This window comes from Streptomyces sp. NPDC101194 (assembly GCF_044767885.1).
GTDB lineage: Bacteria > Actinomycetota > Actinomycetes > Streptomycetales > Streptomycetaceae > Streptomyces.
The window spans coordinates 226,033-281,367 of record NZ_JBIWOS010000001.1; the positions used below are offsets into that span (position 1 = coordinate 226,033).

A 55,335-nucleotide genomic window follows, 5' to 3' on the forward strand; every position below is an offset into this window, starting at 1 on the left:
CGTACGCCGGGCCGCGCGAGCGCGACGACCGGCCGGACGACGAGGTGCTCGCGCGCGACGAGATCGGCACCGGGGAGGACGGGCAGGGGGTCAGCGGCGCTCGCGCAGGAGCAGGACGCTGACCGTCGCCACCAGGGCCAGGGCGACCGACAGCAACAGCGCGCCGTTCGCGCCCGACCCCGTCGCGGCCGTCGCGATCGTCAGGGCCACGCCCGCCGACGAGCCGATGTACCGGGCGGTGTTGTTCGCGCCCGAGCCCATCGCGGCCCGTTCGGGCGGCACCGACTCGACCGCCAGGCGCGGCAGCGCGGCGTTCAGCAGCCCGCTGCCGATGCCGGCCACGACCAGGGCGAGCAGCAGCCGCAGCCACAGCGACGCGCCGATGTGCGTGCTCGCCGTGTCCAGGGTGCCCAGCAGCGACAGCACCGCCACTGCGTGCAGGACGAAGCCCACGGCCAGCTGGTGCCGGGCCGCGACCTTGCCCGCGAGCCGTCGCGCCTGCAACGCCACCACGAACGACGTACCGGACCAGAGCAGGAACAGCCAGGCCGTCCCCAGCGCCGACATCCTCAGGGCCTGCTGGAGCAGCGTCGGCAGATAGCTGAACAGACCGATCACCGACAGGCCGGTGAACAGCCCGCCGGCCGACGACGCCAGGAACAGGCGGCTGCGGAGCAGAGACAGATCGATCAGCGGAGCCGCGGCCCGGCGCTCCACCGCGACGAACCCGGCGGTCAGGGCGAGCGTGGCGAGCAGCAGCAGCCCGATGGGCGCCCGCAGCCAGCCGTCCCGGCCGAGCGTCAGCGCGGTCAGCAGGGCCGTCATCGCGAGGCCCAGCGCCGCGGCCCCCGCCAGGTCGGGGCGGCCACCACGAGGGGAGCGGGACTCTTCGAGCGTACGGAACGCGAAAACGCCCGTGAGCAGGGCCACGAGCGCGAGCACGGCGTACGGGAGCCGCCAGTCGACGGAGCCGAGCGAGCCCGCGAGCAGCGGGCCGAGCGCGATGCCCGCGCTGACGAACGCGCCCCAGATCCCCGTCGCCCTGATCCTGGCCGCTCCGGCGGGGAACGCGCCGACCAGCAGGCCGAGGCTGGCCGCGAGGATCGCGGCGCTCGCCGCGCCCTGGGCCACGCGCGCCAGGGTGAAGGCGACGGTGGTGGTCGCGAGGGCGCCGAGGCCGGTGGTGATGCCGAGGGCGAGGGTGCCTATGAGGAAGAGCCGACGGCGGCCGTAGTCGTCGGCGAGGCTGCCGACGATCAAAAGGAAGACCGCGAGACCGAGCGGGGCGCCGTTGAGCAGCCAGGCCCGGCCGGACACGGGGGTGGCGAGGGCGGCGGAGATGCCGGGGACGGTCGTCATCGGCGCGGTGTAACTCATCAGCGCGACGGCGGTGGCGGTCGCGGTGGTCGCGAGCGTGGCGCCGGGGCGGAGGGCGGCACGGCGGCGGGTGAGGGGGGCGGTGGCGAGGGTGGTGGCCGTCGGGGGGCGGGTCAGGGGCTGGGGCGGGGCATCACGGCTCCGGTGCGTCTCGGGTGTCTCCTGCGCGGCGGAGGGCTGCGGGGGACCGGGGCGTGCGGGCTGTGCCATGGCTTCGCTCCAGGGATGTGGGCTGCGGGCGGGGCTGACGGGCTGTGGGCCGGGCGGACTGTTCGACGGAGAAGGGAAGGTTCGGTGATTGAACTCATGCGTATGCGTCAGACGCTAGCACGGCAGGTTCGGTCATTGAACCGACACGGGGTAAAGTGGTCGGCATGGCTCTCGGCAAGGACTACGCGGCGCAGCAGTGCTCGATGGCCCGCGCGCTGGAGGTGGTCGGGGAGCGCTGGACGCTGCTGGTGGTCCGCGACGCCTTCTTCGGCGTACGCCGCTACAACGACTTCCTGACCCACCTCGGCATGCCCCGCGCCGTGCTGGCGACCCGGCTCCAGTCCCTCATCGAGGCCGGCGTCATGGAGAAAAGCCGTTACCAGGACTCGCCGCCGCGCGACGAGTACGTCCTCACCGACAGCGGTGAGGCCCTCTGGCCGGTCGTCCGCACCCTCGGGGTGTGGGGGCGCGACCATCTCCCCGGCACCCGGCGGATGCGCTTCTTCGTTCACGCGTCCTGCGGTACGGAACTGGGCTCGTACGGTGAATGCCCGGCCTGCGCCGGGCCCGTGCCGCCCCGCGACGTCGAGATGCGGCCGGGGGACGGACTCGATCCGGACCCCGCCGATCCGGTCGGCCGTGCCCTGCTGGTGCCGCGCCTTCTGCTGCGACCGCTGGACACCGGACGCCCCTGAGCGCGGACGAGTGCGCCGGACTCATCGTGTATAACGGCTGAAGAGCCGAACGCGCGCACGCATGCGTGGGTGCGTGATCGATGCGGTTGTGCGCGTGCGAGGCGTGCGTGCGAGGCGCGCGCGACAGGCGGGCCCGGCCGTCCGGCCGTGAAGGGGAAGAAGGGAGGGGCCGATGAGCGGTGACACGAAGCGTCTGCGCGGAGTTCTCGCCCGGCTGCTCCGCCCCGCCGGACTGCTGCTCTTCTTCGTCACCGAAGTGCTCCTCGCCGAGGGCGGCAGCCTCTCCGCCGCCGTCGCGCTCGCCGCCACGGCCGCCGCAGGCTCCGCGCTCGTCGCCGCCTCGGTCATCAGTGCCCGCTGCGCCGTCCCCGTGCCCCGCACCCGGGTCCGTACGGCCATCCGCGACCGGGAGAAACGCACCGCGTTCCTGCCGCAACGAGATCCTGACGCCAAGGGGCGCCGACGCCCCCGAGCCCCCGGCCGCGCCCTCCCGACGGCCGCGTAGGGGTTCACGCAGCAGCAAGCACCCCCCTCGCGGTCCGTCATGCCGAGTTCGTTCTCCTTCCCGGCACGACGAGACCCCCGGAGGGCTCATCCATGTCCGTCTTCATGTCCGCATTCGCCGACCTGGTCGGCGCGCTGGCCGATGTGCTGCACCCGCTCTTCCAGACCGCGTCCACCGCCGCCGCCATCGTGCTGTTCACCGCGCTCGTGCGGCTCGCCGTGCACCCCCTGTCGCGGGCCGCGGCGCGCGGACAGAAAGCCCGCACCAGGCTCCAGCCGCAGATCGCCGAACTGCGCAAGAAGCACGGCAAGAGCCCCGAGCGCATGCAGAAGGCGCTCATGGAACTGCACAAGGAGGAGAAGGTCTCGCCGCTGTCCGGCTGCCTGCCCAGCCTGCTGCAGATGCCCGCCTTCTTCCTGCTCTACCACCTCTTCTCCAGTCAGAGGATCGGCGGCGAACCCAACGCGCTGCTCGGCCACCAGCTCTTCGACGCCCCGCTCGGCGAGCGCTGGCACGACGCCCTCGCGCACGGCGGGCTGTTCGGGGCACAGGGCATGGTCTACCTCGGTCTGTTCGCGATCGTCGCCGTCGTGGCCACCTTCAACTTCCGGCGTACGAAGCGGCAGATGGCCGCCAACCCGGTCACCCCGGCCACCGGCCCCGACGGACAGCCGGTACCGGGCATGGGCGCGATGACGAAGCTGATGCCGCTGATGTCCTTCGCCACCCTCTTCACCGTCTCCGTCGTGCCGCTCGCCGCCGCGCTGTACGTCGTCACCAGCACCACCTGGACCGCGGTCGAGCGAGCCGTCCTCTACCGCGACATACCGGCCGCGGGCGCCGCCATGGCCACCGCGGCGTGATCGGGGCGGCGAGCGCATCGGTCCAGTGTGTGAACAGGGTCTTGCGGAGTGATCGGATGTCTTGGACGATCGGACAAGCCTGCGATGGCCGCCACCCATCCGACGGGCCCGATCTCTACCAAGGGGAGAAAGACCGTTGAAGCTGCTTCGTGTGGGTACGGCAGGTGCGGAACGGCCGGCGCTGCTGGACCGGGACGGAACCCTGCGTGACCTGTCGGGAATCGTCACCGACATCGACAGTGCGCTGCTCGCCGACGAGTCCGCGCTCGCCCGGGTGCGGGCCGCCGCGGCCGCGCCCGGCGAACTGCCCGCGCTCGACGCCGCTGGACTGCGGGTCGGCCCGCCGCTCGCCCGGATCGGCAAGATCGTGTGCATCGGGCTGAACTACCACGACCACGCCGCCGAGACCGGTGCGGAGATTCCCACCGAGCCGATCCTGTTCTTCAAGGCGCCGGACACCGTCGTCGGGCCCCACGACACGGTGCTGGTGCCGCGCGGCAGCGTCAAGACCGACTGGGAGGTCGAGCTCGCCGTCGTCATCGGGCGCACCGCCCGCTATCTGGAGTCCGCCGAGGAGGGACTCGCGCATGTCGCCGGATACGCGACGGCGCACGACGTCTCCGAGCGCGAGTTCCAGATCGAGCGCGGCGGCACCTGGGACAAGGGCAAGAACTGCGAGACGTTCAACCCGCTGGGGCCGTGGCTGGTCACGGCGGACGAGATCGCCGACCCGCAGGCGCTGCCGCTGAGGCTCTGGGTCAACGGTGAGCTGAAGCAGGACGGCTCGACGGCCGACCAGATCTTCCCGGTGGGCGAGGTCGTCCGGTACCTGAGCCACTTCATGACGCTGTACCCCGGCGATGTGATCAACACCGGGACGCCGGCGGGGGTCGCTCTGGGGCGGCCCGATCCCAAGCCGTACCTGAGGGCGGGGGACGTCGTGGAGCTGGAGGTCACGGGGCTCGGGCGGCAGCGGCAGGAGCTGAAGGACGCCTGAGGGCTGTCCCGTGGTCCCGCCAGGGGCCGCTTCGTCCTCGATCGGACAGGCCGAAGAGCACCGAAGCAGAGATCGGAGGGGTGGGGTGCCGCGTCGGCGGTGCCCCACTCCTCCTTCGCGTCATGCGCCGATCGTCGTCGCGAACTGCTCCAGCGCCTCGACCACCAGGGCGTGGTCCTCCGCCTGGGGCAGGCCGGAGACCGTGACCGAGCCGATGACGCCCGCGCCCTCGACCGCGATCGGGAACGAACCGCCGTGCGCGGCGTAGGTGCCGAGGTCCAGGCGCGAGGCGTCGTCGAACGTCGTCCCCTTCGCCCGGAACCGGCTTCCCACCAGGTACGAGCTCTCGCCGAACCGTTCCACGACCTTGCGCTTGCGGTCGATCCAGGCGTCGTTGTCGGCACTCGATCCCGGCAGCGCGGCATGGAAGAGCTGCTGTGCGCCGCGGCGGATGTCGATCGCGATCGGGGCGTGCCTCTCCCGGGCCATCGCGACGAGCAGGCCGCCGAGCGCGTAGGCGTCGTCGTAGCTGAAGTGCGGCAGCGTCAGTCGGCGCTCCTGGGCGATGAGCTCGGAGATGGTCGGAGCGGTGGGGTTCATACGGGGTGCTCCTCGTTGTCGGCGGGGGCGGAGGCGGACGGGGGTGCGGCGGGCAGGGTCACGGTGACGCCCTCGCGGGCCGAGCGGCGGGCGGCCTCCAGTACGTCCAGGGCCGCGGCGGCCTGCAGAGCGGTCACTGGATTGTCACCCCTTCCGCGCAGCGCATCGGTGACCGCCGCGTAGTACGCGGGGTAGTCGCCCGGCTGCGTGCGGATCGGGGCGCCGCCGCCCGTCAGCGGGGACTCGCCCGAACCGATCCTGCCCCACAGCGCCTCGGGCTCCTCGCCCCACGGAGCGCCCGGCGTCGGACGTGCTCCCGCGCGCAGGGCGGCCTCCTGCGGGTCGAGGCCGTACTTCACATAGCCGGCGGCCGAACCGAGCACCCGGAAGCGCGGACCGAGCTGGGCGGCGGTGGCGCTGACGTACAGGTGCGAGCGGACCCCGTTCGCATGGGTGACCGCGAGAAACGTGTCGTCGTCGGCGGCGGCTCCGGGGCGGCGTACGTCGGACTCCGCGTACACCCGAACCGCCGGTCCGAACAGCACGAGCGCCTGGTCGACGACATGGCTGCCCAGGTCGTACAGCAGCCCGCCGATCTCCTGCGGATCGCCCGACTCGCGCCAGCCGCCCTTCGGCTGCGGGCGCCACCGCTCGAAACGGGACTCGAAGCGCTGGACGTCACCCAGCTCGCCGTCCGCGATCAGCCGGGCGAGCGTCAGGAAGTCGTTGTCCCAGCGGCGGTTCTGGAAGACCGAGAGCAGCAGCCCGCGCTCCTCGGCGAGGGCCGCGAGCTCCCGCGCCTCGGCGGCCGTACCGGCGACCGGCTTGTCCACGACGACCGGCAGACCCGCCGCGAGCGCGGCGGTCGCGATCGGGACATGGGTCCTGTTCGGCGAGGCGATCACGACGAGATCGAGCGCGTCCGCACGGTCCCACAGCTCCTGGGGCGACGCGGCGAACCGTACGCCGGGGAACTCGGCGCGCGCCTGCGCCCGCCGCTCCTCGTTCGACGTGACGACCGTGTCGAGGGCGAGGCCCTCGGTCGCGGCGATCAGCGGGGCGTGGAAGACGGAACCTGCCAGGCCGTAGCCGACGAGCCCGACGCGCAGGGGGGTCTCGGACGGTCCGGGCGTCTCGTGAGTCGCGTTGCCAGTCATGCATGTCACTTAAGCAACGCTGTTGCCAAAGTGCAAGCGACAGCGACAATGGTGCGGTGAACAGGAGTAAGAGCGGCGCGAACCTGCCGACGCTGCGCAGCCACAATGCGGCGCTGCTGCTGGATCTGCTGCGGGTGGCGGGCGAGCCCGGTATCAGCAGGCTCGAACTCGCCGAGCGCACCGGGCTCACACCGCAGGCCGTCAGCAAGATCACCGCCCGGCTGCGGGCCGACGGCCTGGCGGCCGAGGCGGGCCACCGGGCCTCCACCGGTGGCAAGCCGCGCACCGTGCTGCGGCTGGTGCCGGACGCCGGGTACGCGGTCGGTCTGCACCTGGACCGTGACGAGCTGACGGTGGTGCTCGTCGACCTGGCCGGCGCGGTCGCCGCGAGCCGCACCGCCCCACTGGACTTCGGCGCCCCGGCGGACGAGGTGCTGACGACGGCGGCGGACGCGGTCGCGGCGGTGCGCGGCGCGGGTGCGGGGACGGCCGAGCGGGGCGGGGACGTGCTCGGGGTCGGCGTGGCGGTGCCGGGGCCGCTCGACCACCGGGGCGGGGTGCTGCACCGCGTCACCGGGTTCCCGCAGTGGGACGGGTATCCGCTGCGGGACGCGCTCGCCGCGAGGACCGGGCTGCCCGTCGTCGTCGACAAGGACACCAACGCCGCCGCCCTGGGGCTCGCCCTGCATGCGGCCGGCACGGGCGACTTCGCCTATCTGCACCTCGGGACGGGGCTCGGCGCCGGGCTGGTCCTCGGCGGGGCGCTGCATCGCGGGGTCCGTACCGGGGCCGGTGAGTTCGGGCACCAGACCGTCCAGCTGGACGGTCCGGTGTGCGGCTGCGGCGGGCGGGGCTGCATCGAGGCGCTCTGTCTCGCCGCCGTCGCCCGCGGCGACGTCGCGGAGGCCGCCCGGGTGCTGGGCACCGGCGCCGCCAATCTCGTCGGGCTGCTCGACATCGACCGGGTGGTGCTCGGCGGCCGTACCGTCGCCGCCGATCCCGAGCCGTACGTGCGGGGCGTCCGCGCCGTGATCGACGAGCGCGCCCGCCGGGGCGGCCCCGACACGCCGGTGCCGGTCACCGTCGCACGGGGAGGGGACAGGCCGGTCGCGGAGGGGGCCGCGCAGCTGGTCCTGGCCCCGCTGTTCGGACGGGTCGGGAGCGCGGACACGGGCGAGCGGGGCGCGCGACTGGGCTGATCGAGCGGTGCCCGGCGGCCGGCCGGCGGACCCACCGGCATGTCGGTGCCGGTCGCCTCGCGCGTGCGTGGCAGCGTCGCCGACCACGACCGGTGAACTCCGCCGCACACAGGCTGGGCGGGTGCTGAGGATCTTGGCCGGACCCGTGGTGGTCGGCATGCACAGCTCCGGCGCCTTGTGGTTGTACGCGCCGGCCGCCGCTCCCAGGTCCGGCCAAGGTCTTCAGCGCTCTCCCAGCCGACCGTCCCGCGAGCCGCGAAGGGTGATCCCCGCATGCCCTCCACACCGCCCCCGTCCGCCACGCCCTCCCCGGTCGGCTCCGGGACGGGCCGCGCGGCCGACGCCGTATCGCCCTTCACGTCCGGCACCGCGTCCCTCCCCATGGCGAGCCCCGTGTCCGTCCCGCTCGTGGGAGGGGCGTCCATCCCCGTGTCCACCGCCTCCGCGCGGCCTCCCTCGCCGCCCCTGCGCGTGTCGCCGCTCCCCGGGCGGACGCGGCACGGGCTGGCGCTCGGGCTGGCGGCGGCGAGCGTGGTTCCCGCCGTCCTCGGCGGCGCGTCGGCCGCTCCGGCCGCCGCGGCGTCCTCGGCCGCCCCGGTCTCGAAGCCGGGGGCCGCCACCGCCGACCAGCCGCCCGCCTGCGGTGATCCGGCGGCGAGCGAGTTCCCGATCAGCGCCCGTATCCGCGGCGGCCCGGACACCTACGCGCCCGGCGGCGGCTACGGGACCTGGTACCTGGACCTGACCAACACCACCACCGAGCCGTGCCGGGGCATCCACCCGGTGCTGGTCCTCACCGACGAGAACCGCAGGCTGACCTCCGACCAGATCCAGCTGAAGTTCTCCGAACCGACCCGCCCCGAGGTGGAGCACCGGGTCAGCTGGGAGACCACCGACCAGGACGAGCAGATCGGCGTCTTCGACGGCGACGGCGACGGCGACGGTGACGGTGACGGTGACGGCGACGACACCTTCGAGGGCTTCACCGTCCCCGCGGGCGGTACCGTCACCGTCGAGGTCCGGATGGCGTTCACCTCCGACACCGACCCGGGACGGATCACCGCCACCGCCGCCATCGTCCAGCGACAGCACGGGGCGAGCGGCACGTCCGAGAAGGACGACGGGGCCTGGGTCGGTGAGACCGACGACTACCCGTTCGCCGTTGTCGACGACGACGGCGGGACGGAGGAGCCCGACGAGCCCGAGGGCGTCGACGAGCCGGCGGACATCGGCGGAACCAAGGACACCGTCCAGAACTCCCGTGACACCCCCCGCGACGCGGCGCCCGACGGAGCCCGGGCCGCCGGGCGCGGCGACACCGCCCGGCCGGTCCGGCCCGGCCGGGCCCCGGGGGAGAGCGGCCTCCCCGAGCTGGCCGCGACCGGCTCGGACGCCGTTGCGTACATCGGCGTCATCGTCGCCGGGTTCCTGATCGGCGGAGGGGCCATGGTGTTCCGGACCCGTCGCCCGCGTCGCTGAACCGCCCCTTCCGGCCCCCTTCCCGCCATCGGCCGTTCACGCGTGTTCATGTCCGTCTGTCACCATCGGGCGCGTGGACTACCCGCACGACCAGACACCTGGCGCACCCATCCGCTCCGGCATCCCGGAGCACGGCCGCATCCCCAAGTACTACGCGGTCAAGGCCCATGTCTCCGTCCTCATAGAGGAGTTGGGCGAGGGCGGCATGCTGCCCACCGAGCGCGATCTCGCCGAGCGCTACGAGGTCTCGCGCGAGACGGTGCGTCAGGCGCTGCGCGAACTGCTGCTGGAGGGGCGGCTCGCCCGCCAGGGGCGCGGCACCGTGGTCGCGGGCCCCAAGCTGGAGCAGCCGCTCTCGCTGGCGAGCTATACGGAGGGCGTACGCCGCCAGGGCCGTACCCCCGGCCGCCGCCTCATCGGTCTGGAGCGCTTCCCCTGCCCCGAGGCGCTGGCCGCCGACATCGGGGTGGCGCGCGGCGAACCGGTCTGGCACCTGGAGCGGGTGCTGCTCGCCGACGACGACCGGGTCGGCCTGGAGAGCACCTACGTCTCCGTCGCCCGCGTGCCGGACCTGGACACGGGGTTCGACCCCGACTCGTCCTTCTACGCCCATCTGCGCGACCGGCTCGGGATCTCCTTCGGCGATGCGGACGAGCGGATCGAGACCGTGCTCGCGACGCCGCGCGAGGCGCTGCTCATCGGTACACCGCCCGCGCTGCCCATGCTGCTGATCCACCGGATCTCGCGCGACACCGACGGCGAGCCGCTGGAGCGCGTACGGACGCTCTTCCGCGGGGACAGGTTCTCCTTCACCGCGCACCTGGGCGCGCAGGACGGACACTGAACGACTCCGGGGCGACGGTGGCCGGCCGGTTCCTTTCGATAACGAGAAGGTAACGGGTCTAGTCCAAGTTTGGGGCCCAGTTCACCCTCCCGTTGCCGTAGCGATCCGTACGGGTCACCGGCCCCGAGGAGCGTAGCCGCCGTGAGAGTCATCGTCGTAGGAGCCGGCGTGGTGGGAACCATGCACGCCTGGCACGCAGTGAACCGCGGCCACGAGGTCGTACAGATCGAGCGCGAGAGCGAGGCGCGCGGGGCATCGCTCCGCAATTTCGGACAGATATGGGTCAGCGGCAGGGCCGGTGGCGAGGAGCTGGAGACCGCGCTGCGCGCCCGTGAGCTGTGGGAGGGCATCGGGGCCCGGGTCCCCGATCTCGGCTTCCGGGCCTGCGGCTCGCTCACCCCGCTCCGCACCGGGCTGGAGATCGCCGTCGCCGAGGCGGCCGGCGCCCGCCCCGACGCGGCGGCCCGCGGCTACAAGCTGCTCACCGCCGACGAGGCCCGTGCGATCAACCCCGCGCTGCGCGGTGGATTCACCGCCGCCCTGTGGTGCGAGCGGGACGCCGCGGTCGAGCCGCGCACCGCCCAACTGGCGCTCAAGCGAGAGCTGTTGAAGTCGGGCCGGTATACGTACCTCGGTGGGCGCGAGGTCCGCGAGGTGGTGGGCACCGCCTCCGTCCGCGACGACCACGGCGATGTCCACACCGGTGACGCCGTGATCCTGGCCACCGGGGCCTGGCTCGGCGGACTCGTGCGCGAACTGGCCGGCCCCGATCTGCCGGTGCGCCGCGTCCGACTCCAGATGATGCAGACCGACCCGCTCGGTGAGCGGCTCACCACCTCCGTCGCCGACGCCGACAGCTTCCGCTACTACCCGGCGTACCGCAGCGAGGCGCTGGACACCCTCAACGCCGAACAGGCGCAGGCGCCCACCGCCGCACAGCACAGGATGCAGCTCCTGATGGTCCAGCGCCACGACGGCGGGCTGACCATCGGCGACACCCACGAGTACGAGCACCCCTTCTCCTTCGACACCGTCGAGGAGCCGTACGAGCACCTCACCGGAGTCGTGGAGTCCTTCCTCGGCCGCCCGCTGCCGAGGATCCGCCACCGCTGGGCCGGGGTCTACGCCCAGTGCACCGACACCAGCCGCGTCGTCCACCGCCAGCAGGTGCGGGACGGCGTCTGGCTGGTCACGGGACCGGGCGGGCGCGGCATGACCTGCTCGCCCGCCATCGCCGAAACGACCGCCAACGAACTGGGCTGGTGAAGAAGTTGAGCAACACCGACACGTCGAACACCACCGACGGGCTGAACCTGATCGTCCTCGACATGGCCGGCACCACCGTCGCCGACGGCGGCCTCGTCGAGCAGGCGTTCTCCGTCGCGGCCGAACGCCTCGGCGTGGAGCCGGGCTCCGCCGACCACGCGGAGAAGCTCGACCACGTGCGCGCCACCATGGGCGAGTCCAAGATCTCCGTCTTCCGTCACCTCTTCGGCGACGAGGACAAGGCCCAGCGGGCCAACACCGCCTTCGAGGAGGCGTACGGGGAGCTGGTCGACGGCGGCCGGATCGCGCCGGTGCCCGGCGCCCGCGAGGCCATCGAAAGGCTCAGGGCCGAGGGCCGGACCGTGGTCCTGTCCACCGGTTTCGCCCGTACCACCCAGGACGCCATCCTGGCCGCGCTCGGCTGGCAGGACCTGGTCGCCCTGACCCTCTGCCCGGCCGACGCGGGCGGTCGCGGCCGCCCCTACCCCGACATGGTCCTCGCCGCGTTCCTGCGCACCGGCGCCGTCGACGCCGTCCAGCGGATCGTGGTCGCGGGCGACACCTCGTACGACATGCTCGGCGGAGTGCGCTCCGGGGCCGGGATCGTCGCGGGCGTGCTCACCGGCGCCCACGACAAGGACCGGCTGACCCGTCACGGCGCCACGCATGTGCTCGGCTCGGTCGCCGAGCTCCCGGACCTGATCGCGCGGGCAGAGGCATGACGGGCGGGGCCGGCGCCGTCCGCAGCGGCATCAGGTTCGACGGGGTCAGCGTCGCGTACGGCGGGAACACCGTCCTCGACCGGCTCGATCTGACCGTCGAACCCGGCGAGGTCATGGCCCTGCTCGGGCCCTCCGGGTCCGGCAAGACCACCGCCCTGCGCGCCGTCGCCGGATTCGTCCGGCCCGTCTCCGGCCGGGTGTACCTCGGCGACCGCGACGTCACCGGCCTGCCGCCGCACAGGCGCGGCATCGGCATGGTCGTCCAGCAGTACGCCCTCTTCCCGCACATGCGGGTCAAGGACAACGTCGCCTTCGGGCTCAAGGCCCGCAAGGTCGCCAAGGCCGAGATCCCCGAGCGGGTCGCCGAGGCACTCGAACTCGTCGGCATGGCCGGCTACGCCGAGCGCTACCCGCGCGAACTCTCCGGCGGCCAGCAGCAGCGCGTCGCCATCGCCCGCGCGCTGGCCATCCGCCCCGGCGTTCTCCTGCTGGACGAGCCGCTCTCCGCGCTCGACGCCCAGCTGCGCTCCGGAATGCTCGCCGAACTGGCGCGACTGCACCGGGAGCTGCCGGACGTCTCCATCCTGTACGTCACCCACGACCAGGTGGAGGCGCTCACCCTCGCCGACCGGATCGCGGTCATGGACAAGGCCCGGCTGCAGGACTGCGGCACCCCGCAGGAGCTGTACCGCCGTCCGCGCACCGAGTTCACGGCGTCGTTCGTCGGCAACGCCAATCTGCTGCCGGTCACCGTCGCCGACGGCGCCGACACCGTCGATTTCGCGGGGCGCGCGCTCGACGTACCGACCGGCGAAGTGCCCGGCGGTGCCACCGCCACGCTGTGCGTCCGGCCCCACCTGGTCGGGCTCGGCGACGGGCCCAACGCGCTGAGCGGCACCATCGCCGAGGTCCAGTGGCGGGGTTCCACGCACCGGCTGTACGTCGACGTCGACGGGCACCGGGTCAAGGCGGACCTCCGCGAACTGCGCGAGACCCCGGCGCTCGGTGACAAGGTCACGCTGCACTTCGCGGCCGAGGACGCGGTACTGCTGCCCGTGGGCGCGGCGCCGGGAGCCGGGGGAGGGGCCGATGGCTAGCACCGCGCAGCCCGTCACCCCGGGCATCACGGCGACGAAGGCGCCGCGTCGGCGCACCGGCTCGTCCGGGGTGACGCCCCCGGCGGCCGGCCCGCAGGCCCCGGCCCGCGAGGCCCGCAGCATCCCCCGCTTCGTCTGGGCGCTGCCGCCCGTCGCCGTGCTCGCCCTCGTCTTCCTCTACCCGCTGGCCCTCGTCGTCCAGCAGTCCTTCAGCCCGGACGAGGGCGGTACCTCGCTCGCCCCGTACGGCGAGGTGTTCGCCTCCGAGTCGTTCCGCTCCGCGCTGACGACCACCGTCTGGCTGGCGGTCGGCTCGACCGTCGGATGTCTGGTGCTGGGCTTCGTCCTGGCCATGGTCATCGCGTTCGTGCCGTTCCCCGGCGGCAAGGCGGTCGCCAGGTTCATCGACGTCTTCCTCTCCTTCCCGTCGTTCCTGATCACGCTCGCGCTGCTGTTCATCTACGGCAGCGTCGGCATGGCCAACGGCCTCTGGACGGACGTCACCGGGGCGTCGAGCGGCCCCTTCGACTTCCTCACCACCCCGTGGGGTGTCCTGCTCGCCGAGATCACCTACTTCACCCCGTTCGTGATGCGCCCACTGCTCGCCGCGTTCTCGCAGCTCGACAGCGCGCAACTGGAGGTGGCGTCCTCGCTGGGCGCGAAGCCGGCCCGGATCGTGCGGCAGGTGATCCTCCCCGAGGCGATTCCCGCGCTCGCGGCGGGCGGCAGCCTCGTCCTCGTGATGTGTCTCAACGAGTTCGGCATCGTGCTGTTCACCGGCGCGAAAGGGGTCACGACCCTGCCGATGCTCGTCTACAGCAAGGCGATCCTGGAGTCCGACTACCCGGCGGCCTGTGTCGTCGCAGTCGTCAACATCGCGATCTCCGTGGGTCTCTACAGCCTGTATCGGATGGTGAGCCGCCGTGTTGGTGCATAGCCGTACGGGGAAGTGGGCCGCCTGGGCCGTGTTCTTCGCGCTCTTCGTCCCCCTGTTCGCGGTGCCGCTGCTGGTCATCCTGGCCGCGTCGTTCACCACCAACTGGTCCGGCGCCTTCCCCTCCGGGCCGACCACCGGGCATTACGCGGCCGCGACCGGCGGCGACTCCCTGCAGGCCCTGACCACCAGCCTGATCACCGCCGTCAGCGCCAGTCTGCTCGCCCTCACCGTCGGTTCCTGGGCCGCCCTGGCCGCCGCCTCGCTGCGCAGCCGCGGCAGGAGGTTCCTCGACGCGCTGTTCATGCTGCCGGTCGCCGTGCCGTCCGTCGTCGTGGGCCTCGCCGTGCTCGTCGCCTTCAGCAAACCGCCGATGCTGTTGAACGGGACGAGCTGGATCGTGATCCTGGCGCACACGATTCTTGTCACGGCGTTCGCCTATTCGTCGGTTTCGGCGGCGATAGTGCGTCTCGACCCGATGTACGAACAGGCGGCGGCCAGTCTCGGTGCCCGACCCTCGTACGTCCTGTGGCGCATCAAGCTGCCGCTCCTGCTGCCGTCCCTCACGGCGGCGGCGGGGCTCTGCTTCGCGCTGTCCATGGGGGAGCTGAGCGCCACGATGATGCTCTACCCGCCGGACTGGACACCACTGCCGGTGCAGATCTTCGCGGCCACCGACCGCGGCTCGCTCTTCACCGGAGCGGCCGTCGCCGTGGTCCTGATGGGAACGACGCTGCTCGTGCTGCTCGGCGTCTCCCGGATCCGCACCAGGGCCTCGTTCCGCTGATCCGCCGACACCCCCGTACCGACTCCGGCCGGCTCCCGGCCGACTTCCAGGAGATACGACTGCCATGCGCAAGAACCACCTCAAGCCCATAGCCGCCGTCACCGGCTGCCTCGCCCTCGCCGCCACCCTCTCCGCCTGCGGCGGCTCCTCGGCCGCTTCCGACGAGAAGGTCGTGACCGTCTACAGCGCCGACGGCCTCAAGGGCGAGAACGGCGACGGCTGGTACGACAAGGTCTTCAAGGACTTCGAGAAGAAGACCGGCATCAAGGTCAAGTACGTGGAGGGCGGCTCCGGCGAGATGGTGCAGCGCGCCGTCCGCGAGAAGTCCAACACCCAGGCCGATGTGCTGGTCACGCTGCCGCCGTTCATCCAGCAGGCCGACAGCAAGGGGCTCCTGGCGGCGTACGCGCCGGCCGGTTCCGACCAGGTCGACGGTGCCGACAAGGCGTCCGACTCCAAGTGGACCTCGGTCGTCAACAACTACTTCGGGTTCATCTACAACAAGAAGGAGCTGAAGTCGGCACCCACCACCTGGGAGGAGTTGCTCGACGGCGGGTTCAAGAACAAGATCCAGTACTCCACGCCCGGAGTCGCCGGTGACGGCACGGCCGTACTCATCAAGGCCATGCACGACTTCGGCGGCAAGGAGCCGGCGATGGCGTACCTGAAGAAGCTCCAGGCCAACAACGTCGGCCCGTCCGCCTCCACCGGCAAGCTCGCCCCCAAGGTCGACAAGGGCGAACTGCTCGCCGCCAACGGTGACGTGCAGATGAACTACGCGCAGTCCAAGGACATGCCCAACCTCGGCATCTGGTTCCCCGCGAAGGAGGGCGGCAAGCCCACCACGTTCGCCCTGCCGTACGCGGCCGGCCTGGTGAACAAGGCCCCGCACAGCGCCAACGGCAAGAAGCTGCTCGACTTCATGCTCTCCGAGCAGGCCCAGAAGGACGTCAGTGCGGTCGGCGGCGGCTTCTCCGCCCGCAAGGACGTCGAGGCCACGGACGCCAACGCCCTCGCGCTCGCCAAGCTGATGGACGGTGTCGAGGTCTTCGCGCCCGACTGGTCGGACATCGGCACCAACCTGGACGCGTACGTCGGGGCCTGGAAGTCGGCCACCGGCAGCTGACCGCGGCCGAAGACGCATCGCGAGGGAACCGGGCCCCGGTGCATCATCGCGAAAAGGTAACGGGTCTAGTCCATCCGGTGGGGTCGGGCCGGCCCGACCCCACCGGACGGCCGTGGTCCCGGTCCCGGCTCGCGCCGGGCGTCCCGGCAGTACCTGCAGGTCGAACGGACGCTCTAAAATCGGGGACGTCGGCGCTGCACAACGCGGTGCCGCCGGCGTCCCCGCACACGGCGTACGGCAGGAGTCCCACATGGCAGAGCGCAAGCCGATCTCATCCTGGCTCACCGACATGGACGGAGTCCTGATCCACGAAGGGACGCCGATCCCCGGGGCGGATGCCTTCATCAAGCGGCTGCGGGACTCGGGGATGCCCTTCCTGGTCCTCACGAACAACTCGATCTACACCGCGCGTGATCTGCACGCCCGCCTCGACCGCATGGGTCTCGACGTGCCCGTGGAGAACATCTGGACCTCCGCCCTGGCCACCGCCCAGTTCCTGGACGACCAGCGGCCCGGTGGCACGGCGTACGTCATCGGAGAGGCCGGGCTCACCACCGCCCTGCACGACATCGGCTACGTCCTCACCGACCACGACCCCGATTACGTGGTGCTCGGCGAGACCCGTACGTACAGCTTCGAGGCGCTCACCAAGGCGATCCGGCTGATCAACGGCGGTGCCCGATTCATCTGCACCAACCCGGACGAGACCGGCCCGTCCGCCGAGGGTCCGCTGCCGGCCACCGGGTCCGTCGCCGCCCTCATCACCAAGGCCACCGGCAAGGCCCCGTACTTCGCGGGCAAGCCCAATCCGCTGATGATGCGCACCGGGCTCAACGCGATCGGGGCCCACTCCGAGTCCAGCGCCATGATCGGCGACCGGATGGACACCGATGTGCTGGCCGGGCTGGAGGCGGGGATGCAGACGTTCCTGGTCCTGACCGGCCTCACCACCGTCGCCGACATCGACAAGTACCCCTTCCGGCCGTCCAGGGTCGTCGATTCCATCGCCGACCTGGTCGACCTCATCGACGTGGGCTGAGCACGGCGGGCGCCGCCCGGGGAAGGGCGGGGGCGTTCGGGGGCGGCCCCCTGCGCGCCCCGTTCCGCCCGTTCCTGCGGATGCGGAATGCCGACGCAGGCGTGAACCTTTGTTGAGGAGGTTTACGATGCGTTCCATACCCCTCACGTTCTGTGCCGTCGCGGTGGTCGCGGCGACCCTGGTGCCGGCTTCCGCCGCACTGGCCGACTCCGGCACCGGTTCCGGCCCGGGGACGGGTTCCGGCAGTCGCGCCGGCCTCTCGGTGACCCCGCTCTCCGCCGCCCCGGGCGGCGGGGTGGACCTGCGGCTGGACGGCTGCGAGGGCAAGGAGGCCAAGGGCGAATCCGATGCCTTCGCCTCCGGGGCGCGGTTCTCGCCCGCCACGGACGGGGGCCTCCTGGCGCAGGCCCGGATCAGCTCGGACGCCTCCCCGGGCGACCACGACATCCGGGTCGTCTGCTCGGACGGCCGGGGCACCACGATGTCCGGCAAGGTCACGGTCGCCGACCGGAACAGGCCCACGCCGCTGGCCCCGGTCCGCGCCGGAGGTGGCGGCACCGCCCTGCTCAACGAAGAGACCGCTCGTCAGAACGGCCCCGGCCTCGTGCAGGCGGTGATCGGCCTGGTCCTGGCCGCCGTCGCGGTCGTCGTCGTGGTGGTCCGCAGCGTGCGCCGTCGCCGCCCGGCCAAGGACTGACGTGTCCGCCCCGGCCCGCCCCTCGGACCACGGCCGACTGCTCACCGGAGTGGCCTGGGCCGTCCTGCTGACCGGCCTGTGGCTCTGGGGTCGCGACATCACCGACGGCTCCGGTGCCAGCTCCGCCCCGACCACCGGCGACGTCGCCGCGGTCGGGCGCCCGCTCGGTGTCCCGCTGCCCCCGCCGCACGACCCGGTCGAGGGCTCCGTGCCGAAACGCGTCGAGATCCCGTCGCTCGGCATCGCGGCGCCCGTGATCGCCCGGGGCCTGGACGGGGACGGCGCCATCGAACCACCGTCGTTCGACACCCCCCGGGCCGTCGGCTGGTACGGCGACGGCACCGAGCCCGGCGCGAAGGGCCCCGCCCTCTTCGTCGGCCACGTCGACACCGCGACCGAGCCCGCCGTCTTCTACGGACTGAGCGCGGCCCGCCCCGGCGCCAAGGTGGAGGTGACCCGCGCGGACGGCAGCGTCGCCGAATTCACCGTCGACGACGTCCAGGTCCTCACCCGTGAACGCTTCGACGCCGACAAGGCCTACGGCCCCCGCAAGCGGGGCCGTGCGGAACTCCGCCTGATCACCTGCGGCGGCAGCTACGACCGGGCATCGCACTCCTACGACGCGAATGTGGTCGTGTCGGCCTACCTGACCGGAAGGAAGTCCGGGGGGAGCGAAGGCACCTGAGGCCGTGGAGCGGCGGACCGGGGACGACGGCCCCTCCCGAAGGGTGAGCTGTGGGTCGGGTGCCCGGTGACCCGCTTGCGGTCGGGGCCGCCGGGAACGCCGGATGGTGCGGCGGCCCCGACGCGTTCTTCCGGCCGCCGCGACGCACGGGAATCGGGGCGGCGGACGCTCTTGCCGTCGAGGTGTCCAACTTCCCTGCCGCGGCGGACAGTACGGACTTCGACGGACGGCTCTCGGCGAAGGCCGGCGACATGCCGTTCGCCATTGGCACCGGCCGGGACGGCATCGGCCCGTAGGACGGGGCGCGCCCGGGGAGAAGTCGCCGGTGCCGGATGTACGGACAGGTCCGGGGCGCAGAGGCGCGGCCGCACCGCATCATCCCGACCGTCGGGTCGCTCTGCACGCCCGAGGCGCCCGTCCCCGGGACCGGCGCACAACTCGGTGCCGCGGGAATCCAGTTCGGGGAGGACATCGGTTGGAAGATGATCAAGGCGGTGCAGTTGAGGAGCTTGCCCGTGGGGGGGAGTGGGAGGAAGCTCTCCGGTACTGCTTGCGGATCGTCCCGTACGCCCCCTGCGGCCGACGCGGCTGCCGGCTGAAGGAAGGGGTCCACGCGGCCGGACCCGCGCCGAGTGTGGTGCCGTACGCGGTCCGTGCGCGGTCCGGGCCCTTCTGCGACGGAGGGCTTTGCGTGACGGGGTGGTGACCGTGTGTCCGTCGCGGGTCGACTGTGCACCTGTCGCACGTCGGCCGCGTGGCGGTGGCGCGATGCTCGCGAAGGTGGCGATACGGAGGCCCGCTTCGGGAACGAACAAGGCCCCCTCACGCGTGGTGAGGGGGCCTTGACTCTGCGTGCGCCGCCAGGGACTCGAACCCCGGACCCGCTGATTAAGAGTCAGCTGCTCTAACCAACTGAGCTAGCGGCGCCTGCTGACCTGGAGAACTCTACCCGAAGGTGGGGTGTGCTCCTGACCATTTCCAGCCCCTCACGGCCTGTCGGATGGTCGTTTTTTCACTTCTGTCCGTCAAAATGCATTATGTCAGGAGAGTTGAGACACTGACGCCCGTGCACATGCGCCCAAAGATCTTGACGAGTGCGGAGGGGAATCGCATGACTGTGCCGGCTTTCGAGGAGTACGTGCCCGCCATCGACTGCATCTGTGCGGGGTGCGCCGCGCAACGGCGAACCGCCGCCGGTGCCTTGCCCGTGCGGTACGGAGGCCATCCGGCCGCCCATGGCGCGCGCCGTGCGCTGGTGCTGGTCACCGCGGCCGGCGTGGTGCTGAGCACCGGCGCCGCGGAGGCGACCGGAGTCGCCCGGACGGACGGGACGACGGCGCCGACGGCTTCGGCGGACGAGGGCGATCCGCTCGCCCTGGCCGACGGGGATCCGGACAGCCCGCAGGGCAGGCCCGGACCGCTGCAGGGCGCGGGGGCCTCGGGGCCGCCCTCGTCCACGGGTGGCACGCTGCCCGTGACCAGCCGGGCCGCGATCATCAACCGCGCGAAGAAGTGGGTGGCCGCGCAGGTTCCGTACAGCATGGACAAGTACTGGTCCGACGGATACCGGCAGGACTGCTCCGGCTATGTGTCGATGGCCTGGAACCTGCCCGGCAACGAGTGGACCGGCAGTCTCGCCACGTTCGGGCAGCGGATCGCTCGGGAGGATCTGCAGCCCGGCGACATCCTGCTCTTCCACAATCCGGCGAACCCCGCGAAGGGCTCGCACGTCACGATCTTCGGCGGCTGGACCGACTACACGCACACCCACTACACGGCGTACGAGCAGACGAAGCCGCACACCCGCAAGCAGACGACACCCATGGCGTACTGGACCAACTCCGGCAAGTACGTCGCCTACCGGTACAAGGGTCTCAGCAGCGGGAGCGCAGGCAGCGGTCCGTCGTCGACGCAGTTCCCGGGCGCCGGGAAGTTCGGTCCCGGAGCGAGCAACGAGTACGTCACCCGGCTCGGGGCGATGCTCGTGGGCCGGGGCGGCAAACGTTTCTACAAGGTCGGTCCCGGCCCGGCCTGGGGCGACGCCGACCGGCGAGCGACCCAGGCCTTCCAGAAGGCCCAGGGCTGGAAGGGTAGGGAGGCGGACGGGATCCCCGGCCCCGACACCTGGCGGTTGCTGGTCGGTGGAACCGGTCGTGACATCCCCACCGGAAGCGGAGGCGGTCAGGGGGGTTCCCCCTCCGATCCGACGTTTCCGGGCCGGGGCCATTTTCGGCCCGGCCAGTCCAACAGCCAGGTCGAGAGGCTCGGCAAGCAATTGGTGAAGAAGGGATACGGCACGTACTACCGGTCGGGACCGGGGCCCCGCTGGACCGAGGCGGACCGGCGCAATGTCGAGGCCTTCCAGCGGGCCCAGGGCTGGCGGGGCGGAGCGGCCGACGGCTACCCCGGTCCGGAGACCTGGCGGCGACTCTTCGCGTGACACGACGGCGGACATGCATGACGGAGGCGGGAATGGGATCCACGGTGTCGGACAGCTCCGGAACCCCGGAGAACGTCAGGGGGCGGGAAGAGGAGCAGGTGCAGGGGGCCGGCGCGGAGCCGGACGCGGCTCCGGTTCCGGGAGCCGGCGGGGAGCCGGATACGGCTTTGGGGGTGGCGGCCCCCGACCGGGCGGCCGGTGCGGGCCCGGGACCGGGTTCCGTCCCGGACGGGGAGCCGGGCGCGGGTCCGGACTCCGTGGTCGACCTCGTGCTGGACCTGGTACCGGGCCAGGCCGTGAACTCCGCGACGCCCGGCGCGACCTCGGCAGCCGTGTCGGCCCCGGCCATGGGCACCGCGCCCGTCCCGGCCGCGGGTGTCGCGTTTCTCCCGGTCATGGGTGCCTCGGCCACGGCTTCGGGCAGCGCGGCCGTCGAGGACCCGGTGCCGGGCCGCGCGCCCGTGCCGTCCTCGGCCGGGCACCGCACCGGGCCCGGTTCCGACGCCCCGTTCCCGTCCCCCTTCTCCCGGCACCGGGCGGCGGCCGGCACCGTCCTCGGCTCCCTCCCCGTCCCCGGGGGCGTCGGGGCCGAGCGGTCCGGCGGCAGCCCGCGGGGTGCCGGGCGTCATCACGCCGTCATCGCCGGTGAGCGGACCGCGTCCATTCCCGTGCACCTGCTCTTCCGCGAGGATTCCGCACACTCCGACGCCGCCGCGCTCCCCACCGGTGTGCTGCCCGGGGGAGCCGGCGGCGGCGGTGCGGCTCCGCGGGTGCGGCGACCGCCCGCGCCGAGGGGACCGCGGGTGCGGCCGTCGACGAGGCCGGCGCCGGCCGGTGACCCCCGGCTGGCCGAGCGGCCGGGGCCCGCGCTGCCCGGCTGGGTCGCGCTGCTCGCCGGACTGGCCGGGATCACCGCCGGGTTCGCCGTCCTCTGGTGGGTCGGCGCGCTGCCCGCCGCCGCGTTGGACCGGCTCGGGATCGGCTCGCGTCCGTACCACGGAATCGGCGTCGTGGCCTGGGCGGCGCTCGCCGTGCTGGTCACGACGGTGCTCTTCGCGCTCGGCGGTCTGAGCCGCGGACGGGTCGGATACGCCTGGGTGCTGACCCTCTTCGGCGAGTACCGGGGGAGTGTGCGCCGGACCGGACTGATGTGGATCAGCCCCCTGCTGCTGCGCCGTCGGGTCGACGTACGTCTGCGGCACTGGCGCAGCGAACCGCTCCCCTCGGTGGACGCCAACGGTACGGCGCTGCGCGTCGTCGTCCTCGTCGTGTGGCGGATCAGGGACACCGTACGGGCGACGCTCGGGGTCGCCGACCACGAGGCGTATCTGCGCGAACAGGTCGAGGCGGCGATGGCCCGGGTCCTCTCGCAGCTGCCCGCCGACGCGTTCCACGAGGACGCGCTCACGCTGCGCGACGCGGAGGCGGTCGGTGACGCGCTGACCCGGATGCTCAAGGCCGACTGCCAACCCGTCGGCGTCGAGGTGTACTCGGCGCAGCCGACCGGCATCGAGTACGCGCCCGAGGTCGCCGCGGCCATGCACCGACGCCGGATCGCCGCCATCGACGCCGAGCACCGTGACAGCGTGCTGACTTCGGTGGTCGACGCCGTGGACGACACGGTCAACCGGTTGACCGCGAGGGGGATCGTCGAGTTGGACGACTACGAACGGAAGTCGCTGGTCAAGGACTTGACGGTGGCCTTCTACACCGGACGCAGTGGCAGGGAGGGGGCCTGAGGGGCTCGTGGGGGCGCTCGGGCGGCGAAGCGGAATCCAACTCCCATTGGTCTGGACATGTTCATATCCCGTCAATAATCTATGGCTTGGTCTAGACCGCAACACGCGCGCAGCAGGGCTCATGGAACCTCCCCCACGTTCTTGAGGAGCGACAGCAATGCGTAAAAGGGCAAGCGCGGCCGTAGTCGGCCTGGCGGTGGCGGCCGTCTCGATGTTCGCAACGGGCAGCGCCGGCAGCCACGGCTACACCGACAACCCCATCAGCCGCCAGAAGCTCTGTGCCAACGGCACGGTGACGGGCTGCGGCAACATCCAGTGGGAGCCGCAGAGCGTCGAGGGCCCCAAGGGCTTCCCGGCGGCAGGTCCGGCCGACGGCCAGATCTGCTCCGGCGGCCACTCCGAGTTCGCCCAGCTCGACGACCCGCGCGGTGGGAACTGGCCGGCCACCGCTGTCACGGCCGGGCAGGGCTTCAGCTTCCGCTGGCAGTTCACCGCACGCCACGCCACGACGGACTTCCGCTACTACATCACCAAGGACGGCTGGGACCCCACCAAGCCGCTCACCAGGGCCGACCTGGAGCCGCAGCCCTTCATGACGGTGCCGTACGGCGGCAAGCAGCCCCCGGCGACCCTGACCCAGCAGGGCACCATCCCCACCCAGAAGTCCGGGAAGCACATCATCCTGAGCGTCTGGAACATCGCTGACACGGCCAACGCGTTCTACGCCTGCTCCGACGTGCAGTTCTGACGCATGGTCGACGACTGATGCGGAGCGGGGCGGCCCCATCCGGACCGCCCCGCCCCGTCCCCACCCGGGGCCTGTCACCGACCGGGGCCGGTGAGGCGCGCCGGTTGCCCCGGCCCCCCGCCTCGATCCGGACCGGTCGACCCGATTCAAGCGGGAGCCCCTAGCTCGTCAGGGCCAGTTCGTCCCGGCTTGCCGGTGCGGTGCGCCGTCGCAGCAGCGTCGCGGTCAGCACCGCACCCGCCAGCAGCAGGGCGGCCCCCGCCACCGAGGCGTACTGCATGCTGTGCACGAACGCCTCCCGCCCGACGGAGATCAGCGAATCGTCTCCCGTGGCCACCGCGCCCGGCAGCGTCTTGCGGGCGACCTCCGGTGCCGAGTCCGGCATGTCCGCGGTGTAGACCGCCGTGGCCACCGCGCCCAGCAGGGCCATCCCCATCGCGCCGCCGAACTCCTGGCCGGTCTCCAGCAGCGAGGCCGCTGAACTGGCCCTGGCGGGCGGGGCGGTGGACAGCGCGAGATCCGAGACGAGTGCCATCACGGTGACGATGCCGCAGCTCATCACGGCGCAACCGCCCAGCAGCAGCCACAGCGAGTCCGTACCGGTCAGGGCGAGGACGGAGAAACCGGCGGCGGCGATCACGAAACCGGCGCAGATGACGCGCGTGCGGTCGGTCCGCTGGGCGATCGCCGTGGCCGTCGGGGCCGCGGCTCCCACCGCCAGGGACGGGGCCAGGCTCCACAGCGCGGCCTCCATCGTGCCCATGCCGAGCACCGACTGCAGATACTGCGTGGTGAAGAATGAGGAGCCCATCATGGCGAACGTGGCCAGTGCGTTCAGTCCGATGCCCGCCGCGAAGCCGCGGTCGCGGAACAGTTCCCGGCTGATCATCGCGTCGCCGCGACCGCGCTGACGCCGGACGAAGAGCAGGCCGACGAGGAGCCCGGCGGCGATGAGCAGCCCGCGCGGCACGTCGAGCCCGTGGGCGGCGCTCTCCTTGACCCCGTAGACGACGGGCAGCACGGCGCCCATCGACAGCGGCACGCTCAGGAGGTCGAACCGCCCGGGGTTCGGGTCCTTGGACTCCGGAACCAGCACCGGCACCAGGACCAGCAGCAGCACCATCGCCGGCACATTGATCAGAAAGACCGAGCCCCACCAGAAGTGCTCCAGCATGACGCCGCTGAGCACCGAACCGAGCGCGATGCCGCCGGCCATGGCGCCCGACCAGATGCCGATCGCCCGGCCCCGCTGCCGCTCGTCGTGGAACATGCTCCGCACGATCCCCATCGTCGACGGCATCAGCGTCGCACCGCCGATCCCGAGCACGGCGCGGGCCGCGATCAGCATCTCGGGGCTGGTGGAGTACGCGGCGGCGACGGACGCGGCACTGAACGCGAACGCGCCGAGGAGCAGCAGCTTGCGGCGGCCGATCCGGTCGCCGAGCGAGCCCATCGTGATGAGCAGGCCGGCCAGGGCGAAGGCGTACACATCGAAGATCCAGAGCTGTTGGGTGGCGCTGGGCGCGAGGTCCCGGTCGATGGACGGGATCGCGAAGAAGAGGACGGAGACGTCCATCGAGACGAGGAGGAGGGGGAGCAGGAGGACCACGAAGGCGGTCCATTCCCGGCGACCGGCGAGGTCGCCGCGCGCGGCGGTGGAGCTCGTAGCGTTCGTCATGCCCAGGAATATACGAGCGTGTAAAACACTTGTCTAGTACGAACGTGTAAGACGTTCGTTCATTTCTCGGGGCAGCAAAAAACGCACTGGGCGGCTCACGTGTGTACGTGAACCGCCCAGTGCGTTGTCTGTGCGCCGCCAGGGACTCGAACCCCGGACCCGCTGATTAAGAGTCAGCTGCTCTAACCAACTGAGCTAGCGGCGCCTGCTGACAGGAAAATAGTACCTGCTCCCGAGGGGTGCTGATGACACCGAGGATGAACGGGGGCAGGTCTGAACGAAACCGGATGAACTGGTCTGAAGTGGTTCGGGTCGGGAGGGCCGGGTCGGCCGGAGCGGCGTCGAACCTCTCCGCGGGGCTGTCCGGGGTGCCCTGCGCGGCGTCAGAGCGCCAGCGACAGCAGTACGGGCGCCGCCCGGCGGTTGAGCGTGTCCGCCGCCGCGCGCAGGCGATGCGCGTCCTCGATCGGCAGTGACAGGGCCAGGCATCCGGCCGACGAACCGGCTGTGAGCGGCACCGCCGCGCACACCGTGCCGACCGCGTACTCCTGGATGTCGAGCACCGGGACCGTGGCCGGCTGGCTGTCCAGCTTGGAGAAGAGCACCTTCTCGTTGGTGATCGTCCGCGAGGTGAGCCGGGCCGTCTTGTGGCGCGAGAGGTGGTCGCGGCGGCCGTTCTGGTCGAGCTGGGCCAGCAGGCACTTGCCGACCGCCGAGGCGTGCGCGGAGGAGCGGAAGTCCACCCACTCGTTCACGGCGGGGGTGTGGGGACCGTCGGCGTACTGCGTGACGCGGATCTCGCCGTCGACGTACCGGCTGATGTAGACCGCTGCGCCGACCGAATCGCGCAGCTGTGCCAGCATCCCCTGGAGCTTGGTCTCCAGCGCCTGTCTACGGGCCGCGCCGGAACCCAGGAGCAGCAGCGAGGAGCCGATGACATAGGCGCCTTCGGTGATCTGCTCGACGTACCCTTCGCGGCGCAGCATCAGCAGCAGGGAGGTGAGGTGTCCGAGGGGCAGTCCCGTCTCCCGGGAGATCTGGGTGTCCGTCACACCGTTGCCGTGCTTGGAGACCGTTTCGAGAACGCGAAGGGCGTACTGCACCGAATGGAACGGTGCGGTCGGTTCGGGCTTCAGTGTCACGGTTTCCCCCCACCAGGTTGTGACCGCAAGCTCTGCCCTCACGATAGCCGCCAAGGGCCTTTTCGGGGGCGGGTGTTGGTGATGTCACGGTGCGCCCCGGCTCCACGAGCTGGGGCGCATCCGTTTGGCATATGCCGGAGTCAATGACATGCGACGAGTGACGAGGTCACAGCACTGCGGCCAGGAATTCGCGCGTACGTTCGTGCGCAGGATCGGTGAAGATTTTTTCCGGCGGACCCGACTCGATCACGCGTCCGGCGTCGAACATCAGTACCGTCTCCGAGACGTCCCGGGCGAAGTTCATCTCGTGGGTCACGCAGAGCATGGTGATGTCGGTGTTCCTGGCGATGTCGCTCAGCAGCTCCAGCACGCCGGCCACCAGCTCCGGGTCGAGCGCGGACGTCACCTCGTCCAGCAGCAGGATCTCCGGCCGCATCGCCAGCGCGCGGGCGATCGCCACCCGCTGCTGCTGTCCGCCCGAGAGCTGGGAGGGGTGCGCGTCGATCTTTCCCGAGAGCCCCACCAGATCGAGCAGCTCGCGGGCGCGCGCCTCCGCCTCGTCGCGGTCCAGGCCCAGCACGCTGACCGGGGCCTCGGTGATGTTCTGCAGCACCTTCATGTTGGGGAAGAGGTTGAACTGCTGGAAGACCATGCCGATCTTCTTCCGGGCCTCGCGCAGGTGCTTCTCCGTCGCCGGCCTCAGCGATCCGTCGGGCGCCTGGACGTGGGACAGCGGTGCGCCGTCCACCCAGATGACCCCGTCGCTGACCTTCTCCAGGGTCATCAGCAGACGCAGGATGGTGGTCTTGCCCGAGCCGCTGGGCCCGATCAGGGTGACGTGCTCGCCGCGTCGCACCGAGAAGTCCAGGCCGTCGAGGACGACATGGTCCCCGTACCGCTTCACGACGTGGTCGAAGCGGACCAGCGGATGGCCGGTCCCCGGCGCGGCGGAGACCGGTGCGGCGTCCTCCGGGACCGGGGCCGCCGTCTTCTGCAGGGGGAGGGGTTCAGTGGCCAAGGCGCTTCTCCAGCTTTCTCATCAGCAGCGAGGTGGGGTAGCTCGCGACCAGGAAGACCAGCCCGGCGAGCGTGAATGCCTCGGTGTACGCGAAGTGGTCGGCGCCGTACTTCCGCGCCTCGAAGACCATTTCCTGCACCGTGATCACGGCGAGGAACGGGGTCTCCTTGAACATCGCGATCGCGTAGTTGCCGAGGGCGGGCAGCACCTTGCGCACCGCCTGCGGCAGGATCACGGCCTGCCAGGTCCGCCGGGGGCCGAGCGAGAGCGCCCGGCAGGCCTCCCACTGGCCCTTCGGCACGCCGTCGATCCCCGCGCGGTACACCTCGGAGGTGTACGTGGCGTAGTGGACACCCAGCACCGCGATGCCGGTCACCAGCGGCTCCACCGAGGTGAACAGGGCCGCTGCCCCGACCAGTTGGACGAGCAGCGGGGTGGACCGGATGAACTCCATCACGACCCGCACCGGTACCGTCACGAACCGGCTCGGGGCTCGTCCGGCGACCGCGATGGCGAGCCCGAGGACCGCGGCGACGAGCGTGCCGAGCACCGTCGCGAGCAGCGTGACCTCGAAACCTCGCAGGAGCAGGGGAAGGGCGTCCCCGGCGGCGTTCCAGTCGAAGCCGTTCACCGGGCACCTCCGGTCGCCGACGCGGCGGCTTCCGCGGCGCTGCGGCTGCGCAGCAGCGAGCCCGCGCCGGTCGCCAGGCCGAGCCGCCGCTTGGCGCTCCGCTCCAGCAGGTTCATGAGCAGGGTCAGCGCGTAGGCCAGGACGAAGTAGACGACCAGCAGGGTCAGGTACGCGGTGAGCGTCTCACCGGTGCGGTCGCGCAGCTGCTGGACCACGGTCATCAGGTCGGCCGCGGAGATCAGCCACAGCAGCGGGGTGCACTTGAGCAACTGGATCAGCAGATTGGTGAAGGACGGGATCATCTGCACCCAGGCCTGCGGAAGGATCACCTTCCACATCCGGCGCGACGGCGTCATGTTCAGCGCGACGGCCGCCTCGTACTGGGCCCGCGGTACGGAGTTGATCGCCCCCCGCACCACCTCGGCCCCGTACGCGCCGTAGTTGAGACCGAACGCGACGACACCGCAGAGCAGCGGCGTCAGCTCGTACCCCGTCAGCGTCGGCATCGCGTAGTAGAGCCAGAACAGCTGGATGTAGAGCGAGGTGCCGCGGAAGAACTCCACGACCACGCGGGACACGCCGCGCAGCACCGTCAGCCGGCCGACCGACATCAGACCGAGGACGAACGACAGGAGCAGGGCGGCCAGCGCGCCCAGGACGGTGGCTTCGAGCGTCACCCACAAGCCCGAGCGCAACTGCGGCAGATCGTCGAAGAAGGCGGTGAAGAAATCACTCATGCGGTGCGGTCCGTCCCCGTCAGCCCTTGCACAGATCGGCCGTCTTCAACGTGGCCGGCGGGAGCTCGGTGGCCCCGAAGCCGTAGTCCCGGAGCAGGCCCACATAGCGCGAACTGTCCGAGACGATCTTCTTCAGCTCGCGGTTGAAGGCGTCCCGCAGGTCCTCGTTGCCCTTGCGGAAGACGGCGCCGCCGGGGCTGTACTGCTTCTTGCCGTCGAGCTCGGGCAGGAAGGGTTCGGTGACCTCGGTGTCGGGATTCGTCTTCGCCAGCCAGCGCAGCGAGATGCCGGTGAGCAGGAACGCGTCGATCCGGCCGCCCTTGACGGCGTCCGCGCCGTCCTGCGGCTTCTGCAGCGACTTGATCCTGTCCTTGGCGATGCCGGCGCCCTCGGCGTACGCGCCCTCGACGGCGCCCGACATCACGCCCACGGTGATCCCGGCGGCCTTCGCCGACGCCAGGTCGGTGACCTTCGCGGGGTTGCCCTTCTTCACCATCAGCGCGGTGGGCGAGATGAACTCGGGCTCGGAGAAGAGGGCGTTGGCGCAGCGCTCCGGTGTGATCGCCATGCCGGCGCTGACCACGTCGTACTTGCCCGCCTGAAGTCCGGGGATCAGACCGTCCCACTCGGAGAGGGTGGGCTTCAGCTCGTCGACGCCGAGCGCCTTGAAGATCTCCCGGTGCAGGGTGGGTGCCTCGCCCTTGAGCTGCTTGCCCTCCAGATAGCCGTACGGGGCCTCATTGGCGTACGCGACACGGACGAAGCCCTGCTTGCGGAGCTTGTCGAGCGCCCCCGCACCGTCCGCCGAACCGGCGTCCGTCTTACTGCATGCGGAGAGGAGACCGGGGACGACGATCAGGCCACCCACGGCTGCCGATCGGTTGAGGAAGCCCCGGCGGGACAGGTTGGGGAAGTCAGCCATGGTTCGTGATCTCCTGGAGCGGGCGAACAGTCCGGACAGGGGGAGCGCCTGCCCGATCCCGTGCGTCTATGCAGGAAGACGCCGCCTGTGATCGAACGGTGGCCGGAAGGTGACCTTCCCGTGTCCGTTCGCGGGCGGCGTGCGACGGCCGCCGCGCAGCGCGTACGGCCCGGCCGGGAAAGGTCCATGACGATCCGTCATGGGGAGATGTCCGTCGCGGAAGGGTGAAACGGGCGACGGACCGGTCCGGTTGAGGTCACTCGTTCCGGTCCCGCACGGGGACGTACCCGCGCTGCTTGTCCACCACGTTCGGCAACGGCTCACCCGCCGCCCAGAGTTCGTACATCTCCACGAACTGCTCGCCCAGCCGGTCCCGCCAGCCCGCCGTGTCGCCGCTCATGTGCGGCGACACGATCAGATCCGGCACGTCCCAGAGCGGGCTGCGCGGTTCCAGCGGCTCGCGCTCGAACACGTCGAGCGCCGCACCCGCGATCCAGCGCTTGCGCAGCGCGGCGGCCAGATCGTCCTCCACGACCAACGGTCCGCGCCCCACGTTGATGAAGCGGGCCGAGGGCTGCATCAGCCCGAAGAACCGCGCGTCGAACATGGAACGGGTCGACTCCGTCAGCGGCGCCGCGCAGATCACCCAATCGGCCATGGAAGCCAGCCGGTCCAGCTCCGCCACCCCGTGGATGGTGCGCCGCGCCCTGCGTCCCACGAGGGCCACCTGGACCCCGAGGGTGATCAGCATCCTGGTGATCTCCCTTCCGACGGGGCCCGCGCCGACGACCACCGCACGGCTGCCCGCGACCTGGACGCTCTCCCTGTGACGCCACAGCCGCCGCTGCTGGAGCTCCAGCGTGCGGGGGAGGTCCTTGGCGAAGGCCAGCACCAGGCCCGTCACGTACTCGGCGATCGGCCGCTCGAAGATGCCCCGCGCGTTGGTCACCACCGTGTCGGACGCGGCCAGCTCCGGGCAGAGCAGCCGGTCCACGCCCGCGCTCGCCGTGTGCACCCATGCCGGGCGCGGCCCGTCGCCGGGCCAGGCGGCCCGTACCGCGTCGGAGGTGAAGTCCCACACCAGCAGCACGTCGGCCGCCGGAAGCTGCGCGGCGAGTCCGGCCTCGTCCGTGTACCGGATGTCGGCCCTGCCGGTCAGCCGGCCGAGACGCGGCGACGGGTCGGTGTCCAGGACGAGCAGGGTGGGCTCTGACATGGGGGACGGTCGCTCCGCTGCCTCTGGGATGTGCGGATTGACCACGCTCGCAGCCGCGCCCCTCTTCGTCAACAGCTCACCGGGGGAGCGACGACGGATGGGGGAATACTGGGAGGGACGGGCGAAAACGCTCACGCGTGCGTGCGCCGCTCCCGCCCCGTCCAGGCACCCGCAGGAACAGAAGGGGTGGACATGACGACCCTCGGTTTTCTCTACCCGGGCCACTTCGCGGAGGACGACTTCCCGCGGATGGAGATCCTGCTCGACGCCGTCAGGCTGGTCGTGAACCACACCGACGTCGACGAGGACGACTACGGGACCGACGCGCTGATGCGGACCGGTACGCCCGAACGTCTGGCCGCCGGGGTGACGGAGCTGCAGCGCGCCGGCGTCGAGTCAGTCGTCTGGGTGAGCAGCAGCGGCAGCTTCCTGTACGGCTGGGAGGGCGCCCATGAACAGACCGCCGCCCTGGCCAGGGCGGCGGGGGTGCCCGCGTCCAGCACCTCCTTCGCCTTCGTCCACGCGGTACGGGAGCTGGACGCCGCCCGTGTGGCGGTCGCCGCGACCTACCCCGAGCCCGTCGCCGCGCTGTTCGCCGCCTTCCTGCACTCCGCGGGCATCGAGGTGACCGCCACCCGCTCCGCCGGTCTCGCCTCCGCCGCCGAGGCCGCCGCCTGGGACCTCGACCGGTTGAAGGACCTCGTCACGGCCGCGGACCGGCCGGAGGCGGAGGTGATGCTGCTGCCCGACACCGCCCTGCACACCGTCGCGCACGTGACGGAACTGGAGAGGCTGCTCGGCAAGCCGGTCCTCACCGGGAACCAGGTGTCGGTGCGGGAGGGGCTGCGGCTGGCGGACCGCCGGGCCTGGTCCCCGAGGCTCGGCAGGATCTTCGCCGAGCGCGAGGCGCCCCCGGCCCCGGTGGCCACCTGGGGTGCCGGCCGGGAGCGCGCGCGCAGCGGAAGGAAGGGATGGTCCGGGAGGCAGGCCCACTCCGGCCGGTGAGCCGGGGAGGCCGGCGGTCCGGGAATAAACGGAGACCACCTCCTGTTGGGCTCTTGCGGACGTACGAGCCGGACGTAGGCGCATCACCGGAGAGGCCAGGACGTGGACGAGATTCGAGGCGACGAGATCCGTGGCAAGACGGAGGGAACGGCCACCGTTCCGCTCTCCGTGCTGGACCTGGTGACCGTGGGCCAGGGCCGCACCGCCACCCAGGCGCTGCGCACGAGCGTGGACATCGCGCAGCTCGCCGAGCGCCGGGGATTCCACCGCTACTGGGTGGCCGAACACCACTCCATGCCCGGCGTCGCCTCCTCCTCGCCGGCCGTGATCCTGGCCCATCTCGCCGCCCGCACCGAGCGCATCAGGCTCGGCTCGGGCGGCGTGATGCTGCCGAACCACGCACCGCTCGTCATCGCCGAGCAGTTCGGCACCCTTGAGGCCATGGCGCCGGGCCGCATCGACCTCGGCCTCGGCCGCGCCCCCGGCACCGACGGCGCCACGGCGGCCGCGCTGCGCCGGTCGGACCGCCTCAACGAGGGCGCCGACGACTTCCCGCAGCAGCTCGCCGAACTGACCCGGTTCCTGGACGACGACTTCCCCGACGGCCACCCCTACTCCCGTATCCACGCGGTCCCCGGACCGGTCCAGGCCACGGCCGAGGGCGGCGTCCAGTCCGCGGCCCGTCCGCCGATCTGGCTGCTCGGCTCCTCCGGCTTCAGCGCCCGGCTGGCCGGTGTGCTCGGCCTGCCGTTCGCCTTCGCCCACCACTTCTCGGCGCAGAACACGGTGCCGGCCCTCGATCTGTACCGGGAGTCGTTCCGGCCGTCCGCGGTGCTCGACGCCCCGTACGCCCTGATCGGCGTATCGGCGCTGGCCGCCGACGACGCCCGCGAGGCCCGCCGCCAGGTGCTCTCCGGAGCCCTGTCCATGGTCCGCCTGCGCACCGGCCGACCCGGCCTGGTCCCGACACCCGAGGAGGCGGAGGCGTACGCCTTCAGCCCCATGGAGCAGGAGTTCGTCGACAGCTGGCTGGTCAACATCGTCCACGGCACGGCGGACGAGGTCCGCACGGGCCTCGACGACCTGGCCAAGCGCACCGGCGCCGACGAGCTGATGATCACCGCGAACGCCCACGGCGGCGAGGCCCGGCTGCGCAGCTACGAGCTCATCGCGGACGCGTACGGGCTGCCGACGGCCTGACCCGGCAAACCGGTGGTCCGGCCCCCGGCGGAGGGCCGGACCACCGGGGTTCAGACCTTCAGCCCGCCGCCGATCAGCTCGGCGATCCGTTCCGGGGCCACCGCCCGTGAGTACAGCCAGCCCTGTCCGGTGTCGCACCCGATCCGGCGCAGTCGTTCGGCCTGCCCCGCCGTCTCCACGCACTCCGCGGTGACGGTCAGGCCGAGGCGGTGCGCCAGGTGCACCATCGCCTCGACGATCGTCTCGTCGGCCGGGCTCGGGTGGGCGCCGTCCTCGTAGCGGAAGCCGCGCACGAACGAACCGTCGAGCTTCAGCACGGAGACCGGCAGCCGGCTCAGATTGGCGAGGTTCGAGTAGCCGGTCCCGAAGTCGTCGATGGCGATGCGTACGCCCATGTCGCTGAGCGACTGGAGGGCCTGGAGCGGACGCCCCGCCGAGCCCATCACCGCCGACTCGGTCAGCTCCAGCTGCAGCAGTCCGGGATCGAGGCCCGTCTCGGCGAGGATCTCCGCGACATCGGTGACCAGGTCGGAGTCCCAGACCTGCCGCACAGCGACATTGACGCTGATGAACAGCGGTGGCTCGGTGGGGTGATCGAGCTGCCAGCGCCGGGCCTGGCGGCAGGCGGACCGCAGCACCCACCGGCCGAGCTGGACGATCGAGCCGTCCTCCTCGGCGATGGCGACGAACCGATTCGGTGAGAGCATGCCGAACTGCGGGTGGTTCCAGCGGACCAGCGCCTCCACACCGCGTACGACTCCGTCGGCCATCCCGACCAGCGGCTGGTACTCGATGGTGAACTCGCCCCTCTCGACGGCGGGCCGCAGATTGGAGGAGAGCGTCTGCCGGGTCATCCGGTGGGCGTTGCGCTCCGGGTCGAAGACCGTCCAGCGTGACTTGCCGTCCGCCTTCGCCCAGTACAGCGTGGTGTCGGCGGCCTGCATCAGCCCGGTCGCCGAGGTGCCGGCCACGGCCCGTTCCACCACCCCGATCGAGGCGGAGACGGAGAGTCGCTGCCCGGCCAGGTCGAAGGGCTTCTCCAGCGCCGCCAGGACCGCGCGGGCCAGGTCGGTGAGCTGCTGCGTACCGGCGGAGTCCTCGACCAGGACGGCGAACTCGTCGCCGCCCAGGCGTGCCACGAGATGAGCACCGCGCCGGTGCGGGCCGTGCTGGGTCGCGCAGTCGGTGAGCCGTGCGGCGACGGCGGCGAGCAGTCGGTCGCCGACCCGGTGGCCCATCGTGTCGTTGACGGCCTTGAACCCGTCCAGATCGAGGTAGCAGAGCCCGATCCGGCCGTGCCGCGTGGTGCCGTCGTCCCGGCCGTCCTGGTGCCGGGGGGTCTCCAGGACGGCCGAGAGCCGCTCGAAGAACAGCGTCCGGTTGGGCAGCCGGGTCACCGGGTCGTGCATCTGGAGGTGGCGCAGCCGCTTCTGCAGCTCACGCCGGTCGCTGACGTCCGCGACGGAGAGGAGCACCCGGCCGGATCCGGGGCCACCGGCCCGGCCGGCCTCCGGTTCGGGCATCGGTACGACGGTGATCTCGGCCCACATCGAGCGCCCGTCGGGGTGCTTGAGCCTGCGGGTGCAACGGAACCGCGAGCGCCGCCCGTGCAGCACCTCGCGGTACGCGCGCCAGGTGCGGCCGTCCGCGACGAGGTCGAGCAGATCGGCCGCCGACTGCGCGGTCAGTGCCGCGGCCGAGTTGCCGAGGAGCCCGCCGAGAGCGTCATTGGCGGCGACGACGAGGCCCTCGTGGTCGACGACGGCCATCGGGAGCGTGGCGGCCCGGAAGGCGGCCCGGTAGCCGTACTGCTCGGATCGCTGGGCCCCGGCAGGGGGCCACAAAGTGTGACACTCCGTGACCGACGGTCCTGCGGAGTGGGGGTGTGTGCCCGCCGCGGGCCTCGGCCCTTCGGAGGTTCCGCTCACCGTTCGCTCCCGCCGTGCAGTTCTGTCCTGAACAGGTGTGGCCGGACTGGCCCACCGCGCGGAACGCCGCTCTCGGGGGCGGGATCCACGCGGGAAAGCCTGGTGAAGCATAGAGGTTGGCACGTCGGCCGTTCCAGCGCCCGCCCCCTCCACGCCCCGGGTTCGCCCCGCATGGGTCAGTCCCGAGCTGATCTGGATTGCCCAGGGCTGGTCGTTCCTGAGTGGTTCCGTTCTTTCACGATCTTCCGGTGATTGATTGTGACTGTCCGTGAGGGTGAACGTCGTGGCCGACTGCTGACTCGACTGGGGCAGCTCAACAGGACGGAAGCCTTAAACCGTCACAGGGTGGGTGCGTGAGCGCAGTCCGCACCCGGAGGTAGATGTGCCGCGTCAGCACAGGACCGGGGGAGTGGAGAGGCCGAGCCTGCGCGGCGTGGCCGCGGCCGTGACCTCTCTCCTGGCCCTCGCGGCCACCTCCCTCGTCGCCGGGCCGGCCGTGGCGGCCACCGGCGAAGCCGGCCCGTGCGCACTGCCCCGTACCGAGGCGCACCATTCGCTCGGCCTGGGGGACTGGAACGACGCCTACCCCCGTCCCGTCCGCTCCCTCGACGCGGTCATGATCTTCCTGTCCTTTCCCGACCACCGTCCCACCGTCACCCCGAAGGAGCTCACCGCCGACCACTTCCCCGCCACCACCCAGTTCTTCCAGCGCGCCTCGTACGGGAAGTTCACCCTGCGCCCGCACCCGCTGAAGCAGTGGATCCAGATGCCCAAGGCCTCCGACTGGTACGGCATACAGCGTGACTGGAACAGCGAGAGGCGCAGTGCCTATCTGCGCGATGCCATCGCGACGGCCGATCCGAAGGTCGATTTCTCCCGGTACGACATCGTCTATCTGGTCGCCGACCCGGACGCCCCGGGGGTCGACTCCGACGCCACCAAGGTCGTCAACTTCCAGCAGCCGTTGCACGCGGACGGCGTGGAGATCCGGCGTCTCGTCACCGTCTTCGAGCAGCACCCGCCGGACCACAACGTGCTGGCCCATGAGACCGGCCACGTCTTCGACCTGCCGGACCTCTACCACCGGCCGTCCGACGGCAAGGGCGACTGGGACACCTATGTCGGTGACTGGGACGTGATGGGCAGCCAGTTCGGTCTCGCACCGGACCTCTTCGGCTGGCACAAGTGGAAGCTGGGCTGGCTGGATCGCAGACAGGTGGTCTGTGTCCAGCGCAGCCGGGACATCACCCTGGAGCCGATCGCCGCCGCACCCGCGCCCGGCGGCTCCCTCGGTACCCGGCTCGCGGTGATCAGGACCGGTGAGGGCGGCGCCGTGGCCATCGAGGCGCGGGGCGCCACCGGCAACGACCGGACGACCTGCACCGAAGGTGTCCTGCTCTACCGGGTGCGGAACGCGATCCCGTCCGGCGGCGGACCGGTCGAGGTCCTCGACACCCACCCCACCACCGACGCCTGCTGGGACCGGTCCGTCTACGCCCCGCTCGCCGACGCCCCGCTGCAGGTCGGTGAGACGTACAGCATCCCCGGCGCGCACGCCAGGATCGAAGTCGCCGACCGGACGCCGTCGGGCGCCTGGACGGTCCGGATCACCACGGGAACATAGGTTTCCGTGATCACGAAGAAGCCCCCTCGCTTCCGCGAGGGGGCTTCTTCCGTCTGTGCGCCGCCAGGGACTCGAACCCCGGACCCGCTGATTAAGAGTCAGCTGCTCTAACCAACTGAGCTAGCGGCGCCTGCTGACGTCGTAGACATTAGCACCCTGATCGGCGGGAGGAAAAATCGAATTCCGGGCCGCCGACGAGGGCGTCGACCTGGTGACCCGTACGCAGGCCCAGAGCAGTACGTCCGGACCCGGCAGCCAGGGGCCGCGGGTGTCGGGGGCGACCACCCAACGGGGCCCCGGGGTGGCGGCCGTGCAGGTCAGGGGCGGGACGGTCACCGCGTCCCCGGTGCCGTGGCAGAGCAGCGGCGGGACCTTGGCCTCGTCGCCGTCCTGTTCCCGCGGGTCCGCGGCGGCCCGCGGTTCGAGTCCGCCGCCCCACTCCTCCCAGTCGAGCAGCGACGGCAGCCGCTGGGCGGTACCGGGGGAGGCGAAGAGCAGCATCCGTCCACGATGCGTGGCGACGGGCCCGGAGCCGGGTCCGTCGGACCACAGGTGTTCCAGCATCCGACGGCCGAAGAGCGTGGGCACGTTCACCACATCGAAGGCCGATCCGCACGGCAGTACCCCCGGGGCGGTGGGGTGGGCCTCCCACTGGGCCAGCGTGCTGCGCGGATAGGCCGTGGCGCCGGCGAGCCAGGCGGCGCCGGCCGCCGTCACCTGGGCCGTCTGGTTCGCGGCCCGGTCCCGCAGCAGGGCGAAGACGTCAGGGCAGTGCCGGGGGGTGTCGCCGGTGTGCAGGGTCGATTCGTCTGGCAGCCATGCGCTCATGCAGGCATGTCTACCGGGCGTGATCAAGCGGATTCCGAGAGTTGCCGGAAATTGGGACACATGAGGGTGCGGAGGAGTATCTTGCCCGCGGGCATATGCCACTGGTGGTACCCGCGGTCAGGGCCGGGCCCGGGGGCGGAGGTCAGGGTGTGGACCCGCCCAGCAGGCTCCGGCCGAACTCCACCATCTTCTTGGCGTAGTCCTCGGTCCACTCCGCGCGCTGCGCGATGTCCGCAGTCGTCAGCCGGTCGAACCGGCGCGGATCGGCGAGCTGGGCGGCCGCGACCGCCTGGAACTCGACCGCCCGGTCGGTCGCGGCGCGGAACGCCAGGGTCAGCTCGGTGGCGCGGGCCAGCAGCTCCTGCGGATCGTCCATCGACTCCAGGTCGAAGAAGTGCTCGGGATCGGCGACCGCCGCCGACGGCTCGAAGAGCAGGGGCGCGGGGCGCAGCCGCTGCTGCTCGTTCCGCTCGGGTTGTGCCATGTGGTGTTTCCTCCTTCGGTGGGCCCGACGGCCACCCTCCATTGTCCAACGTCCCGCAAGGGGCCGTCCGGCGTTCCACGAACGGCCGCCCTCACGCCTGCCACCGCACCCGGTGCTCCGCCAGATGCGCCAGTACCGCGTGGTTCGCCTCCCAGCCGTCGGGGAACTTCACCGTGACCCCCAGCTGCACGGGCTCCGTCGACGGGTGCTCGTCCAGGAGCTCCGCGACGCCCGCGCGGCACACCACGACGCAGGCGTGCCGGTGACGCGAGGCCAGTACGCACAGCCGTCCCGTCTCCAGATGGAACGCCGTGGCGTCCGGTCGGCCGGAGAGCGGGTGCAGGACCACCGTCACGTCGAACTCGCGGCCCTGGAGCCGGTTCGCCGTGTCCACCGCCACGCCCGTCACCCCCAGTTCCGTGAGCGCCGCCCGTACCGCCGCCGCCTGGTCGCGATGGGCGGTGCCGACCGCGACCCGGTCCGCCGTCACCGGTACCGGCTCGGAGGAACGCTCGCTCGTCGCCGCGCCGCCCCGGTCCAGCAGCCGGCGGACGACCGTCGCCACCGCCCGTACCGCCTCCGGGTCGGTGCGCGGGGTGTGCCGGGCCGGGAGGTCCAGCAGGCCCCAGCCGGACTCCGCCGCCTCGTCCAGCACCCGGTCCGGTGCCGAACCGTCGGACGCGACGCCGAACGACAGCCGCCGGTCCCCGTGGTCCGTACCGCTGCGGAACGGGGTGTACGGGTAGAACGCGTCCGAGACCAGCGGCGCGGCGGAGGCGGGCAGCCGCCACGACACCGGCAGCCGGTGCTGCGGCAGCCGGGGATTGTGCGCGAGCAGGGTGGAGACCGCGCTCGCGGACGGGTCGTACGACAGCCCTGCCCACTGGTCCGCGCCGACGATCGAGAACGGGTCCAACTGGCCCGGGTCGCCGACGAACAGCGCCCGTTCGAAGAGCCCCGCGACGGCCAGGAGAGCGTCCGAACGCATCTGGTACGCCTCGTCGACGATCGCGTGCCCCCACGGCTCGACGTTCTTCACGTGCGCCCACTTGGCGGCCGTCGAGATGACGACGTCGAGTCCGGCGAGGTCCGACGCCTTGGCCGACTTCCGCACGTTGGCCAGGCCGTCCAGCACCTTGTCGTAGGGGTCGGTGTCATTGCTGTGCAGCCGGCCGACCGGCAGTCCCGGGTCCTTCTCGGCCAGCCGCACCACCAGGTCGTCGACCTGGGCGTTGGTCTGCGCCACCACCATCAACGGGTGCCCGGCCGAAGCGAGTTCGAGAGCGGCACGCACCACGAGCGTCGACTTGCCCGCGCCCGGCGGGGAGTCGACCACGATGCCGCGCGACGTACCGCTCAGGGTGTCGGCGAGGATCGCGTCGGTCGCCCGCGACGCCTGCGCGCCCGGGTCGGATACGGCCGTCACAGAAGGTCCTCCGCGGTCACGGGATCGGGATGCTCGGCGCGCTCCGAGGCCGCGCCCGGCGGTCCGCCGTGGGTCCACGGCGTCTGCTCCGGGTCCGGCAGCTTCGGGCCGCCGCGCTGATCGTGCTCGAACAGCGTCCAGGAGATCCGGTCGCCCTGTTCGGGCACCGAACCCGGCGCCGGTTCCCTGCTCCTGCCCATCCGGTCGGTGATGCGCAGCACCAGCGGCGGCGGGCCGCCGTCCTCCGGTTCCGCGGCGAACCCCACGAACTCGGCGGTCTGCGGCCTGCCTTCGAGCGAGCGGTACACCTTCGTGCGCTCGCCGAGATGCGGGCGCTCGTCCGTGCGGACCGTGACCAGCGGACGCGGGGACGGGCGCTTCGACTCGCTGTACGCCATCACCACCTCCGTCACCTCGCCGACGAATGCCTCACCGGCCAGCCGTCGCCCGGCCAGCACCAGCGGATCGTCCAAGGCCTCCTGCGCCTCCAGCTGGGCCTGCGCCGTCTCCCGCGAGGCCAGCTTCTGCGCCGCCGTCACCGCGTCGTCCCGGCGTGGCTGCGGCGGCTCACCGGAACGCACCCGGTCCCGGTGCCCGGTGAACGACCAGCGGTCCCTGGTCCAGCGGTCCTCGGCCCTGGCCCCCTCGGGCAGCTCCCTCAGCAGATCGAGCCCCCGCCACACCGCGTCCCACGTCGGCCGCATCACCCCGGCCAGCAGCGCCCGGATCTCCCGCTCGGCGGCGGTCAGTTCGCCGAGCCGGGCATCGGCGGCGAGACCGTCCTCGGCCGCCGCGAGCGAGGTGCGCGCCCGGTCGTACTTCTCGATGGCGGGTGCCAGCAGCCGGTTGTCGAACGCCGGGTCCGTCGCCGGGCCGGCCGGCGGGCACAGCAGCTGGCCTTCGTCGTCCCGGTCCCGCTCCGCACGGAGTGCCACCCGCGCCCCGGACTCGCCCGCCGGGGCGTCGATCCAGGCCAGCAGCGCGCCCAGGTGCTGGTCCTCCAGGCTGCTCTGCCCGGTCGCCCAGTGCCGGTTCAGCAGATCCGTCGTGGCGAGCAGCAGGGAGGAGCCCGGCACCCTGGCCCGCTCCCCGTAATGCGTCAGCCAGCGGCCCAGCAGCGGGACGCGGGCGGGCGCGGGGTAAGGGGCCTCGGGATCGTCCTCCGCCGTGCGCCTGAACCGCATCGACCGGCCGAGCAGCCGTACGAAGTCGATGCCCGTACGGCTCGGCACGATCAACTGCGGTGCGTCCGCGCACAGCTCGACCTCGACCTTGACCTTCTTCCCGGTCTCCGGATCGGTCTCGCTCCGCTCGGCGGGCTCGACGACGTCCTCGTACGCCTCGATGTGCGGCAGCACCGCCTCGGCCAGCTCGGCGAGGAACGCGAACCGCAGATCCCGGTCGCGCGGCTGCGCGACCGTCAGCAGCCGCGGCGCCTCCCGGTCGGTCCCGACGAGCGCGCCCAGCGGGGCGCCCGCCTCGCCGGCGGTGGTCAGTGGCACCAGGACGAGCGGCCGGGCGGTGAGATGGCGGTGCAGGACCGTCGTCATCGGCTGTGCCCGGCCGCTCTCCACGGCCTCCAGCCGGGCCAGGGTGCTGATCAGCGACATGCCGGACCGCCCTCCAGGGCCTCGGCGCGCAGCGCCGCCGCCCGCCGCAGGGCCGCGACCGTCGGATCGGCCGGGTCGCCCTCCTTGCCCGCGGCGGCGGCCAGCACCGCACCCACCGTGGTCAGCCCGCCGAGCTCGCCCCGCACACTCCGCCCCAGTGTCTCCACCGCACCGGCCGCGCGGGACTTCGCCCGGCAGTGGAAGGCCAGCTCACAGGCGGACAGACACTCCGGGGCATACGCCGCGCCCACCGATTCGACCGCCGTGTCCAGCTGCTGCCGGGGGCAGTTCGGGTCGAAGGTGGTGCCCTCGGGCAGCGCCGCCGCGATGTCCTCGATCCGGGTCAGCCTGGTCAGCTGGCGCCGGGTGACCGCACGCTGCTTGCGTACGTCGACGACCGAGGCGGTGGGCAGATTGGAGAAGTCCTTCGGGCAGACCAGCAGGACCCGGTGACCGACCTCGGCGCCCTCGGTCAGCTCCGCGATCCGTTCCAGAGCCAGTACGTAGACGGCGGACTGCCGGGCCGCCGCGCCGACCTTCGCGGCGTCGGCGGAACCGTCGATCATCGGGAAGGACTTGATCTCGATGACCGTCCAGGTGCCGTCGGGATGCACCGCCACCGCATCCGGCTCCAGGTAGGCCGGGGAGCCGGCCACCTCCAGGGCCAGCATCGGGTGGTCCAGCAGCGCCCAGCCGCCCGACCCGGTCGCCTCCCGCAGCGCGAGGGCCGTACGCGCCGCGCGGCCCTCGGGACCGGCGGCGGTCAGATCGGGGACCAGCACCTCGCGCGGGGCCTCGCCGTCGCCGCCGAGACGCTCGTGCAGCAGCCGCATCAGCTCCGTACCGCCGTCGGCCTTGACCTTGGCCTCGAAGGCGTTGCCCCGGACGAGAGCGAACTGGGACTGGCCGAAGGGGGCCGGCGAACCGAGCGCGGCGGCCAGCGCGGCCTTGTCCACCCCCGCGCCGTCCAGCAGGGCGCGGCGCCGGCAGCCGGGGTTGGCGGCGAGGGCCGCCAGTGCGCGGGCGTCCAGCGGCCGGGCCGCGACGGCCGGGCCCCGCAGCTCAGCGAGCCGCTGCCGGAGCGTCGTCCTGTGCTGGTCGAGCGCCTGTGGGGGCTGTGGCGTCGGCCCGGGACGCGCGGCCGTCCGAGGCGGTTGCGTCGGCCGATGCCGGGGTGTCGGTGGAATCTGCGGAGGTGGTCCGCTGGCCAGGGATTCGCTCACCCGCCGAAGTCTCGCATCCGGCACTGACAACCGGGGACTTCGTGGTCGCGACGAGCCTCGGGAAGCGGGCTCCGAGCCGGTCCCTGATCCGGTCCGCGAGACGCATCACCGGTCCGGCCAGCAGGGCTCCGACGCCCATCACGGCGGCGCCCGCGACCGCGTCGAGGAAGTAGTGGTTGGCCGTGCCCATCACCACGAACGTGGTGACCAGGGGGTATGCGATGCCGGCGGCCCGTACGAGCGGGTGGCGGCCGTGGCGCCACAGCAGGATTCCGCACCAGAGCGCCCAGCCGACGTGCAGGCTCGGCATCGCCGCGTACTGGTTCGTCATCCCGCCCATGCCGCGCGGGGCGCTCGCCTCGTTCCCCCACCACCCGTACGAGCTGTACTGCGCCATCGTGTCGACGAAGCCGTGGCTGGCGTGCAGCAGCCGGGGCGGGCAGGTCGGCATCAGGGTGAAACCGATCAGGCCGAGCAGTGTGGAGGTCATCAGCCAGGTGCGGGCCCGGCGGTACAGGGCCCCGCGGCGGCGGAAGAGCCAGACCAGGACGGCCGGGGTGACCAGGTAGTGCAGGGACGCGTACGCGAAGTCGGCGGGTATGCCTATCGAGGGGTGCGCGGTGAGCAGCCGGTTGAGCGGGTGCTCGAAGTTGATGCGGAGCGCCTTCTCCAGGTGCAGGATGCTCAGACCGTGGTCGACGGCCGTGGACACGTCGCCGCGCGCCACCAGCCGGCCCGCCGAGTAGGCTGCGTACACCAGGGCCAGCAGCGGCAGCTCGGTCCACCAACGGGGCCGGGGGCGCGCCACGGGCGCGGTGCTGGCATGCTGCATCCGGAAGCTCTCCATCATGTGTTAATGCGACCGACGGCGGGCGTTCAACCGTACGGTGCGGGCCTGCCGCGATTCCCCCGGGGGTCCCTGTCGAATACCCCGTGCGTGTACGGACTTTTCCGTCGGATTTCTCCGCCGGATGTCTCCGCCGGATGTCTCCGCGCAGAGAGGGACGCCTGTTCGGCCCCGGGGGTTGCTCCCGTACGCGTGCGCGATGATGGGAAAACCGGACGATCCGTTCAGTCCCGATCTCCGGCCTCAGATCTCAGTTTCAGGGAGAGCCGTCATGGCACCGCGTATCCTGCTCGCCCGGCACGGCCAGACGGAATGGTCCGTCAAGGGCAATCACACCGGCAGGACGGACATTCCACTGCTCGACACCGGCCGTGCGGGCGCCAAGCTCCTCGGCGAGCGGCTGCACCGCGGGCCGTGGGCCGACCTGCCGGGCCTCGAAGTCCGCACCAGCCCACTGCTGCGGGCCAGGGAGACCTGTGAGATCGCGGGTTTCGCGGACCGGACCGAGCCGTGGGACACGCTCATGGAGTGGGACTACGGGGCGTACGAGGGGATGACTCCGGCGGAGATCAAGGCGATCCGTCCCGACTGGTTCATCTGGCGCGACGGCGTGCCGGAGGGGGAGACCCTGGCCGAGCTGTCCGGCCGCGCCGACGAGATCGTGGACTGGGCCCGCTCGGCCGACCGCGACGTCCTGGTCTTCGCCCACGGGCATATCCTGCGGGCACTGGGGGCGCGGTGGCTCGGCGAGGACGTGTCGTTCGCGGCGCGCATCCGGCTCGATCCGACATCGCTCTCGGTGCTGGGGTGGGCGTACGGGGCCCCCGCGCTGGAACGCTGGAACGACACCGGTCACCTGGACCGGTGACCCGGCCGCTCCTGGAGCGGCCCCGCCCGCGAAGCGCGCCCGCACCCCTGCTGCCCGGACCGGCGGCGGGGGCGCTGCGCCCGGACGGCTGACGGGCCCGGTTCGCCGGCCCGGCCGATCCCTGGGCCCGTCGTCCGCCGCGGTGCGACGTCACGCGCCCGCCGAAGCCGCTACACGCCCGCCTCCGCGACCTCCGCGTACCGCTCCAGGAACCCCCGTACCTCCACCGCGCCCCGCTGCGGCGCCAGCACCGCCGTCGCCCCCGCCAGCATCGCCCGGATACGGGACGACTGGACGCGGTCCAGCAGGTCCAGCACCTGATGGCCCGCCGTCGCCGCCTCCGCGGCCCGGCCGGCCCGCGCGAGGTCCGTGGTCAGTTCGGCCCGGTACAGCGCCAGGTTCCGGGTGAAGTGCGGGTCCTGGAGCCGCGTCGCCCGCAGCGCGTGGCGGGCCGCCCGCGACCAGTCGCCCAGTGCCGACCAGCACTGGGCCTCCAGCATCTCCAGCTCCGCCTCCCGGAAGAAGGTCATCCACTCCGGATCGCCGTCGCCGGGACCGCGCCCGAACGCGCCATGCGCGCGGCCGATCGCCCGTTCGCAGCCCGTACGGTCCCCGAGCCCCGCCCGGCCCCCCGCCTCCCGCAGGGCGAGCAGGGCCAGCAGCCGCGGCGAGCCGAGCGACTGTGCCGCCCGCTGCCCGGCCTCGGCCGCGTGTACGGACTCGCGGGGCCGTCCCGTGTCCCTGGCCAGGAACGACGTATTGCAGAACGCATGCGCCTCCAGCGCCGCGTCGCCCGCCACCCGCGCGGTGGCGAGCGCCTCCGCGTAGTGCGAGCGGGCGTCCTCGAACCGGCCCGAGTCATGGGCCAGCCAGCCCACCGAGATGGCGAGTTCGCCCGCTCCGGCATGCAGCCGGTCGGCGGTGGACCGCTTGGTGGCGGTCCCGGAGTCGAGCAGCGCGTACGCCGCCCGCAGTGGCTGGGACGCTCTGCGGTACAGGCCGTCGCCGCCGTGCCGGTCGTCGAGCAGCCGGATCTGCCGTACCGCCTTCTCGACGGCGCTCACCTCGGCCTCGCCGACGCGTCGCGGGTCGGGCAGGGAGGCGGCGGCGGATGGGGCGTCCAGGCCGAGGCCCAGGGTCGCGGCCGCCATCGCGGTGGAGCCGCTCGTCATGAATACGCGACGCAGCACGTCGCTCTCCTCGTCGGTGTCGCTGTGGACCGCAGGGGGCGGTGGGGTTTCGGCAGTGGCCCGCGCAGCCCGGCCGCGTACGGATTCGCGCGGCGAGAAGCCCAGGTCCGCCAGGGTCGTTCCGGGGAACATGTGCAGGAAGACCCGCTCGTACGCGTAGTTGGGGCAGCGGATCTCGCCGGACTCCACGCGTCCGATGTACCGGGCGTCGCACGCGACCTGCTCGCCGATCTCGCGGGCGGACCTGCGTACCGCGGCAGCGAACTCCCCGGCGGAGCGCGGGCCGCGCAGCCGCCGGAAGGCGAGGTTGGGAACCGCCCCAGTCGACACCATGGGCTAGGACCTCTCTTTCGCAGCCGGGGTTCCTGCTTCCGGTGTCCCGGCGGAGCAAGAAGGTACCGGCTGTGACGGTTCACACATGCAGCGTTTATGTGCAAAAGGGATATTTAGCCCCCGATCCGCCATGAACTGCCACCCTTTGCGGCGGCGTGGCACCGTAGCCCTTGACGCCGTCGGCGCGTTGGTCCATGCGGAGACGGAATCGGCTCCGCCCGGCGATGAGAGGAGAGGTCCCTTGTTGCATCTCGGCACGGAGACCGGCTCGCGGACGACCCCGGCCGCAACGGGTGCCACGGCGCCCGCCGCCCTCACGGAGGACCACGGCGCCGAACCCTGCGACCTGGTGACGGTACCGGCCCGCCAGGGACTGGAGGCCGTGGACATCCTGCGCCGCGGCGCCGACCTGGAGGCCGTCGGCCCGGTTCTGCACGACGGCGCCTGCGACACCCTCGGCTTCCTGGTGCCGCCGGGCACCGCGGAGGCGTGGGACGTACCGGGCAGTGCCTGCACGCAGACCGACGGCCGCGGGCTGCGCGTCCCCGCCGAGCCGCCCGTCACCGGCAGCGGCTGGCTGCTGCCGCCGGGGGAGGACGCCCCGGTCACCGACCCGGCCGCGCTGCGGGCCGCGCTCGACCAGGCGGCCCGGCTGATCGAGGCGGCCGACAGCTGCCGCTGACCACCGCCTCCTTGCCCGCACGCCCATAATGGGCCGGTGGCCGGATCTCCCCCGGCACGGCCGGTTCCGTACCGGCCCGGAGCGATGAGCAGTGAGCAGGCGCGAGCAGCAGTGGCACGTCGAGGAACGCCGGGCAGCGGCGCGGGCGCGCGCAAGCGGTCCGACCGCAAGGCCGACGCCAGGTCCGAACGCGCGGGTGGGCGCAGGTCGGAGCCCCTCGCCGAACGCGTGGACGACGGTCTCGCCGAGCTGGTGCCCGACCGGGAGCGCCCGCACGCCTGGACGCTGACGCTCGACGGCGCCCCCCAGTCCCATGTGGACCTCGACGACCCCACGTATCTGTCCTTCGAGTACCAGCGCAGGATCGGCCACATCGCCGACCTCGTCGCACCCCCCGGGCAGTCCCTGCACGTCGTGCACCTGGGCGGCGGCGCCTTCACGCTCGCCCGCTACATCGCCGCGACCCGGCCCCGCTCCACCCAGCAGATCGTCGAGCTGGATGCCGCGCTCGTCCAACTGGTCCGCCGGGAGCTGCCGCTGGACCCGCAGGCCAGGATCCGGGTCCGGTCCACCGATGCCCGTGCCGGGCTCGGGAAGATCCAGGACGACTGGGCGGACCTCGTCATCGCGGACGTGTTCAGCGGCGCCCGTACCCCCGCGCACCTCACCAGCACCGAGTTCCTCGCCGAGGTGCGCCGGGTCCTGAAGCCCGGCGGGAGCTACGTGGCCAACCTCGCGGACGGGCCGCCGCTGACCCATCTCCGCGGCCAGATCGCCACCGCGGCCACGGTCTTCCCCGAACTGGCGCTCGCCGCCGACCCGACCGTGTGGCGCGGCCGCCGCTTCGGCAACGCGGTGCTGCTCGCCTCGGACCTGCCGCCGAAGATCGCGGAGCTGACCCGCCGGGTCGCGACCGATCCGCACCCCGGACGCGTCGAACACGGGCGGGCACTTGCCGACTTCACCGGTGGCGCGGCGGCGGTGAGCGACGCGGACGCCAGACCGTCACCGGCCCCACCGCCGTCGGCCTTCGGCTGAGGGCTGTACGCGGCGGAGCCGTCCGGCGGCCAGGGTCCGGGCGGTGCACGCGGCGGAGCCGTCCGTCCGGACCGATCCGAACGAAGGACGCCGGTGCCGGGACGGCCCTCAGACGATCTCGACCCGGGGCGGATGGTCGTTCCAGGTGCAGAAGACCGACACCACCCGGTCGCCGTCCCGGCCGAAGTCCACCCGGATCCAGGTGGTGTTCGTCCATACCTGCATCGACCAGTCCGGCGCCGGTGTCGCCGAGACCAGCTTCGCCGAGTCCTTGCCGAGCTCGAAGACGACCCGGCCGCCGTCCGTCCCGTAACTCCTCACCGTGCTCCGGCGCGTGGCGGAGCCGGTCGGTGAGGGGCCGGCCGGTGAGGGGCCGGCTCCCGCAGGGCTGCGGGACGGCCGCCGGGGCGGGGAAGCGGACGCGGGCGGCTTCGGGGCGGTGCGGGGTGGGGTGGTCGCGAGGGTCGGTGACGGCGTCGGCCGGGGGCGACGTGTCGAGGACGAGAGTTCCTCCGCGGGGCCCCGGGTGCCCGCCGAGATCGGCACCGCGCGCGGCGGGTCGTACGCCGTGCCCGCCATCACCGTGTGCACACACCACCACGTCAGCGTGACCGCCGCCCCGGTGGCGAGCGACCACGCGAGCGCGTGCACGAGCCCTCGTCGCATCCGGCACATCCTGCACCACCGGGCCCCGCGCTGTCCCGGTACCGCTGGGGACGGGACCCGGTACCGGCGCATGGCGTACGGTGCCGCCCATGCCAAGTGTGCTCGTGGTCGAGGACGACCAGTTCGTACGATCCGCCCTCATCCGGCACCTGACCGAGGCCTCCCACACGGTACGGAGTGTCGGCACCGCGCTCGAAGCGCTGCGCGAGGTCGCCCACTTCCGCTTCGACGTGGTCGTACTCGATCTCGGCCTGCCCGATCTCGACGGCGGCGAGGCGCTGAAGATGCTCCGGGGCATCACCGACGTACCCGTGATCGTCGCGACGGCGCGGGACGACGAGAGCGAGATCGTCCGGCTGCTCAACGACGGCGCCGACGACTATCTGACCAAGCCGTTCTCGGTGGAGCACCTGTCCGCGCGGATGGCCGCCGTGCTGCGCCGCTCGCGCGCCGCCGGGGGCGAGGCGCCGCCGCCCCGCGTCATCCGGGTCGGCGGGCTCTCCATCGACCCGCTGCGCCGCCAGGCCGAACTGGACGGAACCGCACTCGACCTGACCCGCCGTGAGTTCGACCTGCTGACCTTTCTGGCCGGCCGGCCCGGAGTCGTCGTCCCGCGCAGGGAACTCCTCGCCGAGGTCTGGCAGCAGTCCTACGGAGACGACCAGACCATCGACGTCCATCTCTCCTGGCTGCGACGGAAGTTGGGCGAGACAGCCGCCAGGCCGCGCTATCTGCACACCCTGCGCGGCGTCGGTGTGAAGCTCCAGCCGCCCGCCCCGCCCTCCCCCGCCCCGGAGCGGCCCGCGTGAGGTGGGCCCTGGTCAAGGTCGCACTGGCCGTCACCGCGATGGTCGTGATCGCCTTCGCCGTACCGCTCGGTCTCGTCATCGAGGAGATGGCCCGCGACCGGGCCTTCTCCGACGCCGAGCGGCAGGCCGCCACCATCGGTCCGACCCTCTCCATCACCACCGACCGCGCCGAGCTCGAAACGGCCGTGCTCACCACCGAACCGGGCGGCGCGGGCCGGATGGCCGTGCACATCCCCGCCGCCGAGGAGCCGGACAGCCGGCCGCTGGAGATCGGCACCCGGCGCGCCGCCCGCAAGGATCTGGAGACCGTGCGCGAGTCGGGACGCGCCTCGATCAGCGAGGTGACGGGAGGCTCCGCACTGCTCCAGCCGACCGCGCTCGGCTCCGGGGACATCGCCGTCGTCGAGGTCTTCGTGCCCCAGGACGAGGTCACCAACGGCGTCACCACCGCCTGGGTGATGCTGGCGGGCGTCGGCATCGCACTGATCGTCGGGTCCGTCGCGGTCGCCGACCGGCTCGGCGTGCGGATGGTGGAGCCCGCCCGGCGGCTCGCGGGTGCCGCCCGCGACCTGGGGGAGGGCCGGCTGGGCACCAGGATCGCGGAGGAGGGGCCGACCGAACTGCGCTCGGCCGCCGCCGCGTTCAACTCCATGGCCGACCAGGTCGTCCGGCTCCTCGCCAACGAACGCGAACTGGCCGCCGACCTCTCGCACCGGCTGCGCACCCCGCTCACCGTGCTCCGGCTCAACGCCGCCTCGCTCGGGGAGGGTCCGGCCGCCGAGCAGACCCGCGCCGCGGTCGAGCAGTTGGAGCACGAGGTCGACAGCATCATCAGGACCGCCCGTGAACAGCGCCCGCAGACGCAGGGGCGCGACGACGGACCCGGGGCCGGCTGCGACGCCTCCGAAGTGATCCGGGAACGGATGGACTTCTGGTCGGCGCTCGCCGAGGACGAGGGGCGCGAGGTGCGCCTGGCGGGCGTGGACCGTACGGCGCGCATCCCGGCCGAGAGGACCGAACTGGTGGCCGCGCTCGACGCGTTGCTCGGCAACGTCTTCCGGCACACCCCCGAGGGAACCGCCTTCGCCGTCGACGTGCATCACAGCGGTGACGCCGTGATCGTGCTGGTCTCGGACGCGGGCGGCGGGATCGCCGACCCGGAGGCGGCCCTCGTCCGCGGTGGCAGCGGCCGGAGCGGGGCGAGGGGCACGAGGGGCGCGTTGGGTTCGACCGGGCTCGGCCTCGACATCGTCCGCCGGGTCGCGGAGTCGACCGGCGGCGACGTGCGGATCGGCCGCTCGGTGCTCGGTGGCACGGAAGTACGCGTCTGGATCGGTCTCGACGGGCAGCGGCCGGAGCGGGACCGGCGTGGCCACCGGGTGGGGCGGCGTCGCGGCACGATCCGTCGGAAGGCGGCGCGCCGATTCCGCTCCGGCACAGGTCCGAACCTTTAACCAGCGCCGATGCGCTCCTTAAGGGAACCCTAAGAACGCCGACTCGGGCCCGAAGGGCGTCATTTGTCGGATTCGCTGTCGCTAGCGTGCTCCCGCACCCTCCCGCAGGACAGAGGCAGGTACGCGATGGGCACCAGTACGCACCGGCGCGCGGCGAGCACCGGGACCGGGGCGATCGGCGCGGTCGTCGCCCCGGCCGTGACCGGCGGCACGGCCTTCGCCCTCACCGCGACGGTCCGGGCCGCCGCGGCCGGTGCCGCGCGCACCGGGCCGGCGGCGACCCGGGACGAGGAACGCGTGGGCGGGGCCAGGCCGGGCGCCGACACCTCGTGCGGCTCCGTCGTCCAGGAGCCGCACGCCTGCACGAAGGTGTTCGGCGTCTACGAATGACCGCCCGACAGCCAAGGACCAACACCCCCTCCGCGCGCCCCGGCCGGCCCCACACCCCCACATCCGGCCGGGGCGCGCGCCCCCTTCCCCCCGATGCCCGGACGAAGCCCGACGGCCCCGCTAATCCGCCCGGTTCACCGCCGACAGCACGGCCTGGATCGACGCGGTGAGGACGGACGTGTCCTGGCCCGCCCCCCAGCGCCGCTCCCCGCCGGTGCCGACCCGGCACTCCGCGTACGCCATCGCCGGGCTGCCCCGCCCCGTCGACGTCGCGTGCTCGGTGAAGTCGACGATGTCCACCTCGATGCCCGCCGCCGCCAGCGCATGGATGAACGCCGACACTGGGCCGTTTCCGGTGCCCTCGTAGTCGCCCTCCCGGTCGCCCACCCGCAGCGTGCAGACGAACCGGTGCTCACCGGCCGGGTTCCGGTCGGTGGACCAGGAGGCCAGGGCCACGTTCCCGTCCCGTCCGGGGACCAGGTACGCCGCCTCGAAGAGCTCCCACAGATCCTTCGACGTGGCCTCCAGACCGCTGTCGTCGGTCGCGGTCTGCACCGTGCGGGAGAAATCCGCGCGCAGCCCGGCCGGCAGGTCCACCCCGTAGTCGCTCCGCAGCAGATGAGCGATGCCGCCCTTGCCCGACTGGCTGTTGACCCGGATGACCGCCTCGTACGAACGCCCCACGTCCGCCGGATCGATCGGCAGGTACGGCACCGACCAGCGCTCGTCGCCGGTGTGCGCGTGATGGGCCAGGCCCTTGCTGATGGCGTCCTGGTGTGTGCCGGAGAACGCGGTGTACACGAGATCGCCGCCGTAGGGGTGGCGGGGTGGCACCGGAAGCCGGTTGCAGTGCTCGACCGTGCGGCGGATCTCGTCGATGTCGGAGAAGTCGATCATCGGGTCGACGCCTTGGGCATGCAGGTTGAGGGCCAGGTTGACCAGGTCGACGTTGCCGGTGCGCTCGCCGTTGCCGAACAGGCAGCCCTCCACGCGTTGCGCGCCCGCCAGGACGGCGAGTTCGGCGCACGCGGTGCCGGTGCCGCGGTCGTTGTGCGGATGGACGGAGAGGATCACGGCGTCGCGCCGCTCCAGGTGACGGTGCATGTACTCGATCTGGTCCGCGTACACGTTCGGCGTGGCGATCTCCACCGTGGCGGGCAGGTTGTGGATGACCGGCCGGTCCGGGGAGGCGTCCCACAGCTCGGTGAGGCCGTTGCAGAGCTCCAGGACGAAGTCCGGCTCGGTGAGGACGAAGACCTCGGGGGAGAACTCGAACCGGATGTCCGCCGCGGGCCGCGCCCGCGCCAGGCGCTCCATCCGCGTCGCCGCCTCGCGCACCACACCGTGCACCTCGGCACGGCTGCGGCCGAGCACGACATCGCGCCAGACGGGGGCGGTCGGGATGTACAGGTGGACCACCGCGCGGTCCACCCCCTCGATGGACTCGAAGGTCCGCTCGATCAGATCCTGCTTGGCCGGGGTGAACACGACCACGGTGACGTCGTCCGGTACGGCGCCGCTCTCGACCAGATGCCGGACGAAGTCGAAGTCCGTTCGGCTCGCGGACGGATAGCCGATCTCGATCTCCTTGTACCCCATGGCGACGAGCAGATCGAACATCCGGCGCTTGCGCGGGGTGTCCATGGGTTCGGCCAGTGCCTGATTGCCGTCCCGCAGGTCGACGGGTACCCAGAGCGGGGCCTTCTCGATACGGGCCTGGGGCCAGGTGCGCCCGGTCAGCGGGACCTCGACGCGGTCGAAGGCCGGACGGTAGCGGTGGGACGGCATGGAGCCGGCGCGCTGCGGGTTCCAGCGGGGCGCGTCGGCGGGCACGGGCCCGCGCGGGGTGCAGACGGTGGGGAAGCTGTGCATCGGTGACAGACGGTCGGACATGAAGACGGACTCTTCTCGCATCGCCGGATGCGACCGGCACAGCACGGCACCCCGCGGCGGGGTGCCGGTCGCTTCAGGCCCCGCCGCGGCAGCCGAGAAGAAGGAGACCGCTGTGCGTCATGCCCGGTACAGTAGCCACGAAGCAAGTCCTCAGACAACCTGACAGGTGAAACCCGTGTCGTCGCTCGGTCCGCTCCGTCCCAGCCCCCTGGTCGAACAGGCCACGCACCATCTGCGCGAACAGATCACGGAGGGGCACTGGCCGGTCGGCGCGAGGATTCCCGGCGAGACCACCCTGGCCAAGACACTCGGAGTGGGCCGCTCCACCGTCCGCGAGGCGGTGCGCACCCTGGCCACGCTCGGCCTGCTCCAGTCCCGCCAGGGCGCGGGTGTCTTCGTCATCGCCGACCACGTGACGGAGGACTGGCCGACCCGACTGCGCCGGGCCTCGGTCACCGACGTCTACGAGGTGCGCATGCTGATCGAGGTCCAGGCCGCCCGGCTGGCCGCGCGGCGCCGCACGGACGAGGACCTGGTCGCCCTCGACGCGGCACTCACCGCGCGGCGGGCAGCGGGGGCGGGAGGGGACGCCGGGTTCGTCGACGCGGACATCGCCCTGCACCGGGCCGTGGTGGTCGCGGCCCACAATCCCGTACTCACCGACCTCTTCGGCGAGTTCGCCCCCGTGCTGCGGCAAGGGCTCATCGACCTCGTCGAATTGTTCGGCCTGCGCCGCGAGGACCCGCACCACGGCGATGCGAGCCATGACGCACTGGTGCGCGCCGTCGTGGCCGGTGACGCGGATTCGGCGGGCCGGGCCGCGCAGGCCGAGCTGGAGGCCACACTGGCCCGGCTGCGCGCGGCGTAGACCCGACGAGTTTGACGCGTCGGGGAGGCGCGACCGGCTGCGGGGTGCCGGGGGCGAAACCGGCCCCGGGGGTCGGTGGAACCGTGGTGGGTGCCGAGATCGGTCCTGGTTCTGCGGTGCAGGGCCGGGATGCCGCGTCGGGTTTCTCCGGAAGGCCATGAGGGCGACGCCGCCCGGCTCTCCCCGCTCGGGCGCGCGAGCAGCGCTGTGCTGGGCCGCTACGGCTTCCGCGCCTCCACTCCGGCCGGCGACGGCCCGCGCCCGCGACCCGGCCGCGGTCGAGCCGGACGACGACGGCACGGCCGGGTCGTCCGGCTTCGGCCCCGCACCCGGCAAGATTGAAGACCGGATTAGAAAAATCAATTTCTATGACTTGGCATCTTAAAAAACTCAAGGTACAAATGAATCGAGCGTGTTGCTGAGAGAAGGGGGCCGGCGTGGACTGGCAGGAACTGACGGACCTGACGCAAGGGCGGCCGTTCGTGGTCGAGCGTGTCCGCCTCGCCGGGAGCGGTGTCGCGGTCGAGGGACAGTTCGAGCCGCCGCAGCTGGCTCAGCTCGGCGTCGACGACCAGGTGTTCGTTGCCGCGTTCGTACGGTCGCACGGTTCGATCAAGGAGATGGAGCGGATCTTCGGGGTCAGCTACCCGACGATCAAGTCCCGGCTGAAGCGGATCGGCGAGGCCCTCGATTTCGTCGACACCGACCCGGCACCCACCAGTGCCGATGTCGTCGACCGCCTGCAGCGGGGGGAGATCAGCGCCCAGGAGGCGCTGGCCGAGCTGGAGAAGCCCCGATGATGCCGTTCCTGGTGACGATGCGCTGGCACCGTCCCGACGGTCGCCGGTGGCGGCTGCACGTCCCCGTCCTGCCGGTGCTGCTGGTGCTGTCGCCGCTGCTGCTGCTCGCCGTGATGGGCGGACTCGTCGCGTGCCTCGCCACCCGGGTGAGCCCGGCGGGCGCGCTGCGCGGCACCGGGCAGCTGCTGTGGGCACTGCCCGGCACCCGGTTCGAGATCGAGCAGGGCCGAACGGCCGTGCTGGTAAGCGTCAGATGAGTCAGAGGGGAAGAGCAACGATGAACGAGCAGCGCCGCCAGATCCTGCAGATGCTGGCGGAGGGCAAGATCACCGCGGACGAGGCCGAGCGGCTGATCGACGCCCTCGAACGCCAACGGCCCGAGTCCCCGGCGGGGGCCGCACCCCGCCCGAAATCCCGACCCAAGTACCTGCGCGTGGTGGTGAACTCGGAGGACGACTCCGGCGGTGACGGGCCGAGCCGGGTCAACATCCAGGTCCCGCTGCAACTGCTGCGTGCCGGGGTCCGGCTCGCGAGCCTCGTCCCTCCGCAGGCGCTCACCAAGGTCAACGCGGAGCTGAACAAGTCGGGGGTGCCGATCGACCTCACCGAGCTCAAGCCGCAGCACCTCGAAGAGCTCATCGAGCACCTCGACGACGTCATCGTCGACGTCGGCGACGCCGACGGAAAGGTGCAGGTGTTCTGCGAGTGACACGTGCCGCGGTGCCGGACGCCGAGCCGGCCCAACGGGGCGGGCGCGGCCGGTCGGCAGCCGCGGGCGTTCGCCCCGTCATGCGACGGAGCCGCATTCTCCGACCCGGCCGCCGCGCCGCTGAGTCCTGCGGTGAAGGGGTGTCCGGGGCGCCGGCCCCGACGCCGTGGTGATCCGGCTCGTGGAGCGGGTGCCGCCCCGCGGTGCCTGACAGGCACTCGATTGTCGCGCGGACACCGTTCGTCATGACGTCCACGTCCGCCGCTGCCCACTGAGCGCTCTCGTCTCCCGCTCGGCCTCGACTCACGTGCTTCCCCGGTCACTTCATCCCTCGAACGGAAGAACTCCATGACTTCATCTGTCATGTCCACGTCCATCCAGGGTGGCGGTCGTCCGTCGCCGGCCGCCGTCTCCGTTGTCGGTCTGCGCAAGTCGTACGGCGACAAGACCGTGCTCGACGGCATCGATCTGCACATTCCGGCCGGGTCCGTGTTCGCGCTGCTCGGGCCGAACGGCGCGGGCAAGACCACCGTTGTCAAGATCCTGTCCACCCTCATCACGGCCGACGGCGGCCAGGCCCAGGTCGCGGGCCACGACCTCGCCGCCGAACCGCAGGCCGTGCGTGCCGCGATCGGCGTCACCGGACAGTTCTCCGCCGTCGACGGGCTGGTCACCGGCGAGGAGAACATGCTCCTCATGGCGGACCTGCACCACCTGCCCAAGCGTGAGGGGCGGCGGGTCGCCGCCGAACTGCTGGAGCGGTTCGACCTGGTCGACGCCGCGAAGAAGCCCGCCTCCACCTACTCCGGCGGCATGAAGCGCCGCCTCGACATCGCCATGACCCTGGTCGGCAACCCGCGGATCATCTTCCTCGACGAACCGACCACCGGCCTCGACCCGCGCTCCCGCC

Annotated in this window: 54 protein-coding genes and 3 tRNA genes (2 of these 57 cut by a window edge); 35 read left to right on the forward strand and 22 right to left on the reverse strand. The window is 72.1% G+C overall.

Features of this window, described 5'->3' with window-relative positions:
• On the forward strand, nt 1–122 hold the 3' end of the coding sequence (locus ACIRP2_RS01020) for a sodium:solute symporter (protein ID WP_404245221.1). The gene continues 1,414 nt to the left of window position 1, outside the view; 122 of the gene's 1,536 nt are visible here — the last part of the coding sequence; its start codon lies beyond the left edge, outside the window; its stop codon occupies nt 120–122.
• Here the strand turns inward: ACIRP2_RS01020 and ACIRP2_RS01025 are convergent.
• Nucleotides 91–1,587 carry an MFS transporter gene (locus ACIRP2_RS01025; RefSeq protein ID WP_404245223.1) on the reverse strand — a complete coding sequence of 499 codons (1,497 nt, stop codon included), beginning with the start codon at nt 1,585–1,587 and terminating at the stop codon, nt 91–93. The two genes, ACIRP2_RS01020 and ACIRP2_RS01025, sit on opposite strands and share 32 nt — an antisense overlap.
• A gap of 164 nt (nt 1,588–1,751) precedes the next feature.
• Between ACIRP2_RS01025 and ACIRP2_RS01030 the strand changes: the two genes are divergently transcribed.
• From ACIRP2_RS01030 to ACIRP2_RS01045, 4 genes are all read left to right on the forward strand, one after another.
• Nucleotides 1,752–2,282: a winged helix-turn-helix transcriptional regulator gene (locus tag ACIRP2_RS01030; RefSeq protein ID WP_404245225.1), complete on the forward strand. Its 531-nt coding sequence runs from the start codon at nt 1,752–1,754 to the stop codon at nt 2,280–2,282.
• A gap of 172 nt (nt 2,283–2,454) precedes the next feature.
• Nucleotides 2,455–2,787, forward strand: a complete 333-nt coding sequence (locus ACIRP2_RS01035; RefSeq protein ID WP_404245227.1) for a DUF6412 domain-containing protein — start codon at nt 2,455–2,457, stop codon at nt 2,785–2,787.
• Nucleotides 2,788–2,879: 92 nt separating this feature from the next.
• Nucleotides 2,880–3,650 (forward strand): YidC/Oxa1 family membrane protein insertase, encoded by a 771-nt coding sequence (locus ACIRP2_RS01040; RefSeq protein WP_404245229.1) that lies wholly within the window; start codon nt 2,880–2,882, stop codon nt 3,648–3,650.
• 136 nt (nt 3,651–3,786) lie between these two features.
• Nucleotides 3,787–4,647, forward strand: coding sequence for a fumarylacetoacetate hydrolase family protein (locus ACIRP2_RS01045; protein ID WP_404245231.1), 861 nt, complete (start codon nt 3,787–3,789; stop codon nt 4,645–4,647).
• A gap of 120 nt (nt 4,648–4,767) precedes the next feature.
• On the opposite strand, the gene ACIRP2_RS01050 is transcribed toward ACIRP2_RS01045, so the two are convergent.
• Together ACIRP2_RS01050 and ACIRP2_RS01055 are read right to left on the reverse strand one after the other, a co-directional pair.
• Nucleotides 4,768–5,247 carry a heme-degrading domain-containing protein gene (locus tag ACIRP2_RS01050; RefSeq protein WP_404245233.1) on the reverse strand — a complete coding sequence of 160 codons (480 nt, stop codon included), beginning with the start codon at nt 5,245–5,247 and terminating at the stop codon, nt 4,768–4,770.
• Nucleotides 5,244–6,404 carry a Gfo/Idh/MocA family oxidoreductase gene (locus tag ACIRP2_RS01055; protein WP_404245235.1) on the reverse strand — a complete coding sequence of 387 codons (1,161 nt, stop codon included), beginning with the start codon at nt 6,402–6,404 and terminating at the stop codon, nt 5,244–5,246. The genes ACIRP2_RS01050 and ACIRP2_RS01055 overlap by 4 nt, the downstream gene beginning before the upstream one ends.
• Before the next feature lie 56 nt (nt 6,405–6,460).
• Here ACIRP2_RS01055 and ACIRP2_RS01060 point away from each other — a divergent pair, with 56 nt between their 5' ends.
• The 13 genes from ACIRP2_RS01060 (at nt 6,461) to ACIRP2_RS01120 (ending at nt 18,575) form a co-directional block, all read left to right on the forward strand.
• Nucleotides 6,461–7,603 carry an ROK family protein gene (locus tag ACIRP2_RS01060; protein WP_404245237.1) on the forward strand — a complete coding sequence of 381 codons (1,143 nt, stop codon included), beginning with the start codon at nt 6,461–6,463 and terminating at the stop codon, nt 7,601–7,603.
• 273 nt (nt 7,604–7,876) lie between these two features.
• Nucleotides 7,877–9,082, forward strand: coding sequence for a hypothetical protein (locus ACIRP2_RS01065; RefSeq protein ID WP_404245239.1), 1,206 nt, complete (start codon nt 7,877–7,879; stop codon nt 9,080–9,082).
• Nucleotides 9,083–9,155: 73 nt separating this feature from the next.
• Nucleotides 9,156–9,926, forward strand: coding sequence for a GntR family transcriptional regulator (locus ACIRP2_RS01070; RefSeq protein ID WP_404245241.1), 771 nt, complete (start codon nt 9,156–9,158; stop codon nt 9,924–9,926).
• A gap of 141 nt (nt 9,927–10,067) precedes the next feature.
• A complete protein-coding gene (locus ACIRP2_RS01075; RefSeq protein ID WP_404245243.1) occupies nt 10,068–11,192 on the forward strand; it encodes a TIGR03364 family FAD-dependent oxidoreductase in 1,125 nt (374 codons plus the stop codon).
• Complete coding sequence (locus ACIRP2_RS01080; protein ID WP_404245245.1) at nt 11,189–11,914, forward strand: phosphonatase-like hydrolase; 726 nt, start codon at nt 11,189–11,191, stop codon at nt 11,912–11,914. Before ACIRP2_RS01075 ends, ACIRP2_RS01080 begins: the two co-directional genes overlap by 4 nt.
• Nucleotides 11,911–13,011: an ABC transporter ATP-binding protein gene (locus ACIRP2_RS01085; protein WP_404245247.1), complete on the forward strand. Its 1,101-nt coding sequence runs from the start codon at nt 11,911–11,913 to the stop codon at nt 13,009–13,011. The genes ACIRP2_RS01080 and ACIRP2_RS01085 overlap by 4 nt, the downstream gene beginning before the upstream one ends.
• Complete coding sequence (locus tag ACIRP2_RS01090; RefSeq protein ID WP_404245250.1) at nt 13,004–13,948, forward strand: 2-aminoethylphosphonate ABC transporter permease subunit; 945 nt, start codon at nt 13,004–13,006, stop codon at nt 13,946–13,948. The genes ACIRP2_RS01085 and ACIRP2_RS01090 overlap by 8 nt, the downstream gene beginning before the upstream one ends.
• Nucleotides 13,935–14,732 carry an ABC transporter permease gene (locus ACIRP2_RS01095; RefSeq protein WP_404245252.1) on the forward strand — a complete coding sequence of 266 codons (798 nt, stop codon included), beginning with the start codon at nt 13,935–13,937 and terminating at the stop codon, nt 14,730–14,732. The genes ACIRP2_RS01090 and ACIRP2_RS01095 overlap by 14 nt, the downstream gene beginning before the upstream one ends.
• 64 nt (nt 14,733–14,796) lie before the next feature.
• Nucleotides 14,797–15,858 (forward strand): 2-aminoethylphosphonate ABC transporter substrate-binding protein, encoded by a 1,062-nt coding sequence (locus tag ACIRP2_RS01100; protein WP_404245254.1) that lies wholly within the window; start codon nt 14,797–14,799, stop codon nt 15,856–15,858.
• A gap of 250 nt (nt 15,859–16,108) precedes the next feature.
• Complete coding sequence (locus ACIRP2_RS01105; RefSeq protein WP_404245256.1) at nt 16,109–16,897, forward strand: HAD-IIA family hydrolase; 789 nt, start codon at nt 16,109–16,111, stop codon at nt 16,895–16,897.
• Between the two features lie 127 nt (nt 16,898–17,024).
• The gene (locus tag ACIRP2_RS01110; RefSeq protein ID WP_404245258.1) at nt 17,025–17,594 is read left to right on the forward strand and encodes a hypothetical protein; all 570 of its coding nucleotides are present in this window, start codon (nt 17,025–17,027) and stop codon (nt 17,592–17,594) included.
• A gap of 1 nt (nt 17,595) precedes the next feature.
• On the forward strand, nt 17,596–18,279 hold the full coding sequence (locus tag ACIRP2_RS01115) for a class F sortase (protein WP_404245260.1): 684 nt from the start codon (nt 17,596–17,598) through the stop codon (nt 18,277–18,279).
• A 50-nt stretch (nt 18,280–18,329) separates the two neighbouring features.
• Entirely contained in the window at nt 18,330–18,575 is a 246-nt protein-coding gene (locus ACIRP2_RS01120) for a hypothetical protein (protein ID WP_404245262.1), read from the forward strand.
• 557 nt (nt 18,576–19,132) lie between these two features.
• Here ACIRP2_RS01120 and ACIRP2_RS01125 read toward each other — a convergent pair.
• A tRNA-Lys gene (locus tag ACIRP2_RS01125) sits at nt 19,133–19,206 on the reverse strand.
• A 184-nt stretch (nt 19,207–19,390) separates the two neighbouring features.
• Between ACIRP2_RS01125 and ACIRP2_RS01130 the strand changes: the two genes are divergently transcribed.
• The 3 genes from ACIRP2_RS01130 to ACIRP2_RS01140 all read left to right on the forward strand — a co-directional run bounded on the left by ACIRP2_RS01130 (nt 19,391) and on the right by ACIRP2_RS01140 (nt 23,206).
• Complete coding sequence (locus ACIRP2_RS01130) at nt 19,391–20,719, forward strand: peptidoglycan-binding protein (protein WP_404245264.1); 1,329 nt, start codon at nt 19,391–19,393, stop codon at nt 20,717–20,719.
• A 32-nt stretch (nt 20,720–20,751) separates the two neighbouring features.
• Nucleotides 20,752–22,458, forward strand: a complete 1,707-nt coding sequence (locus ACIRP2_RS01135; protein WP_404245266.1) for an SPFH domain-containing protein — start codon at nt 20,752–20,754, stop codon at nt 22,456–22,458.
• Nucleotides 22,459–22,615: 157 nt separating this feature from the next.
• The gene (locus ACIRP2_RS01140; protein ID WP_404245268.1) at nt 22,616–23,206 is read left to right on the forward strand and encodes a lytic polysaccharide monooxygenase; all 591 of its coding nucleotides are present in this window, start codon (nt 22,616–22,618) and stop codon (nt 23,204–23,206) included.
• Between the two features lie 160 nt (nt 23,207–23,366).
• Here the strand turns inward: ACIRP2_RS01140 and ACIRP2_RS01145 are convergent, their stop codons facing one another.
• The 8 genes from ACIRP2_RS01145 to ACIRP2_RS01180 form a co-directional block, all read right to left on the reverse strand.
• A complete protein-coding gene (locus tag ACIRP2_RS01145) occupies nt 23,367–24,884 on the reverse strand; it encodes an MFS transporter (protein ID WP_404245270.1) in 1,518 nt (505 codons plus the stop codon).
• A gap of 131 nt (nt 24,885–25,015) precedes the next feature.
• Nucleotides 25,016–25,089: transfer RNA gene (locus tag ACIRP2_RS01150), tRNA-Lys, on the reverse strand.
• A gap of 178 nt (nt 25,090–25,267) precedes the next feature.
• Nucleotides 25,268–26,026 (reverse strand): IclR family transcriptional regulator, encoded by a 759-nt coding sequence (locus tag ACIRP2_RS01155; protein WP_404245272.1) that lies wholly within the window; start codon nt 26,024–26,026, stop codon nt 25,268–25,270.
• Between the two features lie 166 nt (nt 26,027–26,192).
• Nucleotides 26,193–27,044 carry an ectoine/hydroxyectoine ABC transporter ATP-binding protein EhuA gene (ehuA, locus tag ACIRP2_RS01160; protein ID WP_404245274.1) on the reverse strand — a complete coding sequence of 284 codons (852 nt, stop codon included), beginning with the start codon at nt 27,042–27,044 and terminating at the stop codon, nt 26,193–26,195.
• The gene (gene ehuD / locus ACIRP2_RS01165; protein ID WP_404245276.1) at nt 27,034–27,675 is read right to left on the reverse strand and encodes an ectoine/hydroxyectoine ABC transporter permease subunit EhuD; all 642 of its coding nucleotides are present in this window, start codon (nt 27,673–27,675) and stop codon (nt 27,034–27,036) included. The genes ehuA and ehuD overlap by 11 nt, the downstream gene beginning before the upstream one ends.
• Nucleotides 27,672–28,412: an ectoine/hydroxyectoine ABC transporter permease subunit EhuC gene (gene ehuC, locus ACIRP2_RS01170; protein ID WP_404245278.1), complete on the reverse strand. Its 741-nt coding sequence runs from the start codon at nt 28,410–28,412 to the stop codon at nt 27,672–27,674. Before ehuC ends, ehuD begins: the two co-directional genes overlap by 4 nt.
• 19 nt (nt 28,413–28,431) lie before the next feature.
• Nucleotides 28,432–29,334, reverse strand: a complete 903-nt coding sequence (ehuB, locus tag ACIRP2_RS01175) for an ectoine/hydroxyectoine ABC transporter substrate-binding protein EhuB (RefSeq protein WP_404245280.1) — start codon at nt 29,332–29,334, stop codon at nt 28,432–28,434.
• A 256-nt stretch (nt 29,335–29,590) separates the two neighbouring features.
• Nucleotides 29,591–30,550, reverse strand: coding sequence for a D-2-hydroxyacid dehydrogenase (locus ACIRP2_RS01180; protein WP_404245282.1), 960 nt, complete (start codon nt 30,548–30,550; stop codon nt 29,591–29,593).
• Between the two features lie 192 nt (nt 30,551–30,742).
• On the opposite strand from ACIRP2_RS01180, the gene ACIRP2_RS01185 reads away from it, so the two are divergent.
• Together ACIRP2_RS01185 and ACIRP2_RS01190 are read left to right on the forward strand one after the other, a co-directional pair.
• Entirely contained in the window at nt 30,743–31,555 is an 813-nt protein-coding gene (locus ACIRP2_RS01185) for a decarboxylase (protein WP_404245284.1), read from the forward strand.
• A 102-nt stretch (nt 31,556–31,657) separates the two neighbouring features.
• On the forward strand, nt 31,658–32,755 hold the full coding sequence (locus ACIRP2_RS01190; RefSeq protein ID WP_404245286.1) for an LLM class flavin-dependent oxidoreductase: 1,098 nt from the start codon (nt 31,658–31,660) through the stop codon (nt 32,753–32,755).
• Nucleotides 32,756–32,805: 50 nt separating this feature from the next.
• Here the strand turns inward: ACIRP2_RS01190 and ACIRP2_RS01195 are convergent, their stop codons facing one another.
• Nucleotides 32,806–34,683 (reverse strand): putative bifunctional diguanylate cyclase/phosphodiesterase, encoded by a 1,878-nt coding sequence (locus ACIRP2_RS01195; RefSeq protein WP_404245288.1) that lies wholly within the window; start codon nt 34,681–34,683, stop codon nt 32,806–32,808.
• A gap of 409 nt (nt 34,684–35,092) precedes the next feature.
• On the opposite strand from ACIRP2_RS01195, the gene ACIRP2_RS01200 reads away from it, so the two are divergent.
• Complete coding sequence (locus ACIRP2_RS01200; RefSeq protein ID WP_404245290.1) at nt 35,093–36,307, forward strand: M6 family metalloprotease domain-containing protein; 1,215 nt, start codon at nt 35,093–35,095, stop codon at nt 36,305–36,307.
• 56 nt (nt 36,308–36,363) lie between these two features.
• Here ACIRP2_RS01200 and ACIRP2_RS01205 read toward each other — a convergent pair.
• From ACIRP2_RS01205 to ACIRP2_RS01230, 6 genes are all read right to left on the reverse strand, one after another.
• Nucleotides 36,364–36,437, reverse strand: a tRNA-Lys gene (locus ACIRP2_RS01205).
• Nucleotides 36,428–37,135 (reverse strand): bifunctional DNA primase/polymerase, encoded by a 708-nt coding sequence (locus ACIRP2_RS01210; protein WP_404245292.1) that lies wholly within the window; start codon nt 37,133–37,135, stop codon nt 36,428–36,430. Before ACIRP2_RS01210 ends, ACIRP2_RS01205 begins: the two co-directional genes overlap by 10 nt.
• A gap of 142 nt (nt 37,136–37,277) precedes the next feature.
• Nucleotides 37,278–37,619 carry a hypothetical protein gene (locus tag ACIRP2_RS01215; RefSeq protein WP_404245294.1) on the reverse strand — a complete coding sequence of 114 codons (342 nt, stop codon included), beginning with the start codon at nt 37,617–37,619 and terminating at the stop codon, nt 37,278–37,280.
• Nucleotides 37,620–37,710: 91 nt separating this feature from the next.
• Complete coding sequence (locus ACIRP2_RS01220) at nt 37,711–39,045, reverse strand: AAA domain-containing protein (protein ID WP_404245297.1); 1,335 nt, start codon at nt 39,043–39,045, stop codon at nt 37,711–37,713.
• A complete protein-coding gene (locus tag ACIRP2_RS01225; RefSeq protein WP_404245299.1) occupies nt 39,042–40,655 on the reverse strand; it encodes a hypothetical protein in 1,614 nt (537 codons plus the stop codon). The genes ACIRP2_RS01220 and ACIRP2_RS01225 overlap by 4 nt, the downstream gene beginning before the upstream one ends.
• 1,062 nt (nt 40,656–41,717) lie before the next feature.
• Complete coding sequence (locus ACIRP2_RS01230; RefSeq protein WP_404245301.1) at nt 41,718–42,710, reverse strand: phosphatase PAP2 family protein; 993 nt, start codon at nt 42,708–42,710, stop codon at nt 41,718–41,720.
• Nucleotides 42,711–42,996: 286 nt separating this feature from the next.
• Here ACIRP2_RS01230 and ACIRP2_RS01235 point away from each other — a divergent pair, with 286 nt between their 5' ends.
• On the forward strand, nt 42,997–43,593 hold the full coding sequence (locus ACIRP2_RS01235) for a histidine phosphatase family protein (RefSeq protein WP_404245303.1): 597 nt from the start codon (nt 42,997–42,999) through the stop codon (nt 43,591–43,593).
• 170 nt (nt 43,594–43,763) lie between these two features.
• Here ACIRP2_RS01235 and ACIRP2_RS01240 read toward each other — a convergent pair whose 3' ends face one another.
• Nucleotides 43,764–45,116, reverse strand: coding sequence for a tetratricopeptide repeat protein (locus ACIRP2_RS01240; RefSeq protein ID WP_404245305.1), 1,353 nt, complete (start codon nt 45,114–45,116; stop codon nt 43,764–43,766).
• Nucleotides 45,117–45,357: 241 nt separating this feature from the next.
• On the opposite strand from ACIRP2_RS01240, the gene ACIRP2_RS01245 reads away from it, so the two are divergent.
• Complete coding sequence (locus tag ACIRP2_RS01245) at nt 45,358–45,798, forward strand: hypothetical protein (protein WP_404245307.1); 441 nt, start codon at nt 45,358–45,360, stop codon at nt 45,796–45,798.
• A 111-nt stretch (nt 45,799–45,909) separates the two neighbouring features.
• A complete protein-coding gene (locus ACIRP2_RS01250; protein ID WP_404247123.1) occupies nt 45,910–46,836 on the forward strand; it encodes a spermidine synthase in 927 nt (308 codons plus the stop codon).
• 108 nt (nt 46,837–46,944) lie between these two features.
• Here ACIRP2_RS01250 and ACIRP2_RS01255 read toward each other — a convergent pair whose 3' ends face one another.
• On the reverse strand, nt 46,945–47,502 hold the full coding sequence (locus ACIRP2_RS01255; protein ID WP_404245309.1) for a hypothetical protein: 558 nt from the start codon (nt 47,500–47,502) through the stop codon (nt 46,945–46,947).
• Nucleotides 47,503–47,591: 89 nt separating this feature from the next.
• Here ACIRP2_RS01255 and ACIRP2_RS01260 point away from each other — a divergent pair, with 89 nt between their 5' ends.
• The 3 genes from ACIRP2_RS01260 to ACIRP2_RS01270 all read left to right on the forward strand — a co-directional run bounded on the left by ACIRP2_RS01260 (nt 47,592) and on the right by ACIRP2_RS01270 (nt 50,155).
• Nucleotides 47,592–48,311: a response regulator transcription factor gene (locus ACIRP2_RS01260; protein WP_404245311.1), complete on the forward strand. Its 720-nt coding sequence runs from the start codon at nt 47,592–47,594 to the stop codon at nt 48,309–48,311.
• Entirely contained in the window at nt 48,308–49,765 is a 1,458-nt protein-coding gene (locus ACIRP2_RS01265) for a sensor histidine kinase (protein ID WP_404245313.1), read from the forward strand. Before ACIRP2_RS01260 ends, ACIRP2_RS01265 begins: the two co-directional genes overlap by 4 nt.
• Before the next feature lie 126 nt (nt 49,766–49,891).
• Nucleotides 49,892–50,155 (forward strand): hypothetical protein, encoded by a 264-nt coding sequence (locus tag ACIRP2_RS01270; protein WP_404245315.1) that lies wholly within the window; start codon nt 49,892–49,894, stop codon nt 50,153–50,155.
• A 120-nt stretch (nt 50,156–50,275) separates the two neighbouring features.
• Here ACIRP2_RS01270 and leuA read toward each other — a convergent pair whose 3' ends face one another.
• A complete protein-coding gene (leuA, locus tag ACIRP2_RS01275) occupies nt 50,276–52,069 on the reverse strand; it encodes a 2-isopropylmalate synthase (RefSeq protein WP_404245317.1) in 1,794 nt (597 codons plus the stop codon).
• A 154-nt stretch (nt 52,070–52,223) separates the two neighbouring features.
• Between leuA and ACIRP2_RS01280 the strand changes: the two genes are divergently transcribed.
• The 5 genes from ACIRP2_RS01280 to ACIRP2_RS01300 form a co-directional block, all read left to right on the forward strand.
• Nucleotides 52,224–52,916, forward strand: a complete 693-nt coding sequence (locus ACIRP2_RS01280) for a FadR/GntR family transcriptional regulator (RefSeq protein WP_404245319.1) — start codon at nt 52,224–52,226, stop codon at nt 52,914–52,916.
• Between the two features lie 437 nt (nt 52,917–53,353).
• Nucleotides 53,354–53,716, forward strand: coding sequence for a DUF2089 domain-containing protein (locus ACIRP2_RS01285; protein ID WP_404245321.1), 363 nt, complete (start codon nt 53,354–53,356; stop codon nt 53,714–53,716).
• The gene (locus tag ACIRP2_RS01290) at nt 53,713–53,973 is read left to right on the forward strand and encodes a hypothetical protein (protein ID WP_404245323.1); all 261 of its coding nucleotides are present in this window, start codon (nt 53,713–53,715) and stop codon (nt 53,971–53,973) included. The genes ACIRP2_RS01285 and ACIRP2_RS01290 overlap by 4 nt, the downstream gene beginning before the upstream one ends.
• A gap of 20 nt (nt 53,974–53,993) precedes the next feature.
• On the forward strand, nt 53,994–54,425 hold the full coding sequence (locus ACIRP2_RS01295; protein WP_404245325.1) for an SHOCT-like domain-containing protein: 432 nt from the start codon (nt 53,994–53,996) through the stop codon (nt 54,423–54,425).
• A 348-nt stretch (nt 54,426–54,773) separates the two neighbouring features.
• Nucleotides 54,774–55,335: the 5' portion of an ATP-binding cassette domain-containing protein gene (locus tag ACIRP2_RS01300; protein WP_404245327.1), read on the forward strand. The gene runs 440 nt beyond the window's last position; only the first 562 of its 1,002 coding nucleotides appear in the window; it begins with the start codon at nt 54,774–54,776; its stop codon lies beyond the right edge, outside the window.

What these genes read in the sequence shown, in the direction of transcription:
- ACIRP2_RS01025 (WP_404245223.1), bottom strand. Translation starts at nt 1,587, where the DNA reads ATGGCACAGCCCGCACGCCCCGGTCCCCCGCAGCCCTCCGCCGCGCAG.
- ACIRP2_RS01030 (WP_404245225.1), top strand. Translation starts at nt 1,752, where the DNA reads ATGGCTCTCGGCAAGGACTACGCGGCGCAGCAGTGCTCGATGGCCCGC.
- ACIRP2_RS01035 (WP_404245227.1), top strand. Translation starts at nt 2,455, where the DNA reads ATGAGCGGTGACACGAAGCGTCTGCGCGGAGTTCTCGCCCGGCTGCTC.
- ACIRP2_RS01040 (WP_404245229.1), top strand. Translation starts at nt 2,880, where the DNA reads ATGTCCGTCTTCATGTCCGCATTCGCCGACCTGGTCGGCGCGCTGGCC.
- ACIRP2_RS01050 (WP_404245233.1), bottom strand. Translation starts at nt 5,247, where the DNA reads ATGAACCCCACCGCTCCGACCATCTCCGAGCTCATCGCCCAGGAGCGC.
- ACIRP2_RS01055 (WP_404245235.1), bottom strand. Translation starts at nt 6,404, where the DNA reads ATGACTGGCAACGCGACTCACGAGACGCCCGGACCGTCCGAGACCCCC.
- ACIRP2_RS01065 (WP_404245239.1), top strand. Translation starts at nt 7,877, where the DNA reads ATGCCCTCCACACCGCCCCCGTCCGCCACGCCCTCCCCGGTCGGCTCC.
- ACIRP2_RS01085 (WP_404245247.1), top strand. Translation starts at nt 11,911, where the DNA reads ATGACGGGCGGGGCCGGCGCCGTCCGCAGCGGCATCAGGTTCGACGGG.
- ACIRP2_RS01090 (WP_404245250.1), top strand. Translation starts at nt 13,004, where the DNA reads ATGGCTAGCACCGCGCAGCCCGTCACCCCGGGCATCACGGCGACGAAG.
- ACIRP2_RS01100 (WP_404245254.1), top strand. Translation starts at nt 14,797, where the DNA reads ATGCGCAAGAACCACCTCAAGCCCATAGCCGCCGTCACCGGCTGCCTC.
- ACIRP2_RS01105 (WP_404245256.1), top strand. Translation starts at nt 16,109, where the DNA reads ATGGCAGAGCGCAAGCCGATCTCATCCTGGCTCACCGACATGGACGGA.
- ACIRP2_RS01110 (WP_404245258.1), top strand. Translation starts at nt 17,025, where the DNA reads ATGCGTTCCATACCCCTCACGTTCTGTGCCGTCGCGGTGGTCGCGGCG.
- ACIRP2_RS01130 (WP_404245264.1), top strand. Translation starts at nt 19,391, where the DNA reads ATGACTGTGCCGGCTTTCGAGGAGTACGTGCCCGCCATCGACTGCATC.
- ACIRP2_RS01135 (WP_404245266.1), top strand. Translation starts at nt 20,752, where the DNA reads ATGGGATCCACGGTGTCGGACAGCTCCGGAACCCCGGAGAACGTCAGG.
- ACIRP2_RS01140 (WP_404245268.1), top strand. Translation starts at nt 22,616, where the DNA reads ATGCGTAAAAGGGCAAGCGCGGCCGTAGTCGGCCTGGCGGTGGCGGCC.
- ACIRP2_RS01145 (WP_404245270.1), bottom strand. Translation starts at nt 24,884, where the DNA reads ATGACGAACGCTACGAGCTCCACCGCCGCGCGCGGCGACCTCGCCGGT.
- ehuC (WP_404245278.1), bottom strand. Translation starts at nt 28,412, where the DNA reads ATGAGTGATTTCTTCACCGCCTTCTTCGACGATCTGCCGCAGTTGCGC.
- ehuB (WP_404245280.1), bottom strand. Translation starts at nt 29,334, where the DNA reads ATGGCTGACTTCCCCAACCTGTCCCGCCGGGGCTTCCTCAACCGATCG.
- ACIRP2_RS01180 (WP_404245282.1), bottom strand. Translation starts at nt 30,550, where the DNA reads ATGTCAGAGCCCACCCTGCTCGTCCTGGACACCGACCCGTCGCCGCGT.
- ACIRP2_RS01185 (WP_404245284.1), top strand. Translation starts at nt 30,743, where the DNA reads ATGACGACCCTCGGTTTTCTCTACCCGGGCCACTTCGCGGAGGACGAC.
- ACIRP2_RS01210 (WP_404245292.1), bottom strand. Translation starts at nt 37,135, where the DNA reads ATGAGCGCATGGCTGCCAGACGAATCGACCCTGCACACCGGCGACACC.
- ACIRP2_RS01215 (WP_404245294.1), bottom strand. Translation starts at nt 37,619, where the DNA reads ATGGCACAACCCGAGCGGAACGAGCAGCAGCGGCTGCGCCCCGCGCCC.
- ACIRP2_RS01225 (WP_404245299.1), bottom strand. Translation starts at nt 40,655, where the DNA reads ATGTCGCTGATCAGCACCCTGGCCCGGCTGGAGGCCGTGGAGAGCGGC.
- ACIRP2_RS01230 (WP_404245301.1), bottom strand. Translation starts at nt 42,710, where the DNA reads ATGCAGCATGCCAGCACCGCGCCCGTGGCGCGCCCCCGGCCCCGTTGG.
- ACIRP2_RS01235 (WP_404245303.1), top strand. Translation starts at nt 42,997, where the DNA reads ATGGCACCGCGTATCCTGCTCGCCCGGCACGGCCAGACGGAATGGTCC.
- ACIRP2_RS01240 (WP_404245305.1), bottom strand. Translation starts at nt 45,116, where the DNA reads ATGGTGTCGACTGGGGCGGTTCCCAACCTCGCCTTCCGGCGGCTGCGC.
- ACIRP2_RS01255 (WP_404245309.1), bottom strand. Translation starts at nt 47,502, where the DNA reads ATGCGACGAGGGCTCGTGCACGCGCTCGCGTGGTCGCTCGCCACCGGG.
- ACIRP2_RS01260 (WP_404245311.1), top strand. Translation starts at nt 47,592, where the DNA reads ATGCCAAGTGTGCTCGTGGTCGAGGACGACCAGTTCGTACGATCCGCC.
- ACIRP2_RS01270 (WP_404245315.1), top strand. Translation starts at nt 49,892, where the DNA reads ATGGGCACCAGTACGCACCGGCGCGCGGCGAGCACCGGGACCGGGGCG.
- leuA (WP_404245317.1), bottom strand. Translation starts at nt 52,069, where the DNA reads ATGCGAGAAGAGTCCGTCTTCATGTCCGACCGTCTGTCACCGATGCAC.
- ACIRP2_RS01290 (WP_404245323.1), top strand. Translation starts at nt 53,713, where the DNA reads ATGATGCCGTTCCTGGTGACGATGCGCTGGCACCGTCCCGACGGTCGC.
- ACIRP2_RS01295 (WP_404245325.1), top strand. Translation starts at nt 53,994, where the DNA reads ATGAACGAGCAGCGCCGCCAGATCCTGCAGATGCTGGCGGAGGGCAAG.